Origin of the sequence: Streptococcus sp. SR4 (assembly GCF_000517725.1) — a bacterium.
Taxonomy (GTDB): domain Bacteria; phylum Bacillota; class Bacilli; order Lactobacillales; family Streptococcaceae; genus Streptococcus; species Streptococcus salivarius_F.
In genome coordinates this window covers 1-57,671 of record NZ_AZYW01000060.1, presented here as the reverse complement: position 1 = coordinate 57,671, position 57,671 = coordinate 1, and the positions used below count along the sequence as shown (strand labels likewise).

Sequence of the window (57,671 nt, the reverse complement as noted above, 5' to 3'; positions counted from 1 at the left end):
AACTTTTTGATGAACTCTATGTGTGCTATAATCACCATGTTAACAGTTTGTCTAGCGAAGTTCGTGTGGAACAAATGCTTCCTATCGCTGATTTGGATCCCAATGAATCAGAAGGTCATGTGTTGACCAAGTTTGAATTGGAACCAGATCGTGACACTATTTTGGATCAACTCTTACCACAATATGCGGAGAGTCTTATCTACGGTGCTATCGTAGATGCCAAAACAGCTGAGCACGCAGCGGGTATGACTGCAATGCAGACAGCCACTGATAATGCTAAGAATGTGATTAACGATTTGACAATCCAATATAACCGTGCGCGTCAAGCTGCCATCACTCAGGAAATTACTGAAATTGTTGGTGGTGCAAGTGCACTTGAATAGCTAGAGATTTGTCTTAATTAGACACACATGAAAAAGGGATGATTGTCATCCAAAAAACTATCATAAGGAGAAAACAATGAGCTCAGGCAAAATTGCTCAGGTTGTTGGTCCTGTTGTAGACGTAGCGTTTGCAGCCGGTGATAAACTCCCTGAGATTAACAATGCATTGGTCGTTTATACTGATGAACAAAAGTCTAAACGTATCGTGCTCGAAGTAGCTCTTGAACTTGGAGAAGGTGTGGTTCGTACCATTGCCATGGAATCTACTGATGGATTGACTCGTGGACTAGAAGTTCTGGACACTGGTCGTCCAATCAGCGTTCCTGTTGGTAAAGATACCCTTGGACGTGTCTTTAACGTTCTTGGTGATACCATTGACTTGGAAGCACCTTTTGCAGAAGATGCAGAGCGTGAACCAATTCACAAAAAAGCACCAACTTTCGATGAATTGTCAACATCTACTGAAATCCTTGAAACAGGGATTAAAGTTATCGACTTGCTTGCCCCTTACCTTAAAGGTGGTAAAGTCGGACTCTTTGGTGGTGCCGGTGTTGGTAAAACCGTTCTTATTCAAGAGTTGATTCACAACATTGCCCAAGAGCACGGTGGTATTTCCGTGTTTACAGGTGTTGGTGAACGTACACGTGAAGGTAATGACCTTTACTGGGAAATGAAAGAATCTGGCGTTATTGAGAAAACAGCCATGGTCTTCGGTCAAATGAACGAACCACCTGGAGCACGTATGCGTGTTGCTCTTACTGGTTTGACAATTGCGGAATACTTCCGTGATGTCGAAGGTCAAGACGTGCTTCTCTTCATCGATAACATCTTCCGTTTCACTCAAGCAGGTTCTGAGGTTTCTGCCCTTCTTGGTCGTATGCCATCAGCCGTTGGTTACCAACCTACACTTGCTACTGAAATGGGTCAATTGCAAGAACGTATCACATCAACTAAAAAAGGTTCTGTTACATCAATCCAAGCCATCTACGTTCCAGCTGATGACTATACTGACCCAGCGCCAGCTACAGCATTTGCTCACTTGGATTCAACAACCAACCTTGAACGTAAGTTGACACAAATGGGTATTTACCCAGCCGTTGACCCATTGGCATCAAGCTCACGTGCCCTTTCACCTGAAATTGTTGGTGAAGAACACTATGCTGTTGCGACTGAAGTTCAACGTGTGCTTCAACGTTACCGTGAATTGCAAGATATTATCGCTATCCTTGGTATGGATGAATTGTCAGACGAAGAAAAAACATTGGTTGGACGTGCTCGTCGTATCCAATTCTTCTTGTCACAAAACTTTAACGTTGCTGAACAGTTTACAGGTCAACCAGGTTCTTATGTTCCAGTTGCTGAAACCGTTCGTAGCTTTAAAGAAATCCTTGAAGGTAAATATGACAATCTTCCAGAAGATGCCTTCCGTAGCGTAGGTCCAATTGAGGATGTAGTAACTAAAGCTAAAGCTATGGGCTACTAATGAGGTGAAGATATGGCACAAATGACCGTACAAGTGGTAACTCCGGATGGTCTGAAATATGACCACCATGCCAGCTTTATCCACGCGGTTACTAAAGATGGTCAAATTGGTATCTTGCCAGGCCATATTAACTTGATTGCGCCACTTGAAGTGGATGAACTCAAGGTTCGTCGTGTGGATGACGAGAGTCACGTCGATTGGATTGCCGTAAACGGTGGTATCATCGAAGTTAAAGATGATTTTATTACTATCGTTGCCGATTCAGCAGAACGTGAACGCGACATTGACGTTTCTCGTGCCGAACGTGCCAAGCAACGTGCCGAACGTGACTTGGAAGAAGCAACTAAATCTGACCGTATTGATGAAGTTCAACGTGCTCAGGTTGCTCTCCGTCGAGCACTTAATCGTATCAGTGTCGGTACAAAATAAGACAACAAAAAACGAGACTTTGGTCCCGTTTTTTATTTGTCGTAAAAGAAAACATGAGAAGTAGCAAAGTTATCAAAGAAAGCTCATTTTAAAACCTATCTGAAGGTAAGATAAAAAATTAGATTTCCAGTCTTGAAAACGGTTAATTTAGCTTTTACTTTAGTTTAAGGTATCAAAGTGTTATAATATAAGCTGTTAGCTTTATATTTTTAGAGAAAATGTAGAGTAACGTAATAGAAAGTATGAGTTTTTTAAAGATATGAAAATTGAAAAGAAGCATCTTTTAGATTACACCATCTTGATACCTTATTTAATCTTATCCGTAGTTGGTTTAATAGTAGTGTATTCAACAACGAGTGCTCGTTTAGTAGCCTTAGGTGCCAATCCCTTCGCATCTGTTGTGAACCAAGGAGCCTTTTGGTTGGTATCCTTGTTCTCTATTTTTTTCATCTACCGACTGAAGTTGAACTTTCTCAGGAAAGATAAGCTTTTGGGTGTTGTTATTGCCTTTGAGATTTTACTTTTGGTCATTGCCAAATTTTTCACTAGGGAAATCAATGGAGCCAATGGTTGGATTGTGCTTGGACCCTTGTCTTTCCAACCAGCGGAGTACCTTAAGATCATTGTTGTCTGGTTCTTGGCACACACTTTTTCAAAAAAACAGTCTGCTATAGAACGTTATGACTACCAAGCCTTGACGAAGAATAGATGGATTCCAAGGAATGGTAAGGAACTGAATGACTGGCGCGTTTATTTGCTCGTTATGATTGGTTTGGTTGCTATCCAGCCTGACTTGGGTAATGCGGCTATTATTGTATTGACTACGGTAGTTATGTTTTCAATTTCTGGTGTTGGCTACCGTTGGTTTACGGCCTTGTTTGCCAGTATTGTAGGGATTTCGTCAGCCTTCCTTGGTTTAATTGCCTTGGTTGGGGTTCAAACCATGGCTAAGGTACCTATCTTTGGATATGTTGCCAAGCGTTTCGCAGCATATTTTAATCCGTTCAAGGATTTGACAGGATCTGGTCTTCAGCTATCTCATTCATACTATGCTATGAGTAATGGAGGATGGTTTGGTCTCGGGCTTGGAAATTCGATTGAGAAAACTGGCTATCTCCCAGAAGCTACAACAGACTTTGTGTTTTCGATTGTAATTGAAGAGTTAGGTCTTATCGGAGCTGGCTTGATTCTGGCCCTTCTCTTTTTCCTCATTCTTCGTATTATGATTGTGGGAGTTAAGGCTAGAAATCCATTTAACTCTATGATGGCGCTTGGTGTAGGGGCTCTCATGCTTATGCAGGTCTTTGTTAATATCGGAGGAATCTCAGGATTGATTCCATCAACAGGGGTTACCTTCCCTTTCCTTTCGCAAGGTGGTAACTCGCTTTTGGTAACTTCAGTTGGGATAGCCTTTGTCTTGAACATCGCTGCTAATGAAAAGCGTGATAATATTGTTCAAGCTATTGAGGAAGAATTGTCTCAGACTCAAGAATTAGAAAGTCAAGATGAAAAAATTGTACCTTTAAGAAGAAGTCGTTAATACGGCTTCTTTTTTTACTTGATAGCGTTTTGCATTAGTAAAGGTAATACTAAAAGCTTGTAGAAGTAGTAGAAATAGAATTACTGAAAGAAATATTTGTGATTACTCTAAAGAAAAATTGAAAACTATATAAAATACTTGCAATTCTATGACATTTTGATAGAATAGTAGAGTAAAGTTAGACTGTATTGCCTACTGTCTATCTATAAAATATATTTTATTGGAGGCTTTTCCTAAATGGCAAAAGAAAAATACGATCGTAGTAAACCACACGTTAACATTGGTACAATCGGACACGTTGACCACGGTAAAACTACTTTGACAGCTGCTATCACAACTGTATTGGCTCGTCGTCTCCCTAGCGCAGTTAACACACCAAAAGACTACGCTTCAATCGACGCTGCTCCAGAAGAACGTGAACGCGGTATCACAATCAACACTGCACACGTTGAGTACGAAACTGAAAAACGTCACTACGCTCACATCGATGCGCCAGGACACGCGGACTACGTTAAAAACATGATCACTGGTGCCGCTCAAATGGACGGTGCGATCCTTGTAGTAGCATCTACTGACGGACCAATGCCACAAACTCGTGAGCACATCCTTCTTTCACGTCAGGTTGGTGTTAAACACCTTATCGTCTTCATGAACAAAGTTGACTTGGTTGACGATGAAGAATTGCTTGAATTGGTTGAAATGGAAATCCGTGACCTTCTTTCAGAATACGATTTCCCAGGTGATGACATTCCAGTTATCCAAGGTTCAGCTCTTAAAGCTCTTGAAGGTGATTCTAAATACGAAGACATCATCATGGACTTGATGAACACTGTTGACGAATACATTCCAGAACCAGAACGTGACACTGACAAACCATTGTTGCTTCCAGTCGAAGACGTATTCTCAATCACTGGTCGTGGTACTGTTGCTTCAGGACGTATCGACCGTGGTGTTGTTCGTGTCAATGACGAAGTTGAAATCGTTGGTCTTAAAGAAGACATCCAAAAAGCAGTTGTTACTGGTGTTGAAATGTTCCGTAAACAACTTGACGAAGGTATTGCCGGAGATAACGTCGGTGTTCTTCTTCGTGGTATCCAACGTGATGAAATCGAACGTGGTCAAGTATTGGCTGCACCTGGTTCAATCAACCCACACACTAAATTCAAAGGTGAAGTTTACATCCTTTCTAAAGAAGAAGGTGGACGTCACACTCCATTCTTCAACAACTACCGTCCACAGTTCTACTTCCGTACAACTGACGTAACAGGTTCAATCGAACTTCCTGCAGGTACTGAAATGGTTATGCCTGGTGATAACGTGACTATCGACGTTGAGTTGATCCACCCAATCGCCGTTGAACAAGGTACAACATTCTCTATCCGTGAAGGTGGACGTACTGTTGGTTCAGGTATCGTATCTGAAATCGAAGCTTAATTAATATTAAGTTCCCAATACAATTATTCGTCAGACAATAATTGAGAGGGTCGAGTTTACTCGGCTCTTTTTGGCGTTTAAAAATACTCGTAATATTATATTTTTGACGTGTTTTAGATGCTTAATCTAAGTTTTGATAGTGATAAATACACATAAAGCAGGCTGAGTTTTCGGAATTTTCCTAAAATCCTAGTAATAGTAAGGGATTTGTGATAAAATAAACGAGTAAATAAATAAAAGAAGAGGTATGTGAAATGTCACGTAAACCATTTATCGCTGGTAACTGGAAAATGAACAAAAATCCAGAAGAAGCAAAAGCATTCGTTGAAGCTGTAGCATCAAAACTTCCTTCATCAGATCTTGTTGAAGCTGGTATCGCAGCTCCTGCAGTTGACTTGACTGCTGTACTTGCTGCTGCTAAAGGTTCAGACCTTAAAGTTGCTGCACAAAACACTTACTTTGAAAATGCTGGTGCCTTCACTGGTGAAACTAGCCCACAAGTTTTGAAAGAAATCGGTACTGACTACGTTGTTATCGGTCACTCAGAACGTCGTGACTACTTCCACGAAACTGATGAAGACATCAACAAAAAAGCTAAAGCAATCTTTGCTAATGGTATGCTTCCAATCATCTGTTGTGGTGAATCACTTGAAACTTACGAAGCTGGTAAAGCAGCAGAATTCGTAGGTGCTCAAGTTTCAGCTGCTCTTGCTGGATTGACTGCAGAACAAGTAGCTTCAACAGTAATCGCCTACGAACCAATCTGGGCTATCGGTACTGGTAAATCAGCTTCACAAGACGACGCACAAAAAATGTGTAAAGTTGTTCGTGACGTTGTAGCTGCTGACTTTGGTCAAGAAGTTGCCGACAAAGTACGTGTTCAATACGGTGGATCAGTTAAACCTGAAAACGTTGCTGAATACATGGCTTGTCCAGACGTTGACGGAGCTCTTGTAGGTGGTGCATCACTTGAAGCTGAAAGCTTCTTGGCATTGCTTGACTTCGTTAAATAATTTTAGATAAAGTCGAGGTTTCCCTCGGCTTTTTTCTTGTTTGTCTTAAGTGTTTTTCTAAAAAAAGCCAGGTTTCTCTTATCCTGTTTTGGGGAGCAAAGGTGCTTAAATGTAGAACAAAAACTCCTATTTTGTAAGCCCTATCTTTTTGTTTGGATTTTTTAAAACTTTGAGCCTAGGCAAGTACAATTGGGTTGTCCCAAGAGGCAGATAATATGCTATAATGAGAGTAGTATAACTAGAGCGCAGGCACTGATAGTCTGTATGCTCCGCATTTTTCCAAGAAGAGGAGAATTAGAAATCATGACTTTTGATGCAATTGACCAAATGGCGGTCAGCACTATTCGTTCGCTTTCGATCGAGGCCATTCAAGCCGCGAATTCTGGACACCCAGGTCTTCCTATGGGTGCAGCGCCAATGGCATATGTACTTTGGAACCATGTGATGAATGTTAATCCAAAGACTAGCCGTAACTGGACAAACCGTGACCGTTTTGTTCTTTCTGCAGGTCATGGTTCTGCTTTGCTTTATAGTCTCTTGCACCTTTCAGGCTATGATGTATCAATGGATGATTTGAAGAACTTCCGTCAATGGGGTTCTAAGACTCCGGGTCACCCTGAAGTTGATCATACTGATGGTGTTGAAGCAACATCAGGTCCTCTTGGTCAAGGAATTGCTAATGCAGTAGGTATGGCAATGGCTGAAGCACATTTGGCTGCTAAATTTAACAAACCTGGTTTTGATATTGTTGACCATTATACTTATGCCCTCCATGGAGATGGTTGTTTGATGGAAGGTGTTTCTCAAGAAGCTGCTAGTCTTGCTGGTCATCTTAAACTTGGTAAATTGGTTCTTCTTTACGATTCAAACGATATTTCGCTTGATGGACCAACATCAATGGCTTTCACTGAGGATGTTAAGGCTAAGTTTGAAGCTTATGGTTGGCAACACATCCTTGTTAAAGATGGTAATGATTTGGAAGCTATTGCTAAAGCTATCGAAGAAGCTAAAGCTGAGACAGATAAACCATCTATTATCGAAGTTAAGACAATCATTGGTTACGGAGCTGAAGGACAAGGAACATCAGCTGTCCACGGTGCTCCAATTGGTCAAGACGGCATTGATCACGCAAAAAGTGTTTACGGTTACGATGCACCGGCATTTACAGTTCCAGATGAAGTTGCTCGTCGTTTTGAAGTTGGTATTAAATTCCGTGGTGAAGCTGCTGAAAATGCTTGGCAAACTAAATTTGCAGAATATGAAGCTGCTTACCCAGAGTTGGCTGCTGAATACAAGGCTGCCTTTGCGAATGAACCTGTACACGTTGACTTGAAGGCTCATGAAGTGGGTTCAGCAGTAGCTAGCCGTGTGTCAAGCCAACAAGCTATCCAACAGATTTCTGAACAAGTTCCTTCATTCTGGGGAGGTTCGGCAGACCTTTCAGCTTCTAACAATACTATGGTTAAGGCTGAGTCTGATTTCCAAGCAGATAACTATGCTGGACGTAATATTTGGTTCGGTGTACGTGAGTTTGCTATGGCTGCAGCAATGAATGGTATTGCCCTTCATGGTGGTACTCGTGTTTATGGTGGTACTTTCTTTGTCTTCTCAAACTACTTGCTTCCAGCAGTACGTATGGCAGCACTTCAAAACTTACCAGTAACTTATGTTATGACGCACGACTCAGTAGCAGTTGGTGAAGATGGACCTACTCACGAACCAATCGAACAATTGGCAAGTGTGCGTTCAATGCCTAACCTTAACGTTATCCGTCCTGCAGATGGTAATGAAACTAATGCTGCTTGGAAACGTGCCTTGGCTGAGACTGAACGTCCAACAATGCTAGTTTTGACACGTCAAAACTTGCCAGTCCTTGACGGTACAGCTGAAAATGCTGAAGCTGGTGTCAATAAAGGGGCTTACATCATCTCAGAAGCTAAAGGTGATCTTGATGGTATTATCATTGCGACTGGTTCAGAAGTGAAATTGGCGCTTGATACGCAAGCTGCTCTTGAAGCAGAAGGTGTGCATGTTCGTGTTGTTTCAATGCCATCACAAAATCTCTTTGATGAACAAGATGCTGCTTACAAAGAAGAAGTTCTTCCAGCAGCTGTTACAAAACGTTTGGCTATTGAAGCCGGAACTAGCTTTGGTTGGGGCAAATATGTTGGTCTTGCAGGTAAAACACTTACTATTGATACTTGGGGTGCATCAGCACCTGGTGACCGTATCTTTAAGGAATATGGTTTCACTGTTGAAAATGCAAGTCAACTTTACAAATCATTGTAAGAAAGGAAAGAGCTTGGCTAGTCCAAGTTCTTTTTTCTTGTAAATTTCATACAGAACTTGACTTTTTAGGGCATAGTGTTAGAATGACTGTGTCAGCCGATTTAGCTCAGTTGGTAGAGCAACGCACTCGTAACGCGTAGGTCACAGGTTCGAAACCTGCAATCGGCATGGTCAGAAGTATTCAGATAGAAAAAGGGGTTTTTAGAAACCTCTGTTTTCTTTTGTCCTTGATTGTTCATTTAAGCTAAAATTTGATAAAATAGAAGATGAAAAAAATCAAAAGGAAGTATCATGTCAAAAGGGTTATTAATCTCAATCGAAGGGCCGGACGGTGCTGGAAAGACCACAGTTTTGGAGGCGCTTTTACCTCGTCTTAGAGAAGCCTACCCAGCCAAAGTCGTGACGACACGTGAACCAGGCGGAGTAGCTATTGCAGAGCAAATCCGTGAGGTTATTCTGGATGTAGATAATACGGCTATGGATGCTAAGACAGAGCTCTTGCTCTATATTGCGGCTCGCCGTCAACATTTGGTTGAGAAGGTCTTGCCAGAGCTTGAAAAAGGCAATATGGTCATCATGGATCGTTTTATTGATTCATCAGTTGCTTATCAAGGTACTGGCCGTGGCTTGAATCAGGATGAGATTGCCTGGTTAAATGCCTATGCGACTGATGGGTATAAACCTGATGTGACCCTATTGTTTGATGTGGATTCTGAGACTGGTTTGGCCCGCATTGCAGCTAGCGGTGAACGTGAAGTTAATCGGTTGGATTTAGAGAAGCTTGACCTACATCAGCGTGTACGTCAAGGTTATTTAGATTTGGCACAGGCTGAACCAGAACGTATCAAGTTAATCGATGCCTCACAGGCTTTTGAGGATGTTGTAGAGCAAGCTTGGAATGTAATTAAAGGCTATTTATAAGGAGCAAGATGAAGTTAGCTGAAAGTCAAAGCAAACTATTTGAAGAGTTTTCACAAATTATCAGGGAAAATCGTTTGAGTCATGCTTATTTGTTTTCGGGTGATTTTGGAAGTCTCGACATGGCTATTTGGCTAGCACAGAGTCGGTTTTGTGTGACTCCTGAGGATGGTCTACCTTGTGGCCACTGTCGTCCCTGTCGCTTGATTGCACAGGGGGACTTTTCTGATGTTAAATTAGTAGAGCCACAAGGACAGATTATTAAGACGGACACGATTCGTCAGTTGACTAGAGAGTTTAGCCAATCGAGTTTTGAGGGGCAGGCTCAGGTTTTTATCATTCGTGATGCAGATAAGATGCACGTTAATGCTGCTAATAGTCTATTAAAGTTTATTGAAGAACCTCAAAGTCAGATTTATATTTTTCTTTTGACAGCTGATGATAGTCGTATTTTACCGACGATAAAAAGCCGAGCTCAACTCTTTTATTTTCCTAAGAACAGAGTTTATCTGGAAGACTTGCTGCAGAAGGAAGGCTTGTTATTAACACAAGCTAAGGTCTTGGCAGATTTTGCTAAGGATGAAGCACAGGCTTTGGAGCTAGCTAAGGATAATAAGGTTCTCGATTTGGTCAATACAGTGGAGCGTTTTTCACAGTCTCTGCTGGCTAATCAGGACCTGCTTTATCTGGATGTTGCAAAACTGGCTGTCCAGTGTAGTGAAAAGTCGGAACAAGAGATGGTCTGGGCTTTTTTAACTTATCAATTGGGGAAGGATATACAAAATCCACAAGCAAGACGATGGCTAGACTTAGTATATGAGGCACGAAAAATGTGGCTAGCTAATGTCAGTTTTCAAAATGCGATGGAGTATATGGTGTTATCATGACTGAAGTCATTGGAATAAAATTTGAAGAAACTGGTACAATAGAATATGTTGTACCTGATAGAAATTATGCCAAAGATGACTTTGTGGTCGTTTTGGAGAAAAAAGATAAACGCCTAGCTCAGGTTGTCATGGAAAACACAGATTTTCCTGAGCTTAGTTTGCCTGCGGATTTGAATCGGGTTGAAGGATTGGCAGGAGAGAAAGATTTTGCTAGATATGAGGAAAATCTTTTGAAGGCTGAAAAGAGTATGGGAGTAGTGGCTGATTTAATTGCTCAAAATCAGCTAGATATGAAGGTGGTTGATATTGTCTTTCCGCTAAATAACTCTTATGTGTTAATCAGTTTTGTAGCTGAAAAACGGGTAGATTTTCGTCAGTTGCTCAAAGATTTGGCATCTTACTTTAAGACACGCATTGAGTTGCGTCAAATTTCAAGTCGTGAGGAATCAAAGATTTATGGTGGTTTAGGACCTTGTGGACGTGCACTTTGTTGTTCTAGCTTTTTGGGTGAATTTCCACCGGTGTCGATTAAGATGGCTAAAAATCAGAGTTTGTCCTTGAATTCTGGTAAGATGAACGGTGTCTGTGGCCGACTCATGTGCTGTCTCAGTTATGAAGATGATTTTTACAGAGAAAGCAAGGCTAGTTATCCTGACTTGGGTGATGAAATTGAAACCAAGGATGGCATGGGTCAAGTTGTTGCCATTGATGTGATCGCAGGGACTATTAAGGTTGTGTTTGAAAAAGGGCGTGCGCCCCTAATTTATGGAGTGGAGGAAGTTCAGCTAAATGGAAAAGCGTGAATTGTATGATAAGTTCGAAGAATTATCACAAAATTTGATGTCAATGTTGGCAGAAGTAGAAGCAATTAAGGCGAACTTCTCAGGGATTCTTGATGAGAATACAGCCCTTAAGTTGGAAAACGACAAGTTGCGTGAACACTTGAGTCAAGTGGTTCAAGAGGAGACAGGAACTAAGATGTCTCATGGCAAGGTGAATCTCGAAGCCATTTATGATGATGGATTCCATATTTGTCCAGATTTTTATGGTCAACGTCGTGATAATAATGAGGCTTGTGGCTTCTGTGCAGAATTGTTGTACGGAGATTAAGCATGCAGGTTCAAAAGAGTTTTAAGGGGCAGTCTAACTACGGTACCCTCTACCTAGTTCCCACACCTATTGGGAATTTGCAGGATATGACTTTCCGCAGTGTTCAAATCCTGAAAGAGGTAGATCTTATTTGTGCGGAGGATACGCGCAATACGGGGTTACTTCTCAAGCATTTTGAGATTGAAACCAAGCAGTATTCTTTTCATGAGCACAATGCCTATGAGAAAATTCCAGATTTACTGGAGCGCTTGAAATCAGGTCTTTCTTTAGCTCAGGTTTCTGATGCAGGTATGCCTTCCATTTCGGACCCTGGTCATGATTTGGTCAAAGCTGCCATTGCGGAGGATATTCCTGTGGTGGCCTTACCGGGAGCATCAGCTGGGATTACAGCCTTGATTGCCAGTGGTTTAGCACCGCAACCTCATATTTTTTATGGTTTTCTACCTCGAAAAAAAGGCCAGCAGATTGACTTTTTCAAGGAAAAGCTGTCTTATCCAGAGACACAGATCTTTTATGAGTCACCTTACCGTGTAGCTGATACCCTTGAAAATATGCAAGAGGTCTATGGCAACCGTCAGGTAACTCTGGTTCGAGAATTAACCAAACTTTACGAAGAGTACCAGCGAGGCTCCATCTCAGAAATTTTGGATTATATTGCCTCTAATCCTCTCAAGGGAGAATGTTTACTGATTGTGGCCGGAGCTTCTGAAAATGATAGGGAAGAAAATCTAACATCAGATGTTATGCCAGTGGAGGCTGTTGAAGTTTTAATTGCTTCTGGCATGAAACCTAATCAGGCTATAAAAACCGTTGCTAAAGAGCGAAAAATAAACAGACAAGAGCTTTATAACCTTTTTCATGGGGTTTAAGGGGCTCTTTTTTTGTGGCGACATAAGATGTCAGAAAAGAAAGAATTATCAAAAAATTCCGTAAATATACTTGTTTATCTCATGTTTTTGTGTTATATTATCTGACATGAAATAATTTGTGAATTGGAGTGGTTTCATGGATACAGGTAGCAGTGCCTTTATATTGATTTGTTCAGCCATGGTTTGTTTGATGACACCGGCCCTGGCCTTCTTCTATGGTGGGCTTGGACGTCGTAAGAATGTTATCAATACCATGATGATGTCTGTTCTTCCCTTAGCGATTGCCTCGCTTTTGTGGGTTATTGCTGGTTATTCTTTATCCTTTGGTGGACATGGTCGTTTCTTTGGGAATTTCAGTCATCTTTTTTTAAATGGCGTGTCTGAAGCTGCCTCAAGTCGTGGTCTAACCATTCCTGATATGCTGTTTGCTGCATTTCAGATGATGTTTTCTATTATTTGTGTAGCGATTTTGACTGGTTCGGTTGTAGGACGGATGCGCTTTACCCCCTTGGCTATTTTCGTAGTCTTTTGGTTACTTTTGGTTTATTATCCTTTTGCGCATATGGTTTGGGACGAAGGCTTTCTTGCTAAATGGGGGACGATTGACTTTGCAGGTGGTGATGTGGTTCATATTACCTCTGGTGTATCGGCCTTGGTTCTGGCAATCGTTGTTGGTAAACGTCGTGATTTTGCCATTTTAGAACACCGTCCTCATAATGTTCCATTTGTCCTATTGGGAGCGGGTCTCTTATGGTTTGGTTGGTTTGGCTTTAATGCAGGATCAGCCTTGGCTGCTAATGGTTTGGCAGTTCACGCGCTAGTAACCACTCATGTGTCAGCTGCTGCAGCCATGTTTTCATGGTTGGCAATTGAAAAATATGTCACAGGACATCCATCCTTGGTTGGTGGTTCAACCGGTTTGGTAGCAGGTCTAGTTGCAATTACACCTGGAGCTGGTTTTGTTTCAATTTGGAGTGCTATTCTAATTGGTCTTATGGTTAGTCCGATTTGTTTCTATGCTATTTCAGTCTTGAAGAAACGTTTTGCCTATGATGATGCTTTGGACGCTTTTGGTTGCCATGGTGTTGGAGGTATCTTTGGAGGTTTTGCCACTGCGATTTTTACGACACCAGATTTAGCCCTAGATAAGACCAATATTGGCTTGATTTATGGAAAGACGCATCTGTTTATTGTGACATTTTTGGCTATTATTTTTACAGCTATTTGGTCTGCTCTTGTGACCTATGGTATTATTAAAGTAATTGCTCATTATATGCCTTTACGTGTTAGTGACCGTGATGAAGCTATTGGTCTCGATGACTGTGAACACAAGGAAACAGCCTATCCAACCTTTATGGGCTTAGATTCGTAGGAGAATACAGATGAAAAAAGTAGAAGCGATTATTCGTTCGGATAAATTAGAAGATTTGAAAAATGCCTTAACTGGTAGTGGTCTGGCTAAGGGAATGACTGTGAGTCAAGTTCTAGGTTATGGTAATCAACGTGGCTTTGCAGAGTTTGTTCGTGGACAGCGCATTGTTCCTACCTTATTAGCTAAGGTTAAGGTTGAAATTGTAGTCAAAGATATGGCAGTTGACGAAGTTGTTGATGCTATTCGTAGTGCCGTGGCGACAGGAGAAGTTGGTGATGGGAAGATTTTTATCGTTCCTATTGATGATGTTATCCGTATTCGTACTGGTGAACGTGGTGGAGACGCCATTTAATATAATGGAGGCTTAAACCGGTTGGTTTGGGTCTTTTTTAGTGAATTTTGATATACTTAGAGAAGTTAGTATGATTGAGGGGGTGACCAATTGGCAAAAGGAAAAAAGAAAAGCAAGTCGAAAGCTAGACCTAAGAAAACTAAAAAGAAAAAGAAGTCTTTCTTGCTCTTTCCTAAATTTTTCCAGAAGTGGAGTCTGATTTTTATTGGCCTATTTGCCTTATTGGGACTCCTAGCTAGTTTAAATTTTCCAAGGTTGACCATGGAAAAGAACATGACATCTACGGATGAGACGACGGTTGCTTTTATTGCCGAGATTGGCGAGACGTCCCGCTATTTGGCGGCTAGAAACGATCTTTATGCATCTGTCATGATTGCTCAGGCCATCTTGGAATCTGACTCTGGACAATCTACTTTGAGTCAGAAGCCGTCCTATAACTTCTTTGGGATTAAGGGGGATTACAATGGTCAAAGTGTGACCCTACCGACCTGGGAGGATGATGGTAAGGGCAATCCTTACTATATTGATGCGGCTTTTCGTTCTTATGGTTCTGTGGAAAATTCTTTACAGGACTATGTGGATTTCCTTGAGGGAAGCTACTATGTAGGGGTGCACCGTTCCAATACTAAGAATTATAAGGATGCGACAGCTGCCCTAACAGGGGTCTACGCTACGGACACAACCTACGGAGACAAATTAAACAGCATCATTGAACAATATCAGTTAACCATTTATGACACTTATTAGGGTCGAAGGAGAGTAAAATGAATCAGAACAAAGTGAAACTCATTGCAATAGATATGGACGGAACACTCTTAGATAGCCAAAAAGAGATTCCTGCAGAGAATATTAAAGCTATTCAAGAAGCAGCTGCGGCAGGTATCAAAATTGTCCTTTGTACAGGACGCCCACGTTCAGGCATTCTTCCGCATTTTGAGAAATTAGGACTGAGTGAAGAAGAGTACATTATCATGAATAATGGCTGTTCAACTTATGAGACAAAAAATTGGAAGTTGCTTCAATATGAAAGTTTATCTCGCTCCGAGATGGAAGAACTCTTGCAGGCTTGCGAAGACTTCCCAGAGGTGGCTCTAACCTTTACTGGTGAAAAAACTTACTATGTTGTGGGCGATGAGGTGCCTGAGCTAGTAGCATATGATGCTGGGACTGTTTTCACAGAAGCAAAAGCTAGGAGTTTGGAAGAAATCTTTGCGGAAGGTCAAGTGATTTTCCAAGCCATGTATATGGCTGATTCTGAACCTTTGGATGCCTTCCAAAATGCTGTGCAAGACAGACTTGATCAGAGCTATAGCACAGTTCGTAGCCAAGAATATATCTTTGAAATCATGCCACAGGGGGCAACTAAGGCCAGCGGACTTAAGCATTTAGCGGAAAAACTTGGAATTGCTCCAGATCAAATCATGGCTCTGGGTGATGCTGCTAATGACCTTGAAATGCTTCAATTCGTCGGTCAAAGTGTTGCCATGGGTAATGCTAGTGACGACATTAAAGAGTTGTGTAAGTATGTGACCTTGACAAATGACGAGGCAGGCGTAGCTCACGCTATTCGTACTTGGGCTTTATAAGAAAAAGACCTTTAGCTTCTATCTGCTAAAGGTTTTTCGATTTTGGATAATGGCAATGAGAGTGGTTAGTGTGATGGTAATATCAGTTATGGCAGCGGGGTAGGCCTGAATGGTCAAATCGTAAATCAGCCAGAGTAACATATTTTCAATAATGACCCAGCGAAGCCACTGAAGGTTTCGTGTGATGGCAATGGCTAAACTATAAGAGACTGAAGAGATGATTGGCAGATAGCCAATAAGTCCAAGTTGATTGAGATAGGTTCCTACAATGATTTGAATAACGATGAGGATGGTCAAGATAGTCTTGGTCATCTTCTTTTTGACCATCAAGCTATTACGTATGATGGAAATACTAATGGTTAAAGCACCGGTATAGCCACCCAATAAGAGGTTGGCAATAGCAGTAAAAATGTAGTCGGTAATTTGCCAGACGAGCATTTTATGTTTTGATTTTACAAAAGAGGAAATAGCGACACAGAGAGCTCCGATGGCTGAGAATACTTGTGCTAGAAGATAGATTGTCATGATATAACTTTCAATTATTGTCTCCATTATATCACAAGGATTCAAGAGATTTTCATCTCTTTTTTAGAATTTACAATCCTAATATATTAGCGTTTACATTAGAAAATGATATAATAAAAGTGTAGAAAAGATTATTCCCTTAAAAGTAGAGAGAACCCAATGTTCCCTTGTGACATAGGTCCTGTCTTTACTTTTACGATAGACTAGAAATGAGGAAATAATTATGAAAAACAAATTTTCTCAAGTAATCGTGCTTTCCATGGTTACCCTTTCCTCAATGGCTTTGCTGACGGCCTGTTCCAGCCATAAGGAATCGAGTTCAGCAGATAAGACGCCTAAGAGCAGCCAGGTGACCTCATCAAGTAAGGCTAAAACATCCAGTAAAGATAGCGGTAAGACTAGCAAGTCTAGTGCTAAGGCCAAGGAATCTTCGGGTGCAAAGACGGAGTCTTCAAGCACGCAAAGTAGTCAAAAGGCTTCTGCCCCAAGTTCGAGTAGTAGTCAGGCTCAGTCATCATCTTCAAAGAGTTCATCAGTTCCCTCAAGTAGCCAGTCCCAAGCACCTAAATCATCAAACGAGAGCCAATCTTCAGCCAGTCAATCTCAAGCGCCAAAGAGCTCAAGTGATAGTCAAGCTTCAAGTAGTCAATCTAGCAGTCAAGCTCAAGCTAAAACGGATATGCAAGTAACCACCGTGGATATGGATGTGAGTGCTGTAGCGCGTGGTCAGTTTGATAGTATTGCTGGTACTTGGAAGTCCAGTGATGGCAGTCGTCTGGTCTTTAACAACACTAGCCTAGTAGGAGATATCACTGCCCAAGGTCAAGCGACAGTTCACAATTATGTGCACCCGAAAGATAATTATCAAGAGAGCTCAGGTAAGTATGATGCCACCCTCTCAAGAGATAGAGGGGACACTTCTGGTATTGTTGGAGATATTAGCTTTGTCTCTAAAAAAGCAGCTATTTCTGGTCCTAGCTATGAACAAGATACCATTCAAGTAACCAGTACTGATGGAACAAAGGTCTACTTTAAAGAATCAGATAATGTGACACTACCTAAAGACGTGACTGTTACTGACAATCAACTTCCAATTGATGGTGGTATTGCAGAATCTGGCAGCTACACGCTTACCAAACGTACAGCTGTCAAAAATACTCCTAGTGATACAGCTCCAGTTGAATTTTACTTAGAAGCAGGCGATAAGATTAACTTTGATATGAAGGTTACTCAAGACGGTCATAGTTGGATTTCTTACATCAGCTATAGTGGTGTTCGCCGTTATGTTCAAGTGGATTAAATAAGATATCTAGAAAGGTCAGAATTTCTTCTGATCTTTCTATTATTTTGTGGAAAAAGCCTTGTCTATTCCCTAATAAATCGATACAATAGAAAGGTCGGTTTAACCGAAAATTTTTAAATAATGAGGACAAAAATGTGTCAGTAAATTGGCAAGATATTGCGTTTTCTTTCCTCGGTGGTTTGGGGCTTTTCCTCTTTAGTATCAAGTATATGGGAGATGGTCTTCAACAAGCAGCCGGAGATAAGTTGCGCTTTTACATCGATAAGTATACCAGCAACCCGTTTTTAGGGGTTTTGATTGGTATTGTCATGACGGCCTTGATTCAATCGAGTTCAGGGGTTACCGTTATTGTCGTCGGTCTGGTTTCGGCAGGGCTTTTGAGTCTTCGTCAGGCTATTGGTATTGTCATGGGGGCAAACATCGGTACAACCGTAACTTCCTTCATGATTGGTTTCAAGCTTGGTGACTATGCCCTTCCAGTGATTTTCCTGGGGGCTGCGCTTCTCTTCTTTACAAGCAATAAGAAGCTCAATAATCTAGGACGTATCTTGTTTGGTGTTGGGGGGATTTTCTTTGCCCTTAACCTTATGGGAGATGCGGTAGAACCTTTGAAGTCAGTTACAGCCTTTAAGGACTACTTGGCAACCTTGGGTGATCGCCCAGTCATGGGGGTTATCATCGGTGCTGGCTTGACCATGTTGATTCAGTCGTCAGCAGCGACCATCGGTATTCTTCAGAGTCTCTACTCAGGTGGTTTGCTTGATCTGCAAGGTGCCCTTCCAATCCTCTTTGGGGATAATATCGGAACAACAATCACAGCGGTACTAGCAGCTCTTGGTTCGAACATTGCGGCTAAACGTGTGGCAGGGGCTCACGTCCTGTTCAATGTTATTGGGACGGTCTTGTGTTTGATTCTTTTGGTACCATTCACAGCCTTGATTCAATGGTTTAAGTCTGTGCTTGGATTGACACCTGAGATGACCATCGCCTTTGCTCACGGTACTTTTAACATTGCAAATACTATCGTTCAATTCCCATTCATCGGAGTTCTAGCTTACCTTGTAACTAAGATTATTCCTGGTGAGGACGAAATTAACAAGTACGAAGCACTTTACTTGGACCGTTTGCTTATCACACAGGCACCAGCTATCGCCCTTGGTAATGCCAAGAAAGAATTGGTGCACTTGGCGTCATACGCCATCCAGTCTTTGGAAGCTTCATACGCTTTCTTTGCTAAGGGAGATGAGAAATACTATGATAAGGTTGAGAAGTATGAAACAGCTGTTAATAGTATTGACGAAGAGTTGACAACTTACTTGATTGACATCTCTAACGAATCTCTTAGCGTTTCCGAGAATGAAGTTTTGGCAAGTGTGCTTGATTCTGTTCGTGACTTGGAGCGTATGGGTGACCTTGCCCTTGCAAGTGCTAACCTTTCACAACACATTCATAGTAAGGGAATTGAATTCTCTGATACTGCCAAGGCTGAGCTTGCGGATGTTTACAACCGTACTCACCGCATCGCCCTTGATAGTATTCGTGTGGTTGTAGATGATGACAAGGTACTTGCAGGTCAAGTCATCCTTCGTCATGAAGAGTTGGAAAAACTTGAAAAACAATTGCGTAAAATACATACCAAACGTCTTAACAATGGTGAATGTACTGCGCAAGCAGGTATCAACTATGTTGATTACCTCTCACATTACACACGTATCGCAGACCATGCGATTAATCTTGTTGAAAAGGTTACAGAGGGTGTGATTTAATAGAGAAAGCCGAGAAAAATTCTCGGCTTTTTTGATATAATGAAAGCGTATTAAGAATATAGAAAAATGATGAGAGGTGGTCCTATGACCTATTATATTTCAGCCAAACGTTTTTACTTTGAGAATAAAATCAAGGAAGGTGGCTACCTAGAGGTTGTGGATGGTCATTTCGGTGACTGGACAGAAAAGGTACCAGAAGGTGCAGAAGTACTGGATTACAGTAATTATCAGATTGCTCCGGGTCTTGTAGATACTCATATTCATGGATTTGCGGGTTATGATGTCATGGATAATTCTGAGGAAAGTCTTCTAGGTATGAGTCAAGCCTTACTTTCAGCAGGTGTGACCTCTTTCTTACCGACAGCTCTAACAGCGCCATTTGAAGAGTTAAAAGCTATTTGCCAAACAACAGCTAATACGGTTGGTAAGGAAACTGGTGCCAAAATTCAAGGGCTCTTCTTTGAAGGACCTTATTTTACTGAAACCTATAAGGGAGCTCAAAATCCTAAATACATGGGCAATCCAAGTGTGGAACAATTGAAGGCATGGCAGGAGGCAGCTCAAGGAAAATTGATTAAATTGGCTCTTGCTCCTGAACGTGAGGGAGTAGCTGAATTTATCCAAGAAGCAACCAAGCAAGGCGTAACTATTGCTCTAGGTCATTCCAATGCCACATATGAAGAAGCCATGGCAGCAGTGGAAGCTGGGGCATCCGTTTGGGTTCACGTCTACAACGGAATGCGTGGTTTTACACATCGTGAGCCTGGTATGGTTGGGGCAGCCTTCGATAGTCCAGAAACGATTGGTGAGTTGATCGCTGATGGGCATCACGCGGTCCCTGCAGCTTGTAAGGTTCTTATCAAGCAAAAGACACCTCGAGGAGTTGCCCTTATTACAGACTGTATGTCAGCGGGAGGACGTCCGGATGGCGACTATATGCTGGGTGAACTTCCTGTCATCGTCGAAAATGGTACTGCCCGCCTCAAAGAAGGTGGTAACCTAGCTGGATCTATCCTACAACTTAAAGACGGTGTCAAACACGTGGTTGACTGGGGGCTTGTGACGGTTGCTCAAGCTCTACAAATGGCAACTAGTGTTCCAGCTAAATCGGTTGGACTTGAAAAGACTTGCGGAAGTCTAAAAGCAGGTTTACCAGCTGATTTTATCGTACTAGATGATTCCTTGGACTTACAGGCAACATATGTTGATGGGCAAAAAGGTTGGGAAAAATAAGAGAATAAGTAGCACTTTCTTATGAAGGTGCTGTTTTTAATTGATTTTTACAAAGGTGTTAGAGTAGTGTAGAATAGAAATACTTTATATTTTACAGGAGGTAATATGTCAAAACGTATTTGGAGCATTGCCCTGGCCTATGTCGGTGTAATGATTGGTGCAGGGGTGTCTTCAGGACAGGACCTCTTACAGTATTTTGTTAGTTTTGGAGCTTGGGGACTGATAGGTGTCATGGTTCTAGGAATCTTGCATGTTGGCTATTGCTAAGGAAGTGAACCCTATCTTTGCGACGCTCTACGCCTTAGTCATCTTTGGTTTGATTTTTAATACCGTCTTTAGTCTCTACTATGCCCTTGGGAAACGCTTCTCAGCAGGTAGTGATAAACGCTTCAAGTTCTTTGTGGCTGCATTTGCCCTGGCTGGTTTCGCTATTTCCTTCATGGGCTTCCGTCAACTGGTAGCGGTTATGTATCCTATTATCGGTTATCTGGGAATGCTGATGTTGGTCGTGCTAGTTGTGGCTAGCTACCGCGAAAAAGCCAAAATTTGTAAGGAAAAGGAAATTCGAAATCATCTCTTGTCTATCGTTGAGAAGTCTTATGATTCCAACCAAGACTTGACCCATCAAGACAAGAAAAAGGCCGAAGAACTTCGAGAAGCCTCAATTATTGATAATGATATTCTCCATGAGGATGCTCATGCCCATGTTCGTCAGGAAATGGGGATCAGTGAGAAGGATTAGGATTTTATTTTACAAGTTTCTCTATTTCTGCTATAATACTGACAAGAAAGAAGGGCTTATGGCGTTTTTCTAGCGAGCTTGGGACAGTGAGAGCCAAGTAGAGCAAAGTAGGCAAGTGGCGCTTTCTCTCAGCAAAGAGCTGAAGACAAACAGATAAAATGAAGTAATAAATTAGGGTGGAACCGCGTTTCTGACGCCCCTAGGTCGTTTGACTTAGGAGCAGAGACACGGTTCTTTTTGTATTCTAAGTCACGGATTTAATATTAAATTAAGGAGTATCAATGCCTAAGAAATTAACCTTTCACTGCGTCAGTGGCAGATACCTCCTTATAGTCGGACTGCCCCACGCTCAGCACTAGGGTGCCTGAGCTAGACGCAGTACTAACTCGTCTTGCCTCGTATAATCGACGGGGCAGACTCGTGTCGCAAGAAATTATAGAAAAAGGAGTAAATAATGTCTAAAAAATTGACTTTCCAGGAAATCATCCTTACTTTGCAACAATACTGGAATGACCAGGGTTGTATGCTCATGCAGGCTTATGATAATGAAAAAGGTGCGGGAACAATGAGTCCATATACCTTCCTTCGTGCCATTGGTCCTGAGCCATGGAATGCGGCTTATGTAGAGCCATCACGCCGTCCAGCAGATGGACGTTACGGGGAAAACCCAAACCGTCTTTACCAACACCACCAATTCCAAGTGGTGATGAAACCATCACCATCAAACATCCAAGAACTTTACCTTGAGTCGTTGGAAAAATTGGGTATTAATCCTTTGGAACACGATATTCGTTTCGTTGAAGATAACTGGGAAAACCCATCAACTGGTTCAGCTGGTCTTGGTTGGGAAGTTTGGCTTGACGGTATGGAAATCACTCAGTTCACCTACTTCCAACAAGTTGGTGGATTGGCAACTGGTCCGGTAACTTCTGAGGTCACTTACGGATTGGAACGTTTGGCTTCTTACATCCAAGAAGTAGATTCTGTTTACGATATTGAGTGGGCTCCAGGCGTTAAATACGGAGAAATCTTCCTTCAACCAGAATATGAGCACTCAAAATACAGCTTTGAAGTTTCAGATCAAGATATGCTTCTTGAAAACTTCGAAAAATTTGAAAAAGAAGCAGGGCGTGCTTTGGAATTGGGTCTTGTTCACCCAGCCTATGACTACGTTTTGAAATGTTCACATACCTTTAACTTGCTAGATGCACGTGGTGCTGTCTCTGTTACAGAACGTGCAGGCTACATTGCCCGCATCCGTAACTTGGCCCGTGTCGTAGCCAAAACCTTTGTCGCAGAACGTAAGAAACTTGGCTACCCACTTCTCGACGAAGCTACACGCGCCAAACTCCTAGCAGAAGAGGAAGAATAAAAAGAGTATTAGATGGGATTGGCTAATAGAGTAATCCTACAGAACCAGTTGCCGCAGTGATAAAGGTATCGTTAGAGAAACTAACGATACCAGGCAAAATTGGAGACCTTAGGCTCCAATTTTAGCAATGAAACGACGAAGTCGGTTGCTTGCGTGCCAATCACATAAGGCAAACTGGAAAAAAGATATTTTTCGGAGAAAAAACATGACAAAAAACTTATTAGTAGAACTTGGACTTGAAGAGTTGCCAGCCTACGTTGTCACACCAAGTGAAAAACAACTGGGTGAGAAAATGGCAGCCTTCTTGGATAACAACCGTCTTTCATACGAAAGCATTCAAACCTTCTCAACACCACGTCGTTTGGCCGTCCGTGTGATTGGTTTGGCGGATCAACAATCTGATTTGACCGAAGATTTTAAAGGACCTTCTAAGAAAATTGCCTTGGATGCAGATGGAAACTTCTCAAAAGCAGCGCAAGGATTCGTCCGTGGAAAAGGTTTGACGGTTGATGATATCGAATTCCGTGAAGTCAAAGGTGAAGAGTACGTTTATGTTACGAAGCACGAAGCTGGAAAACCTGCTAAAGAAGTCTTGGATGGCATTCCAGAAGTGCTTGCTTCAATGACCTTCCCTGTTAGCATGCACTGGGCTAACAACACCTTTGAATACATTCGCCCAGTTCACACATTGACAGTTCTTTTGGGTGATGAAGCGCTTGATCTTGATTTCTTGGATATCAAGTCAGGTCGTGTGAGTCGTGGACACCGTTTCCTTGGACACGAAGTGGAAATCACCAATGCGGATTCTTATGAAGAAGACCTTCGCACGGTTTACGTGATTGCGGATAGCAAAGAACGTGAAAACATGATTCGTGAGCAAATCAAAGCTATCGAAGCAGAACAAGGTGTTCAGGTTCAAATCGAAGAAGGACTTTTGAATGAAGTCTTGAACTTGGTCGAATACCCAACTGCCTTTATGGGAAGTTTTGACACTAAATATTTGGACGTTCCAGAAGAAGTCTTGGTGACCTCAATGGAAACGCATCAACGTTACTTTGTTGTACGTGACCTTGACGGTAAGCTGAAACCAAACTTCATCTCAGTACGTAATGGGAACGCTGAGCACTTGGAAAATGTCATCCGAGGAAATGAAAAAGTCTTGGTGGCACGTCTTGAAGATGGTGAATTCTTCTGGCGTGAAGACCAAAAACTTAAGATTGAAGACCTGGTTGCTAAATTGGCTAACGTGACCTTCCATGAAAAAATTGGTTCTCTTTCAGAACACATGGCGCGTGCTGGTGTTATTGCAGCGTCATTGGCTGAGCAAGCTGGTTTGACTGCAGAAGAAACAGCAGCCGTAGCTCGTGCAGCTGAAATCTATAAATTTGACCTCTTGACTGGTATGGTCGGAGAGTTTGATGAATTGCAAGGGATTATGGGTGAAAAATATGCCCTTCTCGCTGGTGAAGATGCTGCGGTTGCGACAGCTATCCGTGAGCACTACCTTCCTGATTCAGCAGATGGAGCCCTTCCAGAGACTAAGGTTGGTGCTATCCTTGCGCTAGCAGATAAATTGGATACCCTCCTTTCCTTCTTCTCAGTTGGCTTGATTCCATCAGGTTCCAATGACCCTTATGCGCTTCGTCGTGCAACACAAGGGATTGTTCGTATCTTGGATGCCTTTGGCTGGCATATCCCAATGGATGAGTTGATTGACAGACTTTACGCCCTTTCATTTGATAGTCTTTCATATGACAATCAAGCAGAAGTCATCAACTTCATCAAGGCGCGCGTGGACAAGATGATGGGACGCACACCAAAAGATATCAAAGACGCTGTTCTTGCTGGTTCAAACTTTGTCGTGGCTGATATGCTTGAAGTAGCTGACGCCCTTTCAGAAGCTGCTAAGACTGATGGTTACAAGGCAGCTGTTGAGTCACTTTCACGTGCCTTCAACTTGGCAGAAAAAGCAGATGCTTCAGTGACAGTCGATGCTAGTCTCTTTGAAAATGATCAAGAAAAAGCCCTTGCTAAAGCGATTGAAGAGCTTGAATTGACAGGTTCAGCTAGCGACAAATTGGCTCAACTCTTTGCTCTTAGCCCAGTCATTGATGCTTTCTTTGACAATACCATGGTTATGGCAGAGGATGAGGCTGTTAAAAACAACCGTTTGGCCCTTCTTGCAGGTCTTGTAGCCAAAGCTAACGCTGTTGCAGCCTTCAACCAATTGAACACAAAATAAGTACCTGGTAACAGGTAGAAAGTAGGTTTTATTATGACACCTGAAAAAATCGCTCGTATCAATGAGCTTGCTAAAAAGAAAAAAACCGAAGGTTTGACTCCAGAAGAAGAAGTGGAGCAAGCAAAACTTCGTGAAGAATACATTGAAGGTTACCGTCGCTCTGTTCGTCACCATATCGAAGGAATTAAAGTGGTGGACGAAGAAGGTAACGATGTGACACCTGAAAAACTACGTCAAGTACAACGTGAAAAAGGTTTGCATGGCCGTAGCCTTGATGATCCTGAATCATAATAACCATTAACAAGGGTTTGGAGCTTTCCAAGCCCTTGTTTTGAAGTGTAAAATTCTGAATATTCTGTATAAATTTTTGACCAATTATGCAAAAAATGGTAAAATATAAGTTATGTTAAAAATGGTAGGACTCAATGAGTCTTGCTTAATAGAATTGGAGTGAAAAAAATGTCGCAAAAGCAACATCATAAAGACGACGACAATCAGACTGAAAATGGGATGGTGCGTGGTCTTCAAAACCGTCACGTCCAGCTGATTGCCATCGCTGGTACGATCGGTACAGGTCTCTTCCTCGGGGCAGGGCGTTCTCTCTCCCTAACAGGACCTTCAATCATCCTAGTATATATACTAACTGGTATCTTCATGTATCTTATGATGCGAGCTATCGGTGAGATGCTCTATATGGATCCTGACCAACACACCTTTATCAACTTTATTACCAAATACCTTGGTAAAGGTTGGGGATTTTTCTCGGGTTGGTCTTACTGGGTATCACTGATTTTCCTTGGAATGGCAGAAATTACGGCCGTCTCGACCTATGTGCAATATTGGTTCCCAAGTTGGCCTGCCTGGCAGATACAGATCATCTTCCTGATTATCTTGAGTTCGGTTAATCTGATTGCAGTTAAGATTTTCGGGGAAGTTGAGTTTTGGTTTGGGATGATCAAGATTATCACCATTCTTGCTCTTATCGCAACAGGTATCTTCATGGTAGCGACCAACTTTGAAACGCCTGCTGGACATGCTAGTCTTTCCAATATTACACAAGGCTTCCAGATGTTCCCTAAAGGTTGGGTAAGCTTTGTCATGACCTTCCAAATGGTCTTCTTTGCTTACCAAGCCATCGAATTTGTAGGGATTACAACTTCCGAGACAGCAAATCCACGTAAGGTCTTACCAAAGGCCATCAAGGAGATTCCGATTCGTATTGTAATCTTCTATGTGGGTGCCCTCATTGCCCTCATGGCTATCTTCCCATGGCAAAAACTTCCAGTTAATGAATCACCGTTCGTAACGGTCTTCCAAATGGCTGGTATCAAGTGGGCAGCAGCTTTCATTAACTTTGTTGTCCTGACAGCAGCGGCTTCATCATTGAACTCAACACTTTACTCTACAGGTCGTCACCTTTTCCAAATTGCTAAGGAAACACCAAATAGTAAAGTCATGAAAGCTTTGAAGCTAGATACTTTATCACGTAATGGTATTCCATCTCGTGCAATTATTGTATCAGCCATCGTGGTTTGTATCTCTGCCTTTATCAATGTCTTGCCTGGTGTATCTGATGCCTTTGCCTTGATTACTGCATCATCATCAGGGGTCTACATCGCTATCTATATCTTGACCATGCTTGCTCATCTCAAGTACCGTAAATCTCAAGAGTTCATGGCAGATGGCTTCCTTATGCCAGCCTACAAGATTCTTAATCCATTGACTATCCTTTTCTTCATCTTCGTCTTTGTTTGTCTCTTCTTGCAAAAGTCAACAGTTGTCGGAGCTATCGGAGCAGCCATCTGGATTGTGGTATTTAGTATCTATAGTAACTGGAAACACAGTAAATAAATCATTTAGCTCACCTTTATGGTGAGTTTTTTAGTTGTAAAAAAAGGACACAAGGTGTCCCAGTTATTAGTTATGCAATACTTTCTTGGTTTCCGTGGTGAAAGAATCCACCTAAAAGGCCCTTACTACGATGGAAAATAGCAGGCTTATGATCGTTATGTGAACGACCATTAACATCAAGTTTAGCCCATTCAAGAGCCTGGTGGGCGTTTCGGTCTGACACTGTAGATGTCCCAATATAGCTATAGATACCTGCCTGAGCAAGAATAAACCCTTGCAGTTGACGAATATGTTCATCGTTAAGTGCTTCGGAAAAATGAATCTTCACTGTCTTATAAGTTAAAGCTTGGACAGACTCGACGATAGGTGACTCTGCTAGGAGGTGTAAAAGTTCTTGATGCTTAGTAAAGTACTTATCATAGTCCATTGGAAGAATGATAGTATGGGCAATCCAATCTTCCAAGTTAGATTTAGCTTTTTTACTGAGGCCTCTTGCTGTGATACTGAGGTCATCTATATTGAAAGGAAGTTGGTCGATGTGAGCAGTGTTTGAACCGTAAGCCTTCCTGAAAAGCGGTGTACTTGATAGAATGTGTCCAGTAGGTGAAATAATAGCCAAGGCAGTTTCCTTGGTTTGGTAACCAAGCTCGTGGCATTCCATGCTAGCGTATGTGTCTTTAAATTCAATAATTGCTCTTGTTTTCATCGTGTAACTCTCTTTCTGTTAGTTTATAAACTAACAATAGTTTATCATGACTTATAATCTTGGTCAAGATTTTACTTTCAAAAACAAAAAAATTTTGTAAGGGCTTGCAATTTTTTTGAACTCTGATAAGATAGAACCATAGAAAAAGGGTTGTTACTGGTCAGCAGGCAAAACCTAAATAAATACGAAAAACTAATGGGAGTAGTGTATGCTCTTCCCAATTGGTTCTTGGTATTTATTTAGGTTTTTTTCGTTGAAAAAGCCTCAAAGAAAACTAGGATCCTAGACAAGAAAGGAGCCCTTATGGCTAAATATACTGAATTAGCTGAGGACATTCTTAAACACGTCGGTGGAAAAGAAAATGTCAATAGCTTAAAACACTGTGTGACACGTTTGCGCTTTGATTTGAAAGATGAATCTAAAGCAGATGATGACTACCTTAAGAACCGTGATGGTGTCGTTACGGTGGTTAAGGCAGGTGGACAATATCAGGTAGTTATCGGTAACCATGTGCCTGATGTTTATGCGGAGGTTCTCCAAGTTGGAGGTCTTCCAGCAGGTGGAAGTCTTGATCTTGATGAGGGGGATGCACCAAAGGGAAATCTCTTTGACCGCTTTGTATCTTTGGTATCAAGTATTTTCCAACCCTTCCTTGGTCCATTGGCTGCGGCCGGGATTATCAAAGGAGTAGTCGCTATCATGGCGGCATGTGGCCTGTCAGCTACGACAAGTCCTATGTATGTGATTTTGAATGCGGCGGGGGATGGTTTCTTCCAGTTCTTGCCAATCTTGATTGCCTTGACATCTGCTCGTCGTTTCAAGGTTAATGAATTTACAGCTATTGCGATTGCAGGAGCACTTGTTTATCCTGATATTGCTACGCTAGTGACAGCTCTTCAAAAGGCTGGTCAAGGTCATGTTCTAGGGGTTATTCCGTTTACGCTTCCTGCAGGGGGGTACCTCTCAACAGTAATGCCTTCTATCTTGGCAATTTGGGTGGCTTCTCACATTCAAAAATTCTTTACCAAGATTACTCCTGATGTCATTAAAGTCTTTGTAGTACCTTTCTTTACATTGCTCATTACGGTACCATTAACATTCTTGGTGGTTGGACCAATTGCCAATGCTTTCTCTGATGGATTGACAAGTCTTTTCCAAGCAATCATGAACTTTAGTCCGATTGTCTTTGGTCTTGTACTTGGTATCCTATGGCAAGTCTTGGTTATGTTCGGAATGCACTGGGCGCTTGTTCCCCTTGCTATCTTAGATGTGGCAACAAACGGAAGTTCTACGATTCTTTCAGCAGCTATCCTTCCATGTTTCACGCAAACAGGTGTATTGGGGGCTATCATGCTTAAGACAAAAGAAGAAAAAGTCCGTATCATTTCTATGCCAGCCTTTGTTTCATCTATTTTTGGTGTAACAGAACCTGCTATCTATGGGGTGACTCTTCCAATGAAAACACCATTCTACATTTCATGTGGTGTTTCAGGACTTATGGGGGCTGCCATGATGGCCCTAGATATTAAGACGTATTCAATAGGTGGTCTGGGTGTTTTTGTCTTCCCAAGCCTTATTGGACCGGATGGTAATCTTTCTAAAGTTATCTTTGCCATTATTATTGCCATTGTGGGTGGTGTTCTTGCCTTCCTCATTCAACTCTTTGTACGAGTACCAAATCTATACGGTGGTGGAGCAGCTAAGGTTGAAGAAAAAGCTGAAGAAGCTGCACCTGCTCCTAAGGAAATTCAACAAGAAATTATTGCAAGCCCACTTATTGGGAATGTTGTTCCACTTGACCAAGTACCTGACCAAGTCTTTGCCTCAGGAGCTATGGGTAAAGGAATCGCTATTGACCCTACGGATGGGGTAGTGGTCGCACCAGCTAAGGCAACCGTTAATTTAGTCTTCCCTACTGGTCATGCGATTGGTTTGACAACTGAAAATGGTGCAGAGCTTCTCATCCATATTGGTATGGACACTGTTTCTCTTGCTGGTAAAGGCTTCAAGACCTATGTGGAAGCAGGTCAAGTTGTAGAAGCAGGGCAAAAACTTATAGAATTTGACCTAGCAACTATCCGAGAGGCTAAATTACCAGTTATCACGCCAGTCATTGTGACCAATACACCTGACTTTGATGATGTCTTAACGACTAAAGAAGCTCGTGTTAACACTGGTGATTATCTCCTCACTGCTGTTAAATAAAAAAGAAATCCGAGAATCAACTTCTCGGATTTTTGTTTATTTGAATTTGTAGTCTTTAGCAACTTCAACGGAATTAACCGTTACATTTTCTTTTGGTTTGCTGTTGTCATCGACTTCAAGGTTAGCAATGGTATCAACGACATCCATGCCTTTGATGACTTGTCCAAAGACAGTATATTTGGTATCACCAGCTGGGTAACCGCCTTTTTTGTAGGCGTCAATGATAGGTTTTGGATAGCCGGCATTTCCTAGTTGCTTGCTTTGATCGTCCTTGTTTTGAACAATGTAGAATTGGCTGCCGTTTGAATTCTTAGCACCAGTATTGGCCATAGCAAGTGCTCCACGGATGTTGTAGAGGAATGGTGTAGGCTCAACAGCGAAACCTTTCTTCCAGATAGATTCTCCACCAGTACCGTCACCCTTAGGGTCACCACTTTGAATCATGAAGTCCTTGATGACACGGTGGAAGGTAAGACCATCGTAGTATTTGTCCTTGGCATGTTTCAAGAAGTTTTCAGAAGCCTTTGGAGCAAGTGTAGGGAAGAGTTTGACTGTGATATCACCCTTTGAAGTATGGAGAATAACTTCAGCTTCGTCCTTACCGACCTTGTCAGACAACTGTGGAAAGGCATCTTTTCCAGATTTTTGGGCTTTTTCTAATTGTTTAGTGAATATCTTATTATCAACATAAGCATCTCCACGAACGGCGCGTGCGATGTTCTCACGAAAGGCAAAACCTAGGCCTGCGATAACAAGTACAATAATTAATGGAATGTACTTTTTAATGTTTTTCATATATAACTCCTTTGGTGCATTATACCTACTATTGTAGCAGAAAAAAACCTTTTGGGAAACGGTTAACAGAGGTCTTTAAATATGGTAGAATGGGATTATCAACAAGAAGATGAACAATGGGACTAGATATAGGAAAAAGGTTGCCTCAGGCTAAAAGGTGAGGGCTGACTTTTGGAAGGACGCATGCTACTTGCTCTTATCAGAGATAGGTGTCTAAATCCTAACTATAGAAAACTTTGCTAAGCTGAAGGGATCTCTTGTTTGGATTTCTTGAAAAAAGGAGATTTTTATGTCAACTAAAGCAGAATGGGCTGAACTCTTTGAGTCGGTACATGGGCGTAAGCCTAGCCCCCAAGAATTTTTGGATGCTAAAGCAGCTGACTTTGATACAAGTGCTTTGGCTGCTCAAGCAGCATCTGTAGAAGCACCAGCTAACGAACCTGTCGCTGAAGAAGTAGCTCCAGAACCAGTTGCTACTGAAGAAGTCGCAGAACAAGATGATATCGCAGATGTGGCTGAAACAGCTGAGGATGCCGTCGCAGAACAAGCAAGCAGTGAATCACCATTTGGTGCAGAAGCTTTCTCAGAAGCACCTGTGCAACAACCAACACCACAATTTGATTCAAGCATGTTTGAAAAGGCACCTATCTCTTCAGCTCAAGGATTTGGAACAGTTCCTAATCCAACTGCAGCTGGCTCAGCAGATAAACCTCTTTTCAATCTTATCTTGCCGATCGTTGCGATTGCACTTTCAGTAATCTTTGCAGTCTTGGCATGGTTTGTAGGTCCTGCTTGGCTCTTCATCATCTTGACAGTCCTCGCAGTTGCGGTAGCAGTTGTTTCGCTTGTCTTTAGCCTTAAATCAAGCAAGAAATTGCTTTCAATCATTGCAACAGGTGTTGCTGGTCTCATGCTCTTTGTGTCTATTGGTGGTTTGATTTTCCAAATCTCTCAAAACGCTAGTGACAACACAAGCTCAAGCAAGACATCAAAAGTTGCTGATAAAGACGATGATGACGCTGACAAGAAAGATGACGACAGCGATTCAAAATCTGACTCTAAATCTGATTCAAAAGGTGATAGTACTGATGTCAACGACTACATTGACAAAAATGCTAAATTTGATTGGAATGAATCTAAGTTCAAGAAGTTGAAAGCAGGTAAGGATACCGTTAAGTCTATCATCAAGACTTATGGTAAGGCTTCTGATGCACAAATCTCTGGCGATGAGATGAAGTTGAATTACTCTGGTAAAGACTATGGTGAAAGTGTTTACCTAAACTTTAAGAAACAATATGACGGTACATTTATCTTGTCATATGCTTCAGGTAGATTCCCTCAAGATAAGGTAGAAGTTGATCGCTCTTACAAAGCTGATTGGACAAAAGAACAGTTTGATGCTCTCACTAAGGGTGATTACACTGATCCATCAAACGGTACGAAACTTGAAGATATCGTTAAGGATCACCCTAAAGCTTCAAGTGCAGAATACACAATCTCAACATCTCGTCAAGGTGAATTCAAAAAAGAAATGAGCATTTCTTATAGTGACTATGAGGCTGGAGATGGTAAACTCAAGAGTGTTTACTTGTCATTTGATACCAAAGAAGATGACGATACGTTCTACCTTACTTATAAATCAGGTCCAGATGGCGAGGATTAATTAAGGAACAGGAGGGGAAACCTTCCTGTTTTTTCTTGATAAAAGGAGAAAACTATTGAGATTTTTAAATTATACATTCGAGCAAAGTCAGTCTCTTGTCACTAAGGAGACCGTAGAAAAGCTCAATCAAAAAGGAAGCTGGAAACGATTTATTGGCTTGTTTATCACTTCAATTGTTATTTATTTCTTCTCTATTATCACACCCATGTTTATAAAAGGATTGACGCTTGATCAAAATCCAACATTTTCTTGGATTCAGTGGCCAATCATTCTTTTCTATGTAGTCATGTATTTGGTCTATCTTTTCTTTTCAATTAAGAACAGAAGAAGCCCGATGAAACTAAAATTTTGCACCTACTTTTACATGGTAGTCTTACTCGCTATCTTTACAGTATGTGCCGGAATAATGATGATGACACGACGAAATATTGTCAGTATACTATCGGGAGCTATGTTTCTTCTTTCCATTTATTACTTGATTCGAACGGTTCCCCGTAAACTGAAAGAAGCTGTTCAAAATCAGACAGAGTTTAGCCCCATGGTAGCACTTGTGACTGAAAAGATTTCGGATGGTTTAGTCTTTTTAGGTGGAACCGGGATTACAGGTGCCCTTGTGCTCTTTGACCGCTCCACTGGAAGTGATACTAGAGGGAGCATTGATGCGGTGTTGATGCCTATTATGCCTGCCATATTTGTCTTTGCGACTTATGTCTTTTCCATTGATTTGCTACGAGGTTATTACCTCTTCAAATACTCTGAGCAATATAGAGAGCAGTTTGGCTACTCAGCTAAGGATTGGTATGGAGAGAAGTCGAAGGAGTATAGGAGGATACAGGGCTAAGTTGTGGTTAAAGTAATGTATGAAATTGATGGCAAAATGCTTGAAGTTAAAACAATTTTAAACCGTATTGGAGGATAAAATGGAAAAACAAATTAATGAAAAAATTCGTGAGATTGCTCAGAGTGTTAATGAAGAGGGGAAAAATGAGTATATCTACAATCTCTATATTCCAAAGCAATATAATTTTCCTAATAATACTGAAATTATAGATATTGAAAAAATAATTGAACAAATTAAAGGGAATCTTCCAAATCAAGGGGTAATCTTAAATGACTAACATAACATTTTCACAAGTTCAAAAGAGTTTTCACAAGAAGTTGGTGTTAGACATTCCTGATTTTCAAGCAGATTCAGGTGAAATCTTCTCCATCGTTGGTGGCAATGGTGCCGGTAAGTCGACTTTTATCAAGCTCTTGGCAGGGATTTTTTTGCAGGATAAGGGCGAGGTTCGTGTCTATGACGTTTCTAATCGCTCCAAGAAAATCCACTCGCTGGTCAAGTTTGTCTTGGAGAGCGGGCAGGGGTTGTACAGTTATTTGACAGCTATGGAGAATCTCCAATATTTTCTAAGCTTGAATGGGATTGCCTTGTCTCATATCAAGGCAGAGGTGGATGTCTTGTGTGACCAGCTGGCTTTTACCCCTTATAAGGATACGCTGGTTTCAGAACTGTCCCAGGGCAACCGTCAAAAATTGACCTTAATCTTAGCCTTGGTGCAAAAACCGAAAGTACTCTGTTTGGATGAGCCGACCAATGGGCTAGATTTGCTGGCAAAAAAACAGCTGATGACTCTTTTGCAGGATTATGCTCGTCACCATCAAGCCAGTATTTTTATCACCAGTCATGATGCTAGTTTTATCGAGAAGGTCAGCACTCGGGTGGTGGTAATTCAGGAGGGGCGGCTTTATCGTGAAGGAACCTTTGAAGAGATTTTTGGCAATGTCCACCAGCATGAAGTCTATCACTTGCTGTTAGATAAGAGTGCAGAAAGTGTACTGAAACAAAGATTCCCTGAGCTGGACTACAAGGTGCTTGACGGTGGGATTTCGGTAGAGACCAGAAATCCAGATCTTTATCGGATATTGCTAGAAGAAACGGAAGTCTTGCAGTTCACCCGAGAACCTGCTTCTTTGGAAGATTTGCTGTATGAGGTGCTAAAATGATGCTAGCAGCGATTGGGCGAGAGTTTAGTCGCCAACTCAGTGAATACAAACAGTTCAAAGTCAATCTTCTCTTTGCCAATCTGGGAATTTTCTTTCTGGTTACGGGTTTTTTGAACTATTTTGACAGTCAGCAAGATACTTTTGAGCTGTTTATCTTGCTTTTTACTTGGTATTTTTCTAGCCACAGTATCACTCATCCGACCTATTTTATTGAAGATGAGATTGCAGACCGCACCATTATCAACGTGATTCAGAGTCGGAGGAGCATCTTTGGCATGCTTTTTATCAAAATTATTGTGCAGATTTTGTTGGACTTGGTCAAGGCTATTCCTTTATTTTGTTTGGTTACCTTGGTTCAGCAGATAGCCTTTCCTAGTGACTGGGTCGATACTTTTGTTACCTTTTTTCTGTCCTTCGTGGTCATTGTATCCCTTTATGGTCTGGGCTTTCTCTTTGCCAGTTTTTCCTTTGTCTTTACAAAAATTTCCAGTATTACTAGCCTCCTTGCTTACGGGATTCTCTTTTTGGTTGGTTTTGAGGATCAATCGAGTCATTTGATTGCTACTTTATCTCGTTTCTTGCCTTTTCATCTCTTGGTGAGTTTTATCCGTCAGCCAAGTTGGTTCGTTCTTTTATTATTATTGGGCTACGGTTTATTTTACTGGCTCTTGGGCTACTTGTGCTTTCAAACTTGTTTGACCTATGCCAAAAAGAAGGGGAGTTTGTTCCATGTATAATGAAGTGAAGCGATTTTATCTCTTTCGCAGGAGACGCTGGGCGGATACCCTGTTTGACACCCTCTACCACGTCATTTTCATTCTTGGATTTTATAGCCTTTTGAGGGGAAATTCTGACTTTCAGTTGTCCTATTTCTATTATTATTTCATCTTGACCCATGTGGTCTCCTTGGGCAATGAAGAGTTGGAGTACGAGATTCGGTCGGGACAATCCTTTGGCATTCAGTATGCTTTGCAATCAGTGTATAGAATTTACCTGCAACGAGCAGTGGTTTACTTTGTTTGGTTGTCTTTGATTTTCTGGATTGCTTTACTTTTGATTCATCAGAGCTTACCAACTCATTTTTCTTTGAAGGTCATCAGTTTCCAAGGACTGCTCGTAGTACTGATTGGTTTCCTGATTTTCCTTGGCTATTATCTTGTCATGATTCGACTGACCATCCGTTTCCAACGGATTTCAGTCTTGGTAGATTTTCTAAACACCGTGCTCTTATTCTACTCAGGACTCGTCTTTCCAGTGGTGAGTTTTTGGAATTTGAAGAAATTATTTGATGGGATTATAAGAAATTAAGGATTCTTTTTCAATGCAGAGTCCTTTTTCTATTGAAATCTTCTTTTAATTTCTATCCTCTGAGATGGTGAAGGTGATATACTCCCCTTATAGTGGACAGTGAAAATACTATAATTCACTAGAAGTGAACTGCCCCAAAAAGTGTGACAGAGAAAATCAAACTTTAGGATGCAGTTTTTTTTCGACTTTCGTCTATTTTCATGAGATGCTTTGTTCCTTAAGCACATCAGGCAGTCTCAAAAAATTTTCTCCTATATCCGGCCTTATTTTCATAAGACCAGATTAAAGTATGATAAAATAAAGAAAAAGAGATAAAGGAGTCAGCTATGGCAACTAGAGAAGAATGGGTGCGTCACTTTGAGGACGTCAATGGTCGTAAACCAAGTCCTGAGGAGTTTATGGAAGCTAAGAAAGAGGGCTTTGTTATTGCTTTGGAGGAACCAAGTGCCCAAGTGTCTGAGCAGGTTGAGGCTCAGAAAGTGGATAGCTCTGAAACTACTGAAGAGGTGACAGCTGACTCAGTAGCAGATACGCAACCAGACAAGGCTCAGGTGGCATTAGAGGAGGAAGCTCCTAATCACATGCCTGAGTTGAATCTGGAGAAAGAGCAAGAAAAAGAAACTCCAAAGACAAGTCAGATACCTTTGGAAAACCCTTATTACAAGCCAAAAGTAACCAAGAACAATGCTTTTGTTAATATTGCTTTGCCAATTATTATTCTAGTTTTGGGGATTCTATTTGTCATTTTGTCTTGGACGCTTCCTTTCGGTTTTGTCTTTACTTTCCTTGCTTTCTTCCTTATCATTCTAGCTATTGTGACTTTGGTTTTGAGTCTGAAGTCGACACGCAAGGCACTTTCTATTATTGCCCTAGTCATGTCAATCATCTTCTTCATGACTTCGCTTGCTGGAGCAGGCTATCAAGCAGTGAAATTTGTCATGAACCATGCTGAGCAGTTCCAAAGTGACGGTCACGATAGAGCTTATCTGTACATCGATGAGAATTATAAGTTTGACTGGACTGAGGATCAGTTTAAGGAGTTGAAGGTTGGTACTTTGACATTGGACGAGGTTTTGGACGCTCATGGTAAGGCGACTGATGCCGAGTATAGTGATGCTTACGAGGAAGATAAACCAGATTTACTAGACCTTACCTATAGAAAAGAAAATACAGATGGAAACAACTATGTTCGTTTGACTTTCGAGATAAAAGACGGTGTCTATGTTTTGAAATCTGCCTCAGCAACCTTCGACTATGATAAGGTCAAAGAAGTTGATGACTATCATAGCAACTGGACAAAAGATGACTATGAAAAGTTGTCTGTAGGTACACAAGCTGATTTGCTCAAGGGGACACGACTTTCTGAGGTGGTTGAAAAACACCCAGAGGCTAGCTTCACTTATCATGAAATGACACAAACTGAACAAGGCGATCTCACTCAGTCAGTGAGTCTTAGCTACCGTGATTATAATCCAGAAAGTGGTAAGGTAGATGCTGTTCGTTTGACCTTTGACTATGACAAACGTGAAAACGAGTACTTCTTGACAGACAAATCAGACGAATAAGACTACTTTTTAATTAATTCAAGCTCAGGGTTGCCTGGGCTTTTTAGTATCAACAAAAAGAGGATAAAATCTGGTATAATAGTATTGATTGATTTTTCAAGAAAGAAGTGTCACACATGAACATACAACAACTACGTTATGTCGTAGCCATTGCCAACAGCGGAACCTTCCGTGAGGCAGCCAGCAAGCTCTTTGTGAGTCAGCCTAGCCTTTCGGTGGCTATCAAGGATTTGGAGCAGGAGCTGAATTTCCAAATTTTCACCCGTACAACGACGGGGGCTGTCTTGACCAGTCAGGGCATGACTTTTTACGAGCGTGCGCTTGAGGTGGTACGCAGTTTTGATAGTTTTGAAAATCGCTATCTCAATGCTTCTGAAAAGGGCAACCAGTTTTCGATTGCCAGCCAGCACTATGACTTTTTGCCACCTTTGATCACGACTTTTTCAGAGCGCTATCCTGATTACAAGGATTTCCGTATCTTTGAGTCTACGACCATTCAGATTTTGGATGAGGTAGCCAAGGGGCACAGTGAGATTGGGATTATCTATTTGAATCGTCAAAATAGCAAGGGAATCCAGCAAAATATGGACAAGCTTGGGCTTGAAGCTATTGATTTGATTCCGTTTAAGACGCACATTTATCTCCGTAAGGGCCATCCTCTGGCTAAAAAAGAAAGTCTTGTTATGGAGGACTTGGTGGCCTTGCCTACAGTGCGTTTCACTCAGGAGAAGGACGAGTACCTTTACTATTCTGAAAACTTTGTGGATACGTCAGATTCGTCTCTGATGTTTAACGTGACAGACCGTGCGACTTTGAACGGTATCTTGGAACGTACAGATGCCTATGCGACGGGATCTGGTTTCTTAGATGCGCAAAGTGTGAACGGGATTACGGTTATTCCGCTTGAGGATAATTTGGATAATAAGATGGTTTATGTCCGCCGTAAGGGGATTAACTTGTCATCTTGTGCTCTCAAGTTTGTCAATGTTATGTTTGACTACTTTGATACATACAAACCGTAGGAGGACTTATGCGTAAGGTTGCGATTCCTTTGGCTATCTTGGCTCTGATTGGTTTGGATCAGTGGGTTAAGCATTGGGTTGTGGCAAATATTGCCCTTAACCAAGTTATCAAGGCTATTCCTGGACTTTTCAGTTTGACCTATCTACAAAACCGTGGTGCTGCCTTTTCGATTTTACAGGATCAGAAATATTTCTTTGTGATTTTGACGGTTCTAGTGATTGGTGCGGCTCTGGTTTATCTGGTTAAGAATTACCAGAAGAGTCTTTGGCTGGTACTATCTTTGGTTTTGATCATCTCTGGTGGTATTGGCAACTTTATCGACCGTGTGCACTTGGGTTACGTGGTTGATATGGTTCAGCTTGATTTTATTGATTTTGCAATATTTAACGTGGCAGACTCCTATCTAACGGTAGGCGTGCTGCTCTTGATTTTAATCTTATGGAAAGAGGAAAATGGAAGTCATCATTAAAGAGGCGGGAAACCGTCTGGACAAGGCTTTGGCAGATTTGACAGAATTGTCACGTAGTCAGGCCAATGAAGCGATTAAGGCTGGAACGGTCTTGGTTAATGGTAAGTCGGCAAAGGCCAAGTATGCGGTTAAAGAGGGTGATGTTATCACCTATGAATTGCCAGAAGAAGAGGTTTTGGAATACAAGGCCGAAGATATTCCTTTGGATATTATCTATGAAGATGCGGATGTGGCAGTGGTCAACAAGCCTCAAGGCATGGTTGTCCATCCATCAGCTGGTCATACATCTGGTACCTTGGTCAATGCCCTGATGTATCATGTCAAGGACCTCTCGTCTATTAATGGTGTGGTTCGTCCAGGGATTGTCCACCGTATTGACAAGGACACGTCTGGTCTCCTTATGATTGCTAAGAATGATAAGGCCCACAATGCTTTGGCGGCGGAGCTTAAGGATAAGAAGTCCCTTCGTAAGTATGTGGCTATCGTGCATGGCAATCTACCTAACGATCGAGGCGTGATTGAGGCTCCGATTGGGCGTTCAGATAAGGACCGCAAGAAGCAGGCAGTCACAGCTAAAGGAAAACCTGCAGTAACACGATTTACCGTTCTTGAACGTTTTGGCAACTATACTTTGGTAGAGTTGCAGTTGGAAACAGGTCGCACGCACCAGATTCGTGTGCACATGGCTTATATCGGTCATCCGGTGGCGGGAGATCCTCTTTATGGGCCACGCAAGACCCTCAAGGGCCATGGCCAATTTCTACATGCTAAGACCCTTGGTTTCACGCATCCTACGACTGGAGAATTGGTCGAATTTACAGCGGAAGAACCTGCTATTTTCAAGGAAACCTTGGAGAAGTTGAGAGAAGCGTAACAGTTATTAAACGGATAGTCTTTCTTGGGAGGGGCGTCCGTTTTTTTCTTGTAAAAGAGTCTGAAATTTGCTATAATTTACCTAATTAAATAAGTCCTTTAATCACTGTCCAGAGAGGCAGGCAAGGAGCCATGAGAAGTGTACGGGTGAACTGTACTCATATTTTTGTGTATCTCCTTGTTTTCGAGGGGATTTTTTTGTATTTAGAAAGGTTCTTTTTATGAAGAAAAAAGAGATCGTCGATGACGTAACCATGAAACGTGCCATTACACGTATCACTTATGAGATTATTGAGCGTAACAAAAATCTCGACAAGATTGTCTTGGCTGGTATTAAGACACGTGGTGTCTATATTGCACAGCGTATCCAAGAGCGCTTGAAACAGTTGGAAAACCTTGATGTGCCATTGATTGAGCTTGACACTAAAGCTTTCCGTGATGATGTTAAGGCTGAGCAAGATACATCTGTTTTCCCTATTGAAATTGATGGTACAGATGTTATCCTTGTGGATGATGTGCTTTACACAGGTCGTACGATTCGTGCAGCTATTGATAATATCGTTAGCCATGGACGTCCGGCGCGTGTTGGTTTGGCTGTCTTGGTTGACCGTGGTCACCGTGAATTGCCAATTCGTGCGGACTATGTTGGTAAAAATATCCCAACAAGTGAGTCGGAAGAAATCGAAGTTTTGGTCGCAGAAGTTGATGGCAAAGATAGCGTCAACATTATCGATCCAAGCTGATTTGACTGACGGATAGGGTAATATGCCCTTTGTATCTTACTTAACTGAACACGGGCTAAGAGCTGTGTAAAATAGATAAATCTTCCTAGAAGCTAAAGCTTCGGCGTCAGATTTCCTAATTTTACTTTGCTCTTTATACGCCCTTTGTATCTTAATTTTAAGGAGTCCTTTGATATCGTGAATAACGTAAAATATGATGTGAATGATATGCCAAAACCTGGTTTATTGGTTGGTTTGTCATTCCAGCACTTGTTTGCTATGTTTGGTGCGACGGTGCTTGTGCCGATTTTGGTTGGGATTGATCCCGCTATTGCTCTTTTCTCATCTGGTTTGGGAACTTTGGCTCACTTGACGGTGACCAAGTACAAAATTCCAGCTTACATGGGTTCTAGCTTTGCCTATATTGCGGCTATGCAGACACTTATGAAGACTGATGGAATTGCGGCGGTGGCTCAAGGTGCCATGGCTGGTGGTTTGGTTTACTTGCTTGTGGCTCTGATTGTTAAGTATGCGGGTAAAGACTGGATTGATAAGGTCCTTCCACCAATCGTGGTTGGTCCCATTATCATGGTGATTGGTTTGAACCTTGCAGCCAATGCAGTCAATGATGCGACAACTTTAAATAAAAGCTATAGTATCTATGCTCTATTGATTTCGATGGTCACCCTCTTTGCGGTTATCCTCTTTAACATGTATGGCAAGAAGATTGTCGGTGTTATCCCAATTTTACTTGGATTAATTGTGGGCTATATTTTCTCAGCGGTTCTTGGTTTGCTGACAGGACATAGTTTTATCAATTTCTCAGAGGTAGCAGCGGCACATTGGATTCAAGTTCCAAACTTTGACATTCCATTTGTGGATTATAGCTTCAAGCTCTACCCAAGTGCGATTTTGACCATGGCTCCGATTGCCTTTGTGACGATGACTGAACACTTTGGTCACGTCATGGTTCTAAACAGTTTGACTGAGCGTGATTACTTCAAGGATCCTGGTCTTGACCGTACGCTTACTGGTGATGGTTTGGCACAGATTATCGCTGGATTCTTTGGAGCTCCTCCGGTAACTTCTTATGGTGAAAATATTGGGGTTATGGCCCTCAGTAAGGTCTACTCAGTTTACGTTATTGCGGGCGCAGCAGTGATTGCGGTCTTGATGAGCTTTATTGGTAAGCTGTCAGCACTCTTGCATTCTATACCAACTCCTGTATTAGGGGGATTATCTATTGCCCTCTTTGGGGTTATCGCTGCTAGCGGTTTGAAAATTTTAGTTGAACATAAGATTGATTTTGATAATAAAAAGAATCTCTTGATTGCTAGTGTTATCTTGGTTTCTGGTATTGGTGGTTTGATGATTGACCTTGGTGGTCTTCAAATCACGGGTGTGGCAAGTTCAACCATTCTTGGTATCTTGCTCTACCAAATTTTGCCAGATCCTAAAAAAGGTAGCAAAGATTAGTCAATCAATTTAAAAGGAAAAACTATGGCGATTGCAGATGGAAAAGTGTCACTGAAGCATTTGGTGACCATGGAAACCCTCACGAATGAAGAGGTCTTGGGCCTGATTCGTCGAGGTGGAGATTTTAAAAATGGCAGAGCTGATTTCCAGCTGGATCGACAGTATTTCGCTGCCAATCTCTTTTTTGAAAATTCAACACGAACACACAAGTCCTTCGAAGTGGCTGAGAAAAAACTTGGCTTGGATGTGATTGAGTTCGATGCTGGAACTAGCTCGGTGAATAAGGGTGAGACCCTCTATGATACCATTTTGACCATGTCTGCCTTGGGCGTTGACATCTGTGTGGTTCGCCACTCGGAAGTCGATTACTACAAGCAGTTGATTGATAGTAGGACTATCCAGACCTCTATTGTTAATGGTGGTGATGGTTCAGGGCAACACCCAAGTCAGTGTTTGCTTGACTTGATGACCATTTACGAAGAGTTCGGAACCTTTGAAAATCTTAAGATTTGTATTGCAGGTGATATTACGCATTCGCGTGTCGCTAAGTCCAATATGCAGATTCTCAAGCGTTTGGGTGCTCAGCTTTATTTTGCTGGTCCTGCAGAGTGGTACTCGAATGAGTTCGATGTCTATGGTCAGCATGTGGCTATTGACGACGTCATTGAGGACTTGGATGTGCTCATGTTGCTTCGTGTTCAGCACGAACGTCATGGGGACGATAAAGGATTTTCAAAAGAAGACTACCATGCTCTCTATGGTTTGACTGAAGAACGTTATGCCAAATTAGCTGATCAGGCGATTATCATGCATCCTGCTCCGGTTAATCGTGATGTGGAGATTGCTGATAGCCTGGTTGAGGCGCCTAAGGCTCGTATCGTTGCTCAGATGCAAAACGGGGTTTTTGTCCGTATGGCAATTATTGAAGCTATTTTAAATGGCAAAGCGTAAACTACGTTAACCGATTCCTGAGAGAATCAGACGAAAAAGAACATGGGCTAAATCTTGGAAAATAGACAAATCTTTCTAGAGGTTAGAGCTTCTCTGTCAGATTTGCTTTTCATTCAGATTTTAACGCCCTTTGTATCTTAGTGAAAGGAACAATTTACTATAATGGCAAAACGTTTACTTATTTTGGAAGACGGCACTATTTTTGAAGGTCAGGCCTTCGGTGCTGATGTGGATGTGACGGGTGAAATCGTCTTTAATACTGGTATGACAGGTTATCAAGAATCTATCACAGACCAGTCTTACAATGGTCAAATTTTGACTTTTACTTATCCACTTGTTGGTAACTATGGTGTTAACCGTGACGACTATGAGTCAATTAAGCCAACGACTAAGGGTGTCGTTGTGTCAGAGGCCAGCCGTCGTGCCAGCAACTGGCGTAACCAAATGACCTTGGATGAGTTTTTGAAAGCGAAAAACATCCCTGGTATCTCTGGTATTGATACACGTGCCTTGACTAAGATTATCCGTCAACACGGTACCATGAAAGCCACTTTGGCCAGCCCTGGTGACAGTATTGAGCACTTGCAAGATCAATTGCGTGCGACTGTTTTGCCAACCAACAATATTGAGCAGGTATCAACTAAGACAGCTTACCCAGCACCAGGTGTTGGTAAAAATATCGTTTTGGTTGACTTTGGTCTCAAGCACTCTATCTTGCGTGAGTTTTCAAAACGTGATTGTAACGTGACTGTTGTGCCACATGATATCACTGCTGAAGAAATTCTCCACCTTAATCCAGATGGTGTGATGTTGTCAAACGGTCCAGGTAACCCTGAAGATGTACCGTATGCACTTGATATGATTCGTGGCATCCAAGGTAAAATTCCAATTTTTGGTATTTGTATGGGTCACCAATTGTTTAGTTTGGCGAATGGTGCCAAGGCCTACAAGATGAAGTTTGGTCACCGTGGATTTAACCATGCGGTTCGTGAAATTGCGACTGGTCGTGTTGATTTTACAAGCCAAAACCATGGTTATGCCATTGACCGTGAGTCACTTCCAGATTGCCTCATGGTAACACATGAAGAAATTAACGATAAATCAGTTGAAGGTGTTCGTCACCGTGACTTCCCTGCATTCTCAGTGCAATTCCACCCAGATGCAGCACCTGGTCCACACGATGCTAGCTATCTCTTTGATGAGTTCTTGGAATTGATTGATGCTTTCCAAGCTGAAAAAGCACGTCGTTAATTGCAACTGTCTAGTGACTATAGTGGGGTGTGACTCTTGTTCGCCCCAGTCTACTACCTTATTTAATGACAACCAGAGAGTTGTCAAATAGAAAGGAGAAGATACAGGTTCACGGAAGTGAACACGCCCTAAGGACTGTGTGAAAAAGATAAACGGTGACTAGACGCTTGAGCGTCGTCACGTTTCCTATTTTCACTGGGTCCTTAACGGGCTTTGTATCATAAATTATGCCTAAACGTTCTGATATTAAAAAAATTATGGTTATCGGGTCTGGTCCTATCATCATTGGTCAGGCTGCTGAGTTCGACTACGCTGGTACGCAAGCCTGCTTGGCCTTGAAAGAAGAAGGTTACAGTGTTGTCCTTGTCAACTCTAACCCTGCGACAATCATGACTGATAAAGAAATCGCAGACAAGGTTTACATTGAACCAATTACGCTTGAATTTGTCACACGTATTCTTCGTAAAGAGCGTCCTGATGCTCTCTTGCCAACACTTGGTGGACAAACTGGTTTGAACATGGCAATGGAATTGTCAAAAGCTGGTATTCTTGAAGAGCTTGGAGTAGAGCTTTTGGGAACAAAATTGTCTGCCATTGACCAAGCCGAAGACCGTGACCTCTTCAAACAATTGATGGAAGATTTGGAACAACCTATTCCAGAATCTGAAATCGTCAATACAGTTGAAGAAGCAGTTGCCTTTGCGACAGAGATTGGCTACCCAGTTATCGTGCGTCCTGCCTTTACCCTTGGTGGTACTGGTGGTGGTATGTGTGCCAACGAAGAAGAACTTCGTGAAATCGCTGAAAATGGCTTGAAATTGTCACCAGTAACACAATGTTTGATTGAGCGTTCTATCGCTGGTTTCAAGGAAATCGAATACGAAGTTATGCGTGATGCCGCAGATAATGCTCTTGTGGTATGTAACATGGAAAACTTTGACCCAGTTGGTATCCACACAGGGGACTCAATCGTATTTGCCCCAACGCAAACTTTGTCAGATATTGAAAACCAAATGCTTCGTGATGCCAGCTTGAAGATTATCCGTGCCCTTAAAATTGAGGGTGGCTGTAACGTACAGTTGGCTCTTGACCCTAATAGCTTCAAGTACTATGTTATCGAAGTAAACCCTCGTGTATCACGTTCATCAGCCCTTGCCTCAAAAGCAACTGGTTACCCAATCGCCAAATTGGCAGCCAAGATCGCTGTTGGTTTGACACTTGATGAAATGATTAACCCAGTCACTGGTACAACTTATGCCATGTTTGAACCAGCTCTTGACTATGTGGTTGCTAAGATTCCACGTTTCCCATTTGATAAATTTGAACATGGTGAACGTCGTCTTGGTACTCAGATGAAAGCCACAGGTGAAGTTATGGCTATCGGTCGTAACATCGAAGAGTCACTTCTTAAAGCCTGCCGTTCACTTGAAATTGGTGTTTACCACAATGAAATGTCTGAGCTTGCGGACGTCACAGACGACGCCTTGGTTGAAAAGATTGTCAAAGCTCAAGACGACCGTCTCTTCTACCTTTCTGAAGCCATCCGTCGTGGATATACTATTGAAGAATTGTCAGAGTTGACTAAGATTGATATCTTCTTCCTTGACAAATTGCTCCATATCTTTGAATTGGAACAAGAATTGGCTACTCACGTAGGTGATGTTGATGTTCTGAAAGAAGCTAAACGTAACGGTTTCTCTGATCGTAAGATTGCTGATCTTTGGAATCAAACAGCCGACCAAGTTCGTACGACACGTTTGGAAAATAACATTGTTCCTGTCTACAAGATGGTCGATACCTGTGCGGCTGAGTTTGAGTCATCAACACCATATTTCTATTCAACTTACGAGTGGGAAAATGAATCAATCAAATCTGATAAAGAATCTGTCATCGTTCTTGGTTCAGGTCCTATCCGTATCGGGCAAGGGGTTGAGTTTGACTATGCGACAGTTCACTCTGTAAAAGCTATCCAGGCTGCAGGTTACGAAGCTATCATCATGAACTCTAACCCTGAGACAGTTTCAACAGACTTCTCAGTTTCAGATAAACTTTACTTCGAACCATTGACTTTCGAAGACGTGATGAACGTTATCGAATTGGAACAACCTAAGGGTGTCGTGGTTCAGTTTGGTGGACAAACAGCCATCAACTTGGCAGAGCCATTGTCTAAAGCAGGTGTGAAAATCTTGGGTACACAGGTTGCTGATCTTGACCGTGCCGAAGACCGTGACCTCTTTGAACAAGCCCTTAAAGATCTTGATATCCCACAACCACCAGGACAAACAGCGACAAACGAAGAAGAAGCGGTTGAAGCAGCTCGTAAGATTGGCTTCCCAGTTCTTGTTCGTCCATCATACGTTTTGGGTGGACGTGCCATGGAAATCGTTGAAAATGAAGATGACCTTCGTTCTTATATGCGTACAGCCGTTAAGGCAAGTCCAGACCACCCAGTCCTTGTTGATAGCTATATCATTGGACGTGAGTGTGAAGTGGATGCCATCTCTGATGGTAAGGATGTCTTGATTCCAGGTATTATGGAACACATCGAACGTGCAGGGGTTCACTCAGGGGACTCAATGGCGGTTTACCCACCACAAACCCTCTCTAAGAAGATCCAAGAGACTATCGCTGATTACACTAAACGCTTGGCTATTGGTCTTAACTGTATCGGAATGATGAACATCCAGTTCGTTATTAAGGACGAAACTGTCTATGTTATCGAGGTTAACCCACGTGCTAGCCGTACGGTACCATTCTTGTCTAAAGTGACTGATATCCCAATGGCTCAAGTTGCTACAAACTTGATTCTTGGTAAATCATTGGCTGAGCAAGGTTACAAGGATGGTCTTTACCCAGAAAGTAACCATGTCCATGTCAAAGCACCAGTCTTCTCATTCACAAAATTGGCTAAGGTAGATAGCCTCCTTGGACCTGAAATGAAATCAACTGGTGAAGTTATGGGGACAGATGCGACTCTTGAAAAAGCGCTCTACAAAGCCTTTGAAGCATCTTACCTCCACTTGCCAACCTTTGGTAATGTCATCTTTACTATTCATGATGATACTAAAGAAGAAGCCCTTGACTTGGCCCGTCGTTTCGATGCTATCGGTTATGGTATCTATGCAACTGAGGGAACAGCTAAGTTCTTGAATGAACACGGGGTTCACGCAACGCTTGTTAACAAATTGGGTGAAAATGATGATAACGACATTCCAGCCCTTGTTCGTACTGGTAAAGCGCAAGCTATTATCAATACGGTTGGTAACAAACGTACTTATGACGAAGACGGAGCAGCTATCCGTAGCTCAGCTATTGAAGCTGGAATTCCACTCTTCACAGCGCTTGATACAGCAGATGCTATGGTGCGTGTGCTTGAAAGCCGTAGCTTTACAACAGAAGCTATCTAATCACGAAATAAAGTCTCAGCCTTGCTGGGGCTTTTTTATTGATGACAAAGTTTTCTTTTGAGACTTTTCTTAAGTGATGACGGACGTCAGCGACCTTCTGCGAATTTCCATGACTAAGTTTTGAGCCGAAAGTCTCAAAACTTCCGAACGCCTGAAACTAATCGTTTCAGACGTTTTTATCACTACGAAAAGTCTCGGTATAAGCTTACTAGGTTCGCAAAATCTATTTCATATTTAAAAATAGTTTAATTATGTTCTGAGTCTCAGCCTTACTGGGGGCTTTTTTCTTACACAAATGTAAGCTATCAAATTAAAATGAAAGCTAAGACTATGGTTTTGTTTCCTAAGATTCTGCTATACTAGAAACATGATTATTACCACATCTTTACGTGAAAATGAGGCCTTGATTGCGCGTGCCCAAGAATTGGCCCACGAACTGGGAGCTGACTACCAGCCTCGTCGCAAGTTATCCTTGGCGAAATGTTTAGAGCGATTTGGCCCCTTTTATCTTCTATATAAAGACAGATTGTCTTTTGTCAATGAGGATGGCAGTGAGCTGTCCTTTCATCCAGATACGGCAGTTCTTCGGATTAAGGCACCACACGATGCTCTAGTCAATCTTTTGGGTTCGTCTAGCAAGTCTATTCTCGACACGACCATGGGGCTGGCTTCCGATAGTCTAGTTATGGCGGCAGCGGGAAATAAGGTGACTGCCCTTGAGAGTCAAGAAGTGATTTTTCAGGTAGTTTCTCGTGGTCTGGCCACTTATCAGACAGATGACAAGCAACTTGAAAAAGCGATGCGGTCTATTAAGACCATTAAGAGCGATAGCTTATCCTTTTTGAAGTCTCAGGCTGATCACTCTTTTGATATCATTTATGCTGATCCTATGTTTTCAGAGACTATCAAGGAATCGGAAAATCTACAAGCTATCAAACCTTTGGCCAATGGCAGCCGTCTGACAGAAGAATGGTTAAATGAGGCTAAGCGTGTCGCACGAGAAAAAATTATCATCAAGGCGCATTTTCGAGATACCGTTTTTGAGGAATTTGGGTTTGAACGTCAGATTCGTCCCAATCAAAAGCTGCACTATGGTGTCATGGATTTAAGCGAAGGCCATTGACACAGAAAGTTAAAAGTATTACAATTGTTTTATTTATGTGATACAAAAGAAAAGAGAGACTTATGCGAAAGAAAATCAGTCCAAAGTTATTTAAAAATAAAAAAAGAGTTTGGATCATTGGAGGAATTGGCTTCCTTGTCCTTTTGGTCCTAGGTTTTAACCTTTTTGCAGGTGGTGGCAAAGATGATAAGGCTTCCGAGTCCCCCACAGCAAGTAAGGTAACCAAGGGGCAGTTGGCCTCGTCCACCCTTCTGACTGGCATGGTGAAGGCTCAGTCGGAACAGTACGTTTATTTTGACAATACTATTGGACGAAATGCCACTGTGACAGTCTCTGTTGGTGAGGAAGTTAGCGTTGGTCAGCAACTGGTCCAATACGACAGTACCTCTGCCCAAGCAGCCTATGATACGGCTAGCCGTGCCTATAATAAGGCAGTTCGTGACCGTAATTATTTCCAACAGTATGGGACAGCTCCTGCGGCTTCGGCACAAACAAGTAGTGATTCGGATGAGGATGATTCGACGACTACCGTTAGCCCTCAACAGCGTCAGCAAACCGAGGCAAGTAATTACCAAACCTTGCAAGATTATAATGATGCTGTTGCTAATGCCGCCTCAGAGCTAGAAAAGGCACAAGATGTCCTCAACCAAACGGTCATTGTTTCAGATGTTAATGGGACAGTCGTAGAAGTTGCGGACTCTGTGGACCCTGCTTCAAAAGAGAGCCAGACTCTAGTTCATGTGACCAGTGAAGGCCAATTTGAGATTCAAGGAACCTTAACGGAATATGACATTCCAAATATTTCAGTAGGTCAAAAGGTCAAGATTACTTCCAAAGTATACCCAGATCAAACTTGGACAGGGAAAGTCAGTTACGTTTCCAATTATCCTAAGCAAAATGCCAGTCAGTCAGCGGGTACATCTAGCAATTCAGGACAGACAGGCTCCCAGTATGAATACAAGGTTCAATTGACCAGTCCTATCGGAAAACTGAAACAAGGTTTTAATGTATCTCTTGAAGTGACGAAGGATGATGATGCCTTGTTGGTTCCTGTAACTGCTGTGACCAAGAAAGGCTCTGACAACTATGTTTGGGTTTACGATGATGAAACTCAGAAAATCAAGCAAGTCAAGGTCAAACTTGGCAATGCGGATGCCAAGCAACAGGAAATTGCTTCAGGACTTAAAGAAGGTCAAAAAGTTATCACCAAGGCAGATAAATCCTTTAAGGATGGCGAAACCCTAAAAGATGTTACGGATGCTGATAGCAAACAATCAAAAGACACTAGTGGAGAAGAGGTGAGGTCTAGTGACTAAGCCAGCACTTATGGTTTTAAAGAGCATCACCAAGTCTTTCAAAAATGGTCAAGAGTCCTTGCAGGTCCTTAAGGGGATTGACTTATCGGTAGAAGAAGGGGACTTCGTGGCAATCATGGGCCCTTCTGGATCAGGGAAATCAACCCTCATGAATATTATCGGACTCCTTGATCAACCGACTACAGGTTCCTATCAACTCGAGGGCGAGGATGTGGCTGAACTCTCTGAAAATCGCCTAGCCAAGGTAAGAAATGACCAGATTGGCTTTATCTTTCAACAGTTTTTTCTCTTGCCAAAGTTAAGTGCCCAAAAGAATGTAGAGCTTCCCTTGATTTATGCGGGGAAATCTCCACGTGAACGTAAGCAAAGGGCACAACAATTCTTGGAAAAAGTTGGCTTGTCAGACCGTAGCCATCATTTGCCATCAGAGCTATCTGGTGGTCAGAAGCAGAGGGTGGCTATTGCGCGTGCACTGTCTAACGATCCGGCAATCATTTTGGCGGATGAACCTACAGGTGCACTTGATACCAAGACAGGAACCCAGATTATGGATCTCTTAACCCAGCTAAACTGTGAAGGAAAGACCATTGTCATGGTTACCCATGAACCAGAGATTGCAGACTATGCCCGACGTAAGATTGTCATCCGTGATGGGGAAATCACCCAGGATACGACGGATAGCGTTCGGATAGACTAGGAGGTAAGAATGGAAAATTGGAAATTTGCTCTTAGTTCTATTCGTTCACACAAGATGCGGTCCTTCCTGACCATGTTGGGGATTATCATTGGTGTTGCTGCGGTAGTACTCATTATGGGTCTAGGAAATGGGATGCGTCAGAGTGTTACCGATAGTGTGACTGGAGACAAGGATACGGTTCAAGTCTACTATGAAGCCAAGGGTGAGGAGCTAGATCCTGCCTATGCAGACTTGTCACAACCGACCAAACCGGTTAAAGAAGTTTGGTTGGAGCAAGTGGCTAGGCAGACACCTGGTATTGATAGTTATTTTGTGACTAACAGCCTAACTTCCTCTATCTCCCTCCAAAAAAAGACTGTGAAGAATGTTAATATCACAGGTGCCAGTCAGGGTTATTTTAAAGCTAAAAAGTTAGAGATGTTGACAGGACGTTCCTTGCAAGACAATGACTACAAAAACTTTTCGCGAGTTATTGTCATTGATCAGATGGTGGCTAAAAAACTCTTTGAAACGAATGAGGATGCCCTTAACCAAGTGGTTACTATTGGGAACAATGATTATCGTGTGATTGGTGTTTATAAGAATAAAGACACAGCAATCGGTGCCTATGGTGAAATTGGAACAGCTCTTGTGGCCAATACCCAGTTAGCAGCTGAGAATAACACTGATGCTATTGGCCAGATTTTTTTCCATGTGACCGATGTGAAAAATAGTAGTAGTGTCGCTAAGGATGCTGCCAAACGCTTGACCCAGTTGGCCCAAGATGATAACGGGGAGTACAAGGCAGCAGATATGAGCTCGACCTTAGATCAGGTGAACACGATCTTTGGAACCATTACCACCGTTGTCGGAGCTATTGCTGGGATTTCACTCTTAGTTGGTGGAATCGGTGTTATGAATATCATGCTAGTTTCGGTAACTGAGCGGACACGAGAGATTGGTCTTCGTAAGGCTTTAGGAGCCACACGCCGTAAAATCTTGACACAGTTTCTGATTGAGTCCATGGTTTTGACCATTCTGGGAGGTTTGATTGGGCTAGGCTTTGCGGCCCTAGTCGTTGGACCAATCGGGAATGCCATGGACCTTAAAGCGACAGTCTCTCTTGGCGTAGCCATGGGAAGTATTGCCTTCTCAGCAGCTGTAGGGATTATCTTTGGTCTCCTACCGGCTAATAAAGCTTCGAAACTCGATCCTATCGAAGCTCTTAGATATGATTAGACATCACCTCTTGAAATCTTTGGATTTTGAGAGGTTTTATGCTTTTCAAAAAAGATAGCGAAAAAAATCAAAAAAAGTTGTATTTTTTTCTTGACGTCTGATTTAGGTCATGGTATTATATATGAGGTTTGAAAAAACTGACCTAAGACAGTTGGGGAGTTAAACTCATAAACATCCAACCGAGGCACAAAACGTAACTATTTTTTGTAACGTATTGTACTTTCGTGTCTAGGTTTAGGTACGATTTTTTTGTGCCTAGCCCAAAAATAAAAACGGAGGTAAAACTACTAATGAGTGAAGCTATTATTGCTAAGAAAGCTGAACAGGTTGCGATTGTCGCTGAGAAAATGAAAGCTGCAGCATCTATCGTTGTTGTTGACTCTCGTGGACTTACAGTTGACCAAGATACAGTTCTTCGTCGTAATCTTCGTGAATCAGGCGTTGAATTTAAAGTTATCAAAAACTCAATCTTGACTCGTGCAGCTGAAGAAGCAGGTCTTGAAGACCTTAAAGGACTCTTCGTTGGTCCATCTGCAGTAGCATTCTCAAACGAAGATGTTATCGCACCAGCGAAAGTTATTAGCGAATTTGCTAAAGACGCAGAAGCTCTTGAAATCAAAGGTGGTGTTGTTGACGGCGCGTTCACTTCAGTCGAAGAAATCAACGCTCTTGCATCACTTCCAAACAAAGAAGGTATGCTTTCTATGCTCCTTTCTGTACTTCAAGCGCCAGTGCGCAACGTTGCATACGCTGTCAAAGCGGTTGCAGAAAGCAAAGAAGACGGTGCTGCGTAAGCCCATCTTCACAACTCGTAGCCTAAGCTACGTTTAAAAAAATTATATTAAAAAACACATTTGGAGGAAATCACAATGGCATTGAACATTGAAAACATTATTGCTGAAATTAAAGAAGCTTCAATCCTTGAATTGAACGATCTTGTAAAAGCTATCGAAGAAGAGTTTGGCGTAACTGCTGCTGCTCCTGTAGCTGCTGCTGCAGCTGGTGCTGCTGACGCTGGTGCTGCTAAAGATTCATTCGACGTTGAATTGACATCTGCAGGTGACAAAAAAGTTGGCGTTATCAAAGTTGTACGTGAAATCACAGGCGAAGGTCTTAAAGAAGCTAAAGCTATCGTTGACGGTGCACCATCAGTTCTTAAAGAAGGTGTTGCTGCAGCTGAAGCTGAAGAAATCAAAGCTAAACTTGAAGAAGCTGGAGCTTCAGTTACTCTTAAATAATAGTCATATAGCTATTTAATTGCGGAATCCTACTATACCGGTTTTTTATTGCGATAAGCGATTATGAGAAACTGTTTGAATTAATAGGTTCCCTACCAAAAAAACTGCCAAATTTATTTTTGGCAGTTTTTTTGTTTTTCTATTTTAGACTGGTTTTGTTTATCATATCCTCTACTATGAGATTGAAATATGAACGCTTTTTTTGATTTATTGTTTTTTCGCTTGAAATAATTAAAGCATATATGAATAGATTGTCACCTACATCATAATTTATATCTGATACTCGCATTTTTTTACTATATTGGAGTTTGACTGTGAAGTCAAAATTGTCCTTAACGATAAGTTCAATCCAATTAGAATTATTTTTTTCGAATTTATGAATGACTTCTCCGTATACATAACATTTTGCGTATGGTTTGGGATACGAGAATCCTAATTTCTTTTGATTATCAAAAAAGTGCTCAGATAGTTCACTTTGCGATTCAGAAATTGAATCAATTATGATAAATTGATCAACACCTCCAAAACTATTTTGTTTATTTTCAATATGTGCTGTAATTATCACATATTGATTTTTACTAATATAAAATATTTTTGGATCATATCTAAATATTAAGTAAGTATGTCTTAGTCCAGCGCCATTTCGAATAAATAATTTTAAGTAAGAGTAATCCTCATTATGTTCAATATTTATGATTTTTCCTCTTGCAATAACTGTATTTCTTCTCCTATTTTTTATTTGGGAATTGACATGATTCATCATTTATTATCTCCTTATTTTCAATTTTTCTAAATATATTATGTTTGATATTAGTCGTAGAAAAAATACGAGAACTAACCTTTTTATAAATTTTCATTTTCAATAGTCAATTCTTCACAATGAAAATCAGACTCATTATCTGTTTTAGCATCATATCCAAATAGCTGAGTAGGAGGTGGATCACGTCTTTCTCCCTCCAGGTAATCTCGTTCGTGTTGTGCAAGTTTTTCATTTAATTCTGTATCATGACGAATAATATTATAACGTTCGTATTTTTTAGAACCAAATGTTTCAGACAGTTTTTGTTTAAATATATTCCATAGGTTCTCTTTATTTTTTAGTAAATATGTTTTGAAGCAACTTTCGGCTAGATCGATACTCTCTTGCAGAATATTAATTGATTTCTTTAAAAAAGTATTTTCCTCTCTTAATTCTTTATTTTTCTTTTTAATTTTAGTAATCTCTTCAAGATTTGCTTTTTTCATCTGAATTTCTATGTCTAACTCTTGTTTAGTTCTTAAGATCTCTGACAGTTCCTTTTTATTTTTCTCTGCTTCAGATTTAGCATTTTCAGCCCACATCTTTTTCTCCTCGATTTTTTGATCCAACTCTTTAAGTTTTGTAGTTCGTTTGTAAATCTCAGTGTTCAAATGATTAGCTATTGTTTTAGATTTGCCACTTTCTTGAACTTGAACTCCATGATTTCTAGCCGTTGTTCGAAGTAGTTCGCGTTGAGCTGCTTGCCATCTCGTCTGTGCTGTTACTAAATCCTTATTTTTTTTAGAACCTGTTGTGTAGTAGCCCATTTCTTTAAGGGCACCTTCTTGACCGACTTGAATGCTTAAGCCTCTTTTATTTTGTCGTTTGACTAATATGAAATCAACATGAAGGTGAGGGGCAGAACCAGGTTCATCTGCATGGAAATAAGCGCCGAAAACGACGGCATTAGGGTTATTTTTTTTGAATTGATCTAAAAAATCTGTTAGAATCTTTTCTGATTCTACGATTGTGGGATGATTGTTAACATTTCCAATTGTAAAAATCGCTTCGTGGCTGGTAGCAGGATTACGATTGGAATCACGTTTATAAGCTGAAAGTACTTTCGTATGATAGTCTATAATTTGTCTGTCAGACCGAGTTTGTTTCGAATTATATTCAAGCACAGCCTGTCCGAAAATTTTATAATAAGCCTGTTTTATAGGTCGGTCTTCTATGATTTTAAAATAACCTTCGGGATCTATATGATCCTCCGAGTTGGTTATGTTGCGATTACGAATATTATGATCACGACTCATCTTTTTTCCAAAGTGAGCTGAAATAGTATATGCATTGTCCATAACTTTCTCCTTTATTTATTGATTATGTCTGATAAGTTGAAAATAAAAAAACAGATTATGACGAATTTTTTAGGGGATGATGAAGACAGTCCGCAGAGTCTGACGCTGCTTATAACACAATATACATAATGACAGAGTCATTATTATTGTGGTCTTGCAGACGGCTAGGATTGCATCCTCTTTTTCCAAAATTATTTGGAAAAATTCACCTCTCTGTTGGCAAAGGTAAGTTATTTTTCTAAATTAAAAAAGAAATAAAAAAAGAGATTGAGAGAATCTCGCCTTTATATCTATATTTAAGTGATTATGATGATTAGCTTAACGAGATTATACTACGAATTTAATTCTTGACAAAGAATCGTAGACATTTTTATCTATTTCTACATAAGAATCATGAAAGTTAAAATTGTTTTCATTTCATAATTGAAATAGTGAATATTGGGTGGTATACTATTACAAATCATAAAAATTATAATAGTTTCAAGTAATAGGGAGCTAGCAATGTTTGGACAAGACTTTGGTCATCGGTTAAGAGAGTTGAGATTAGCACAAGGACTCACTAAAGAAAAATTTTGTGAAGGGGATGAGGTTTTATCAGTACGGCAATTGACACGTATAGAAACAGGGAAGTCTCAACCTAAACTAGAAACCTTAGAGCACTTGGCAAGACGTCTGAATATATCTTTATCGGAATTGCTTGGAGAGAGGACTGTAGTCTCAAAGCTGCCGGTAGAATACCTCAATCTCAAATATCAATTGATGCATGCGACTAGTCTAGATAAGCCAAATAATCTAATGAAACTAGACGAAAAGCTGGGTAAAATTATTGATAGCTATTATGAAGAGTTGCCAGCTGATGAACAGAGGGTTGTTGATATCTTACAGTCAAAACTTTACTCTTATACTTCAAAGACCCATCAAAAATTTGGCATGAGCATATTGGAGAAGAGTTTATCATCATTATGTGAGAAAAGGGTATACACTATCAATGATCTACTACTTATAGAACTATATCAAATTTCGTTAGGAGATGGTGATAGTATGCGGTCAGATGGGTTTAGTGAAGGGACTTTTTATGCCATTTGTAGAAATCTTATAAATAGTTATGATAATATTCCCACGGAGTATTTATTTTTACTTAGGGATGCCTTATTAATGGTTCCAATAGTTGAATATGAACGAAAAAAGTTTCATTTATCGGAAGTAGCATTCAATCAACTGCATCGCATTATGGAGGAAACTCAAGATTATCAGAAAAAACCAATTTTGAGAATGCTAGAGGGACAGTATCTATATGTTGTAAAGAATGATATTTTTGAGGCTAAAAAGGCTTATCAAGAAGGGATAATCTTGGCTAGATTATTAGGAGATACCACTTTAGCTGACATCATATCAGAGAAAATGAGAGATGTTATGAAAGAATAGAGCAGGACATACGTGTCCTGTTCTTTTTTTCTAATATGCAGTATATTATATTCATAAGAAGAACTAAAGAATATAACTTATTTCATCGAGATTTTTGAAAATGACACAGTCTAAAATAGAGTATTAAGGAGAATTATTATGAAACCTGCTACAAAACGTTTCACAACTTTAACCGCACTCGCTTTAACTTCCGTTCTATTACTTGGTGCATGTGGTAATAACAAGAAGGAAGCCACATTAACATCGAGCTCTAGTAAGGTTAGTCAGAAAGTGAAATCGACAAAACCATCCTCAAAAGAAAAAGCTAAGAAGTCTGAGCAAAAGACAAAATCTTCTAGTTCAGAAGAAGTCTCAAAAGTAACCTCTGGAGAAAAGGATTCACAACCATCAGCCGGAAATGTTGCTGGATCTGCTCAACAAGAAGTTGCCCCAACAAATCCTAATGAAGAAACAGCCGGAGTAAATCAAGGAACTCCTACAGAACAACCAGCTGCTTCAGCGGAACAAACACCAGCTACCACAGTAGTTGATGCTACGGCAATGGCTAATGGTGATTTCTCTAGTGTTGCTGGTACCTATCAAAATGACCTAGGGGACACAATTACAGTATCCCCATCCGGTAGTGTAACCCGTGTTGGTGCTGAAAGTGGTTATAGTGATACAAGTAGTCAGCTCTTTAATGGTTTTGCTCAAGATGGCGGTTATGTAGCAGGATTTGCTCATAATGATGGGCCAACCAGTGACCCAATTTTCTTTGATAGTAATGGACAGATTCGTTTCGGTTCTGATGCGATATATGGTCGGATGCATGTTTACAATAAATTAGATTAATGGAATTGTCCCTCGGTACTTAAGAAAAGGAAATTACAAGTAGTAGAAGGAGTACGCTTTAAAAATGTCTCAAAAAGAACATGGAGAAGTGAGAAGTACTAGTGGTACCTTAAAGGGGATCTATCACTATTTGGATTCTCCTAGTCCTCATTTGTTTCCGTTTGTCTTTATCAGTAACGTAACAGATAGCCTTCAGATGTTTCGCGTGTGTAAGAATGGAAAGCCAATTGCCTTTCCATTACTTCTACCAAATCAGTATAAAATTGTTTACATTAAGGACTTTCAAAATGTTAGCTCCTGCGATGAGATTACAGTGACTGAACATTTAGAAGAATACATCTATGATGAATCATAGTTAGACTAGATTGATACCTATAGTCAAATCAACCCAGAATGAATTAATTAATCTATTCAGATTTGCTTAATGTGTCAAGGAATTAGATGTAGCAAAAGCCCTCAGGTAGTTCTTGGGGCTTTTCTTAATTATAGTTATTTGAAAGAATTAGATATCAATTTTCTACAAAATAAAGTTTAGTAATAATATTGAAATAATTGTAAAAAATATTTCAAAGGGGTATAATAGAAATATGAAAACGGTTCCAATTTTTA

The 57,671-nt window shown here is 41.2% G+C and carries 54 protein-coding genes, 1 tRNA gene, 1 pseudogene and 1 other annotated feature (1 of these 57 running past the window's edge); of the genes and pseudogenes, 51 read left to right on the top strand and 5 right to left on the bottom strand.

Going from position 1 to position 57,671, the window contains the following annotated elements:
* From HMPREF1519_RS07520 to HMPREF1519_RS07440, 17 genes are all read left to right on the top strand, one after another.
* A protein-coding gene (locus HMPREF1519_RS07520; protein WP_002890208.1) for a F0F1 ATP synthase subunit gamma crosses the window boundary here: on the top strand, positions 1-383 show its end. 496 nt of this gene lie to the left of the window's left edge; the window shows 383 of its 879 coding nt (coding positions 497-879); its start codon lies off the left edge, out of view; its stop codon occupies positions 381-383.
* A 76-nt stretch (positions 384-459) separates the two neighbouring features.
* The gene (gene atpD / locus HMPREF1519_RS07515; protein ID WP_037611771.1) at positions 460-1,866 is read left to right on the top strand and encodes a F0F1 ATP synthase subunit beta; all 1,407 of its coding nucleotides are present in this window, start codon (positions 460-462) and stop codon (positions 1,864-1,866) included.
* Between the two features lie 12 nt (positions 1,867-1,878).
* On the top strand, positions 1,879-2,295 hold the full coding sequence (locus tag HMPREF1519_RS07510) for a F0F1 ATP synthase subunit epsilon (protein WP_002890211.1): 417 nt from the start codon (positions 1,879-1,881) through the stop codon (positions 2,293-2,295).
* Between the two features lie 259 nt (positions 2,296-2,554).
* Positions 2,555-3,835, top strand: coding sequence for a cell division peptidoglycan polymerase FtsW (gene ftsW, locus HMPREF1519_RS07505; protein WP_037611769.1), 1,281 nt, complete (start codon positions 2,555-2,557; stop codon positions 3,833-3,835).
* A gap of 237 nt (positions 3,836-4,072) precedes the next feature.
* Complete coding sequence (tuf, locus tag HMPREF1519_RS07500; protein ID WP_002886182.1) at positions 4,073-5,269, top strand: elongation factor Tu; 1,197 nt, start codon at positions 4,073-4,075, stop codon at positions 5,267-5,269.
* Between the two features lie 254 nt (positions 5,270-5,523).
* On the top strand, positions 5,524-6,282 hold the full coding sequence (tpiA, locus tag HMPREF1519_RS07495) for a triose-phosphate isomerase (protein ID WP_002885895.1): 759 nt from the start codon (positions 5,524-5,526) through the stop codon (positions 6,280-6,282).
* A gap of 303 nt (positions 6,283-6,585) precedes the next feature.
* On the top strand, positions 6,586-8,571 hold the full coding sequence (tkt, locus tag HMPREF1519_RS07490) for a transketolase (RefSeq protein WP_022496580.1): 1,986 nt from the start codon (positions 6,586-6,588) through the stop codon (positions 8,569-8,571).
* Positions 8,572-8,666: 95 nt separating this feature from the next.
* A tRNA-Thr gene (locus tag HMPREF1519_RS07485) sits at positions 8,667-8,739 on the top strand.
* 123 nt (positions 8,740-8,862) lie between these two features.
* Positions 8,863-9,492, top strand: a complete 630-nt coding sequence (tmk, locus tag HMPREF1519_RS07480; RefSeq protein ID WP_022496581.1) for a dTMP kinase — start codon at positions 8,863-8,865, stop codon at positions 9,490-9,492.
* 8 nt (positions 9,493-9,500) lie between these two features.
* The gene (locus tag HMPREF1519_RS07475) at positions 9,501-10,376 is read left to right on the top strand and encodes a DNA polymerase III subunit delta' (protein ID WP_022496582.1); all 876 of its coding nucleotides are present in this window, start codon (positions 9,501-9,503) and stop codon (positions 10,374-10,376) included.
* On the top strand, positions 10,373-11,179 hold the full coding sequence (ricT, locus tag HMPREF1519_RS07470; RefSeq protein WP_022496583.1) for a regulatory iron-sulfur-containing complex subunit RicT: 807 nt from the start codon (positions 10,373-10,375) through the stop codon (positions 11,177-11,179). Before HMPREF1519_RS07475 ends, ricT begins: the two co-directional genes overlap by 4 nt.
* Positions 11,166-11,486, top strand: coding sequence for a DNA replication initiation control protein YabA (yabA, locus tag HMPREF1519_RS07465; RefSeq protein ID WP_002887582.1), 321 nt, complete (start codon positions 11,166-11,168; stop codon positions 11,484-11,486). Before ricT ends, yabA begins: the two co-directional genes overlap by 14 nt.
* Before the next feature lie 2 nt (positions 11,487-11,488).
* Entirely contained in the window at positions 11,489-12,355 is an 867-nt protein-coding gene (gene rsmI / locus HMPREF1519_RS07460) for a 16S rRNA (cytidine(1402)-2'-O)-methyltransferase (protein ID WP_022496584.1), read from the top strand.
* Between the two features lie 136 nt (positions 12,356-12,491).
* Positions 12,492-13,727, top strand: coding sequence for an ammonium transporter (locus HMPREF1519_RS07455; RefSeq protein WP_037611767.1), 1,236 nt, complete (start codon positions 12,492-12,494; stop codon positions 13,725-13,727).
* A 10-nt stretch (positions 13,728-13,737) separates the two neighbouring features.
* The gene (locus HMPREF1519_RS07450; RefSeq protein WP_002886165.1) at positions 13,738-14,079 is read left to right on the top strand and encodes a P-II family nitrogen regulator; all 342 of its coding nucleotides are present in this window, start codon (positions 13,738-13,740) and stop codon (positions 14,077-14,079) included.
* Positions 14,080-14,169: 90 nt separating this feature from the next.
* On the top strand, positions 14,170-14,826 hold the full coding sequence (locus HMPREF1519_RS07445) for a glucosaminidase domain-containing protein (RefSeq protein ID WP_037611766.1): 657 nt from the start codon (positions 14,170-14,172) through the stop codon (positions 14,824-14,826).
* 17 nt (positions 14,827-14,843) lie between these two features.
* On the top strand, positions 14,844-15,665 hold the full coding sequence (locus tag HMPREF1519_RS07440) for a Cof-type HAD-IIB family hydrolase (RefSeq protein ID WP_002885966.1): 822 nt from the start codon (positions 14,844-14,846) through the stop codon (positions 15,663-15,665).
* An 18-nt stretch (positions 15,666-15,683) separates the two neighbouring features.
* On the opposite strand, the gene HMPREF1519_RS07435 is transcribed toward HMPREF1519_RS07440, so the two are convergent.
* Positions 15,684-16,190 (bottom strand): YgjV family protein, encoded by a 507-nt coding sequence (locus HMPREF1519_RS07435; RefSeq protein ID WP_037605533.1) that lies wholly within the window; start codon positions 16,188-16,190, stop codon positions 15,684-15,686.
* Between the two features lie 223 nt (positions 16,191-16,413).
* Between HMPREF1519_RS07435 and HMPREF1519_RS07430 the strand changes: the two genes are divergently transcribed.
* The 9 genes from HMPREF1519_RS07430 to HMPREF1519_RS07395 all read left to right on the top strand — a co-directional run bounded on the left by HMPREF1519_RS07430 (position 16,414) and on the right by HMPREF1519_RS07395 (position 26,699).
* Positions 16,414-17,490 (top strand): SH3 domain-containing protein, encoded by a 1,077-nt coding sequence (locus tag HMPREF1519_RS07430; protein WP_037611763.1) that lies wholly within the window; start codon positions 16,414-16,416, stop codon positions 17,488-17,490.
* Between the two features lie 137 nt (positions 17,491-17,627).
* Positions 17,628-19,259: a Na/Pi cotransporter family protein gene (locus HMPREF1519_RS07425; protein ID WP_022496591.1), complete on the top strand. Its 1,632-nt coding sequence runs from the start codon at positions 17,628-17,630 to the stop codon at positions 19,257-19,259.
* Positions 19,260-19,343: 84 nt separating this feature from the next.
* Positions 19,344-20,492, top strand: a complete 1,149-nt coding sequence (nagA, locus tag HMPREF1519_RS07420) for an N-acetylglucosamine-6-phosphate deacetylase (protein WP_037611782.1) — start codon at positions 19,344-19,346, stop codon at positions 20,490-20,492.
* A 105-nt stretch (positions 20,493-20,597) separates the two neighbouring features.
* Positions 20,598-20,759 carry a hypothetical protein gene (locus HMPREF1519_RS10705; protein WP_022496593.1) on the top strand — a complete coding sequence of 54 codons (162 nt, stop codon included), beginning with the start codon at positions 20,598-20,600 and terminating at the stop codon, positions 20,757-20,759.
* Positions 20,743-21,234 (top strand): hypothetical protein, encoded by a 492-nt coding sequence (locus tag HMPREF1519_RS07415; protein WP_022496594.1) that lies wholly within the window; start codon positions 20,743-20,745, stop codon positions 21,232-21,234. Before HMPREF1519_RS10705 ends, HMPREF1519_RS07415 begins: the two co-directional genes overlap by 17 nt.
* Before the next feature lie 454 nt (positions 21,235-21,688).
* Positions 21,689-22,606, top strand: coding sequence for a glycine--tRNA ligase subunit alpha (glyQ, locus tag HMPREF1519_RS07410; protein ID WP_002886077.1), 918 nt, complete (start codon positions 21,689-21,691; stop codon positions 22,604-22,606).
* Between the two features lie 205 nt (positions 22,607-22,811).
* A complete protein-coding gene (gene glyS / locus HMPREF1519_RS07405; RefSeq protein WP_022496595.1) occupies positions 22,812-24,848 on the top strand; it encodes a glycine--tRNA ligase subunit beta in 2,037 nt (678 codons plus the stop codon).
* 33 nt (positions 24,849-24,881) lie between these two features.
* Positions 24,882-25,139, top strand: a complete 258-nt coding sequence (locus HMPREF1519_RS07400; RefSeq protein WP_002886085.1) for a DUF896 family protein — start codon at positions 24,882-24,884, stop codon at positions 25,137-25,139.
* Positions 25,140-25,307: 168 nt separating this feature from the next.
* Positions 25,308-26,699 carry an amino acid permease gene (locus tag HMPREF1519_RS07395; protein ID WP_022496596.1) on the top strand — a complete coding sequence of 464 codons (1,392 nt, stop codon included), beginning with the start codon at positions 25,308-25,310 and terminating at the stop codon, positions 26,697-26,699.
* A gap of 70 nt (positions 26,700-26,769) precedes the next feature.
* Here the strand turns inward: HMPREF1519_RS07395 and HMPREF1519_RS07390 are convergent, their stop codons facing one another.
* Complete coding sequence (locus tag HMPREF1519_RS07390) at positions 26,770-27,405, bottom strand: hypothetical protein (RefSeq protein WP_002885980.1); 636 nt, start codon at positions 27,403-27,405, stop codon at positions 26,770-26,772.
* Between the two features lie 303 nt (positions 27,406-27,708).
* Between HMPREF1519_RS07390 and HMPREF1519_RS07385 the strand changes: the two genes are divergently transcribed.
* Positions 27,709-29,610 (top strand): beta-glucoside-specific PTS transporter subunit IIABC, encoded by a 1,902-nt coding sequence (locus HMPREF1519_RS07385; RefSeq protein ID WP_037611761.1) that lies wholly within the window; start codon positions 27,709-27,711, stop codon positions 29,608-29,610.
* 36 nt (positions 29,611-29,646) lie between these two features.
* On the opposite strand, the gene HMPREF1519_RS07380 is transcribed toward HMPREF1519_RS07385, so the two are convergent.
* Complete coding sequence (locus HMPREF1519_RS07380; RefSeq protein WP_022496598.1) at positions 29,647-30,405, bottom strand: peptidylprolyl isomerase; 759 nt, start codon at positions 30,403-30,405, stop codon at positions 29,647-29,649.
* 289 nt (positions 30,406-30,694) lie between these two features.
* On the opposite strand from HMPREF1519_RS07380, the gene HMPREF1519_RS07375 reads away from it, so the two are divergent.
* The 21 genes and pseudogenes from HMPREF1519_RS07375 (at position 30,695) to rplL (ending at position 52,709) form a co-directional block, all read left to right on the top strand.
* Complete coding sequence (locus tag HMPREF1519_RS07375) at positions 30,695-32,068, top strand: hypothetical protein (RefSeq protein WP_022496599.1); 1,374 nt, start codon at positions 30,695-30,697, stop codon at positions 32,066-32,068.
* A gap of 334 nt (positions 32,069-32,402) precedes the next feature.
* On the top strand, positions 32,403-32,909 hold the full coding sequence (locus tag HMPREF1519_RS10700; RefSeq protein ID WP_223896489.1) for a hypothetical protein: 507 nt from the start codon (positions 32,403-32,405) through the stop codon (positions 32,907-32,909).
* Between the two features lie 79 nt (positions 32,910-32,988).
* Positions 32,989-33,102: pseudogene (locus tag HMPREF1519_RS10775) on the top strand (immunity protein YezG family protein); the annotation flags it as partial.
* 76 nt (positions 33,103-33,178) lie between these two features.
* Positions 33,179-34,072 (top strand): ABC transporter ATP-binding protein, encoded by an 894-nt coding sequence (locus HMPREF1519_RS07360; RefSeq protein ID WP_022496602.1) that lies wholly within the window; start codon positions 33,179-33,181, stop codon positions 34,070-34,072.
* Positions 34,069-34,809, top strand: a complete 741-nt coding sequence (locus HMPREF1519_RS07355; RefSeq protein ID WP_022496603.1) for a hypothetical protein — start codon at positions 34,069-34,071, stop codon at positions 34,807-34,809. The genes HMPREF1519_RS07360 and HMPREF1519_RS07355 overlap by 4 nt, the downstream gene beginning before the upstream one ends.
* The gene (locus tag HMPREF1519_RS07350; protein WP_022496604.1) at positions 34,802-35,380 is read left to right on the top strand and encodes a hypothetical protein; all 579 of its coding nucleotides are present in this window, start codon (positions 34,802-34,804) and stop codon (positions 35,378-35,380) included. Before HMPREF1519_RS07355 ends, HMPREF1519_RS07350 begins: the two co-directional genes overlap by 8 nt.
* Positions 35,381-35,706: 326 nt before the next feature.
* Positions 35,707-36,945, top strand: coding sequence for a CD20-like domain-containing protein (locus HMPREF1519_RS07345; protein ID WP_022496605.1), 1,239 nt, complete (start codon positions 35,707-35,709; stop codon positions 36,943-36,945).
* A gap of 116 nt (positions 36,946-37,061) precedes the next feature.
* Positions 37,062-37,967: a LysR family transcriptional regulator gene (locus tag HMPREF1519_RS07340; protein ID WP_022496606.1), complete on the top strand. Its 906-nt coding sequence runs from the start codon at positions 37,062-37,064 to the stop codon at positions 37,965-37,967.
* Positions 37,968-37,975: 8 nt separating this feature from the next.
* Complete coding sequence (gene lspA, locus HMPREF1519_RS07335) at positions 37,976-38,437, top strand: signal peptidase II (RefSeq protein ID WP_014634033.1); 462 nt, start codon at positions 37,976-37,978, stop codon at positions 38,435-38,437.
* A complete protein-coding gene (locus HMPREF1519_RS07330) occupies positions 38,421-39,311 on the top strand; it encodes an RluA family pseudouridine synthase (protein ID WP_002886027.1) in 891 nt (296 codons plus the stop codon). Before lspA ends, HMPREF1519_RS07330 begins: the two co-directional genes overlap by 17 nt.
* Positions 39,312-39,531: 220 nt before the next feature.
* The gene (pyrR, locus tag HMPREF1519_RS07325; protein ID WP_002886175.1) at positions 39,532-40,053 is read left to right on the top strand and encodes a bifunctional pyr operon transcriptional regulator/uracil phosphoribosyltransferase PyrR; all 522 of its coding nucleotides are present in this window, start codon (positions 39,532-39,534) and stop codon (positions 40,051-40,053) included.
* 177 nt (positions 40,054-40,230) lie between these two features.
* Entirely contained in the window at positions 40,231-41,508 is a 1,278-nt protein-coding gene (locus HMPREF1519_RS07320; RefSeq protein WP_022496066.1) for a uracil-xanthine permease family protein, read from the top strand.
* A 24-nt stretch (positions 41,509-41,532) separates the two neighbouring features.
* A complete protein-coding gene (locus HMPREF1519_RS07315; RefSeq protein ID WP_002890256.1) occupies positions 41,533-42,459 on the top strand; it encodes an aspartate carbamoyltransferase catalytic subunit in 927 nt (308 codons plus the stop codon).
* 162 nt (positions 42,460-42,621) lie between these two features.
* Positions 42,622-43,710 (top strand): carbamoyl phosphate synthase small subunit, encoded by a 1,089-nt coding sequence (locus HMPREF1519_RS07310; RefSeq protein WP_002885900.1) that lies wholly within the window; start codon positions 42,622-42,624, stop codon positions 43,708-43,710.
* Between the two features lie 227 nt (positions 43,711-43,937).
* Positions 43,938-47,117: a carbamoyl-phosphate synthase large subunit gene (gene carB / locus HMPREF1519_RS07305; protein WP_037611758.1), complete on the top strand. Its 3,180-nt coding sequence runs from the start codon at positions 43,938-43,940 to the stop codon at positions 47,115-47,117.
* A 367-nt stretch (positions 47,118-47,484) separates the two neighbouring features.
* Positions 47,485-48,240, top strand: coding sequence for a class I SAM-dependent methyltransferase (locus tag HMPREF1519_RS07300; protein WP_037611757.1), 756 nt, complete (start codon positions 47,485-47,487; stop codon positions 48,238-48,240).
* 62 nt (positions 48,241-48,302) lie between these two features.
* A complete protein-coding gene (locus tag HMPREF1519_RS07295) occupies positions 48,303-49,556 on the top strand; it encodes an efflux RND transporter periplasmic adaptor subunit (protein ID WP_037611755.1) in 1,254 nt (417 codons plus the stop codon).
* Between the two features lie 10 nt (positions 49,557-49,566).
* On the top strand, positions 49,567-50,253 hold the full coding sequence (locus HMPREF1519_RS07290) for an ABC transporter ATP-binding protein (protein WP_443030971.1): 687 nt from the start codon (positions 49,567-49,569) through the stop codon (positions 50,251-50,253).
* Positions 50,254-50,262: 9 nt separating this feature from the next.
* Positions 50,263-51,471 carry an ABC transporter permease gene (locus tag HMPREF1519_RS07285; RefSeq protein ID WP_037611752.1) on the top strand — a complete coding sequence of 403 codons (1,209 nt, stop codon included), beginning with the start codon at positions 50,263-50,265 and terminating at the stop codon, positions 51,469-51,471.
* Positions 51,472-51,594: 123 nt separating this feature from the next.
* Positions 51,595-51,730: a sequence feature (ribosomal protein L10 leader region), on the top strand.
* A 31-nt stretch (positions 51,731-51,761) separates the two neighbouring features.
* Positions 51,762-52,265, top strand: coding sequence for a 50S ribosomal protein L10 (gene rplJ, locus HMPREF1519_RS07280; protein ID WP_004183007.1), 504 nt, complete (start codon positions 51,762-51,764; stop codon positions 52,263-52,265).
* Between the two features lie 75 nt (positions 52,266-52,340).
* Positions 52,341-52,709 carry a 50S ribosomal protein L7/L12 gene (gene rplL, locus HMPREF1519_RS07275; protein ID WP_002886110.1) on the top strand — a complete coding sequence of 123 codons (369 nt, stop codon included), beginning with the start codon at positions 52,341-52,343 and terminating at the stop codon, positions 52,707-52,709.
* 139 nt (positions 52,710-52,848) lie between these two features.
* On the opposite strand, the gene HMPREF1519_RS07270 is transcribed toward rplL, so the two are convergent.
* Together HMPREF1519_RS07270 and HMPREF1519_RS07265 are read right to left on the bottom strand one after the other, a co-directional pair.
* The gene (locus tag HMPREF1519_RS07270) at positions 52,849-53,472 is read right to left on the bottom strand and encodes a hypothetical protein (RefSeq protein WP_037611749.1); all 624 of its coding nucleotides are present in this window, start codon (positions 53,470-53,472) and stop codon (positions 52,849-52,851) included.
* 80 nt (positions 53,473-53,552) lie between these two features.
* The gene (locus HMPREF1519_RS07265; protein WP_037611748.1) at positions 53,553-54,806 is read right to left on the bottom strand and encodes a hypothetical protein; all 1,254 of its coding nucleotides are present in this window, start codon (positions 54,804-54,806) and stop codon (positions 53,553-53,555) included.
* Between the two features lie 501 nt (positions 54,807-55,307).
* Between HMPREF1519_RS07265 and HMPREF1519_RS07260 the strand changes: the two genes are divergently transcribed.
* The 3 genes from HMPREF1519_RS07260 to HMPREF1519_RS07250 all read left to right on the top strand — a co-directional run bounded on the left by HMPREF1519_RS07260 (position 55,308) and on the right by HMPREF1519_RS07250 (position 57,417).
* Positions 55,308-56,231, top strand: a complete 924-nt coding sequence (locus HMPREF1519_RS07260; RefSeq protein ID WP_037611746.1) for a helix-turn-helix domain-containing protein — start codon at positions 55,308-55,310, stop codon at positions 56,229-56,231.
* Positions 56,232-56,369: 138 nt separating this feature from the next.
* The gene (locus HMPREF1519_RS07255) at positions 56,370-57,062 is read left to right on the top strand and encodes a DUF6287 domain-containing protein (RefSeq protein ID WP_037611744.1); all 693 of its coding nucleotides are present in this window, start codon (positions 56,370-56,372) and stop codon (positions 57,060-57,062) included.
* A gap of 64 nt (positions 57,063-57,126) precedes the next feature.
* Positions 57,127-57,417: a hypothetical protein gene (locus tag HMPREF1519_RS07250; RefSeq protein ID WP_037611742.1), complete on the top strand. Its 291-nt coding sequence runs from the start codon at positions 57,127-57,129 to the stop codon at positions 57,415-57,417.
* Positions 57,418-57,671 lie beyond the last annotated feature (254 nt).

Excerpts from the sequence above, each read along its gene's own strand:
- atpD (WP_037611771.1), top strand. The coding sequence starts at position 460 with ATGAGCTCAGGCAAAATTGCTCAGGTTGTTGGTCCTGTTGTAGACGTA.
- HMPREF1519_RS07510 (WP_002890211.1), top strand. The coding sequence starts at position 1,879 with ATGGCACAAATGACCGTACAAGTGGTAACTCCGGATGGTCTGAAATAT.
- ftsW (WP_037611769.1), top strand. The coding sequence starts at position 2,555 with ATGAAAATTGAAAAGAAGCATCTTTTAGATTACACCATCTTGATACCT.
- tuf (WP_002886182.1), top strand. The coding sequence starts at position 4,073 with ATGGCAAAAGAAAAATACGATCGTAGTAAACCACACGTTAACATTGGT.
- tpiA (WP_002885895.1), top strand. The coding sequence starts at position 5,524 with ATGTCACGTAAACCATTTATCGCTGGTAACTGGAAAATGAACAAAAAT.
- tkt (WP_022496580.1), top strand. The coding sequence starts at position 6,586 with ATGACTTTTGATGCAATTGACCAAATGGCGGTCAGCACTATTCGTTCG.
- tmk (WP_022496581.1), top strand. The coding sequence starts at position 8,863 with ATGTCAAAAGGGTTATTAATCTCAATCGAAGGGCCGGACGGTGCTGGA.
- HMPREF1519_RS07475 (WP_022496582.1), top strand. The coding sequence starts at position 9,501 with ATGAAGTTAGCTGAAAGTCAAAGCAAACTATTTGAAGAGTTTTCACAA.
- ricT (WP_022496583.1), top strand. The coding sequence starts at position 10,373 with ATGACTGAAGTCATTGGAATAAAATTTGAAGAAACTGGTACAATAGAA.
- yabA (WP_002887582.1), top strand. The coding sequence starts at position 11,166 with ATGGAAAAGCGTGAATTGTATGATAAGTTCGAAGAATTATCACAAAAT.
- rsmI (WP_022496584.1), top strand. The coding sequence starts at position 11,489 with ATGCAGGTTCAAAAGAGTTTTAAGGGGCAGTCTAACTACGGTACCCTC.
- HMPREF1519_RS07455 (WP_037611767.1), top strand. The coding sequence starts at position 12,492 with ATGGATACAGGTAGCAGTGCCTTTATATTGATTTGTTCAGCCATGGTT.
- HMPREF1519_RS07450 (WP_002886165.1), top strand. The coding sequence starts at position 13,738 with ATGAAAAAAGTAGAAGCGATTATTCGTTCGGATAAATTAGAAGATTTG.
- HMPREF1519_RS07440 (WP_002885966.1), top strand. The coding sequence starts at position 14,844 with ATGAATCAGAACAAAGTGAAACTCATTGCAATAGATATGGACGGAACA.
- HMPREF1519_RS07435 (WP_037605533.1), bottom strand. The coding sequence starts at position 16,190 with ATGACAATCTATCTTCTAGCACAAGTATTCTCAGCCATCGGAGCTCTC.
- HMPREF1519_RS07430 (WP_037611763.1), top strand. The coding sequence starts at position 16,414 with ATGAAAAACAAATTTTCTCAAGTAATCGTGCTTTCCATGGTTACCCTT.
- nagA (WP_037611782.1), top strand. The coding sequence starts at position 19,344 with ATGACCTATTATATTTCAGCCAAACGTTTTTACTTTGAGAATAAAATC.
- HMPREF1519_RS10705 (WP_022496593.1), top strand. The coding sequence starts at position 20,598 with ATGTCAAAACGTATTTGGAGCATTGCCCTGGCCTATGTCGGTGTAATG.
- HMPREF1519_RS07415 (WP_022496594.1), top strand. The coding sequence starts at position 20,743 with ATGTTGGCTATTGCTAAGGAAGTGAACCCTATCTTTGCGACGCTCTAC.
- glyQ (WP_002886077.1), top strand. The coding sequence starts at position 21,689 with ATGTCTAAAAAATTGACTTTCCAGGAAATCATCCTTACTTTGCAACAA.
- glyS (WP_022496595.1), top strand. The coding sequence starts at position 22,812 with ATGACAAAAAACTTATTAGTAGAACTTGGACTTGAAGAGTTGCCAGCC.
- HMPREF1519_RS07400 (WP_002886085.1), top strand. The coding sequence starts at position 24,882 with ATGACACCTGAAAAAATCGCTCGTATCAATGAGCTTGCTAAAAAGAAA.
- HMPREF1519_RS07395 (WP_022496596.1), top strand. The coding sequence starts at position 25,308 with ATGTCGCAAAAGCAACATCATAAAGACGACGACAATCAGACTGAAAAT.
- HMPREF1519_RS07390 (WP_002885980.1), bottom strand. The coding sequence starts at position 27,405 with ATGAAAACAAGAGCAATTATTGAATTTAAAGACACATACGCTAGCATG.
- HMPREF1519_RS07385 (WP_037611761.1), top strand. The coding sequence starts at position 27,709 with ATGGCTAAATATACTGAATTAGCTGAGGACATTCTTAAACACGTCGGT.
- HMPREF1519_RS07380 (WP_022496598.1), bottom strand. The coding sequence starts at position 30,405 with ATGAAAAACATTAAAAAGTACATTCCATTAATTATTGTACTTGTTATC.
- HMPREF1519_RS07375 (WP_022496599.1), top strand. The coding sequence starts at position 30,695 with ATGTCAACTAAAGCAGAATGGGCTGAACTCTTTGAGTCGGTACATGGG.
- HMPREF1519_RS10700 (WP_223896489.1), top strand. The coding sequence starts at position 32,403 with ATGAAACTAAAATTTTGCACCTACTTTTACATGGTAGTCTTACTCGCT.
- HMPREF1519_RS07360 (WP_022496602.1), top strand. The coding sequence starts at position 33,179 with ATGACTAACATAACATTTTCACAAGTTCAAAAGAGTTTTCACAAGAAG.
- HMPREF1519_RS07355 (WP_022496603.1), top strand. The coding sequence starts at position 34,069 with ATGATGCTAGCAGCGATTGGGCGAGAGTTTAGTCGCCAACTCAGTGAA.
- HMPREF1519_RS07350 (WP_022496604.1), top strand. The coding sequence starts at position 34,802 with ATGTATAATGAAGTGAAGCGATTTTATCTCTTTCGCAGGAGACGCTGG.
- HMPREF1519_RS07345 (WP_022496605.1), top strand. The coding sequence starts at position 35,707 with ATGGCAACTAGAGAAGAATGGGTGCGTCACTTTGAGGACGTCAATGGT.
- HMPREF1519_RS07340 (WP_022496606.1), top strand. The coding sequence starts at position 37,062 with ATGAACATACAACAACTACGTTATGTCGTAGCCATTGCCAACAGCGGA.
- lspA (WP_014634033.1), top strand. The coding sequence starts at position 37,976 with ATGCGTAAGGTTGCGATTCCTTTGGCTATCTTGGCTCTGATTGGTTTG.
- HMPREF1519_RS07330 (WP_002886027.1), top strand. The coding sequence starts at position 38,421 with ATGGAAGTCATCATTAAAGAGGCGGGAAACCGTCTGGACAAGGCTTTG.
- pyrR (WP_002886175.1), top strand. The coding sequence starts at position 39,532 with ATGAAGAAAAAAGAGATCGTCGATGACGTAACCATGAAACGTGCCATT.
- HMPREF1519_RS07315 (WP_002890256.1), top strand. The coding sequence starts at position 41,533 with ATGGCGATTGCAGATGGAAAAGTGTCACTGAAGCATTTGGTGACCATG.
- HMPREF1519_RS07310 (WP_002885900.1), top strand. The coding sequence starts at position 42,622 with ATGGCAAAACGTTTACTTATTTTGGAAGACGGCACTATTTTTGAAGGT.
- carB (WP_037611758.1), top strand. The coding sequence starts at position 43,938 with ATGCCTAAACGTTCTGATATTAAAAAAATTATGGTTATCGGGTCTGGT.
- HMPREF1519_RS07300 (WP_037611757.1), top strand. The coding sequence starts at position 47,485 with ATGATTATTACCACATCTTTACGTGAAAATGAGGCCTTGATTGCGCGT.
- HMPREF1519_RS07295 (WP_037611755.1), top strand. The coding sequence starts at position 48,303 with ATGCGAAAGAAAATCAGTCCAAAGTTATTTAAAAATAAAAAAAGAGTT.
- HMPREF1519_RS07290 (WP_443030971.1), top strand. The coding sequence starts at position 49,567 with ATGGTTTTAAAGAGCATCACCAAGTCTTTCAAAAATGGTCAAGAGTCC.
- HMPREF1519_RS07285 (WP_037611752.1), top strand. The coding sequence starts at position 50,263 with ATGGAAAATTGGAAATTTGCTCTTAGTTCTATTCGTTCACACAAGATG.
- rplJ (WP_004183007.1), top strand. The coding sequence starts at position 51,762 with ATGAGTGAAGCTATTATTGCTAAGAAAGCTGAACAGGTTGCGATTGTC.
- rplL (WP_002886110.1), top strand. The coding sequence starts at position 52,341 with ATGGCATTGAACATTGAAAACATTATTGCTGAAATTAAAGAAGCTTCA.
- HMPREF1519_RS07270 (WP_037611749.1), bottom strand. The coding sequence starts at position 53,472 with ATGATGAATCATGTCAATTCCCAAATAAAAAATAGGAGAAGAAATACA.
- HMPREF1519_RS07265 (WP_037611748.1), bottom strand. The coding sequence starts at position 54,806 with ATGGACAATGCATATACTATTTCAGCTCACTTTGGAAAAAAGATGAGT.
- HMPREF1519_RS07260 (WP_037611746.1), top strand. The coding sequence starts at position 55,308 with ATGTTTGGACAAGACTTTGGTCATCGGTTAAGAGAGTTGAGATTAGCA.
- HMPREF1519_RS07255 (WP_037611744.1), top strand. The coding sequence starts at position 56,370 with ATGAAACCTGCTACAAAACGTTTCACAACTTTAACCGCACTCGCTTTA.
- HMPREF1519_RS07250 (WP_037611742.1), top strand. The coding sequence starts at position 57,127 with ATGTCTCAAAAAGAACATGGAGAAGTGAGAAGTACTAGTGGTACCTTA.